At 61.3% G+C, this 57,671-nt stretch carries 47 protein-coding genes, 4 tRNA genes, 1 other RNA gene and 1 riboswitch (1 of these 53 cut by a window edge); of the genes, 10 read left to right on the forward strand and 42 right to left on the reverse strand.

Annotation, left to right across the window (positions count from 1 at the left end):
- Nucleotides 1-92 precede the first annotated feature (92 nt).
- The 26 genes from clpX to glp form a co-directional block, all read right to left on the reverse strand.
- Nucleotides 93-1,499, reverse strand: a complete 1,407-nt coding sequence (clpX, locus tag DW136_RS01940; RefSeq protein WP_117876818.1) for an ATP-dependent Clp protease ATP-binding subunit ClpX — start codon at nucleotides 1,497-1,499, stop codon at nucleotides 93-95.
- Between the two features lies 1 nt (nucleotide 1,500).
- On the reverse strand, nucleotides 1,501-2,121 hold the full coding sequence (locus DW136_RS01945; protein ID WP_022095182.1) for an ATP-dependent Clp protease proteolytic subunit: 621 nt from the start codon (nucleotides 2,119-2,121) through the stop codon (nucleotides 1,501-1,503).
- A gap of 163 nt (nucleotides 2,122-2,284) precedes the next feature.
- A complete protein-coding gene (tig, locus tag DW136_RS01950) occupies nucleotides 2,285-3,586 on the reverse strand; it encodes a trigger factor (protein WP_233546514.1) in 1,302 nt (433 codons plus the stop codon).
- Nucleotides 3,587-3,674: 88 nt separating this feature from the next.
- Nucleotides 3,675-3,758: transfer RNA gene (locus DW136_RS01955), tRNA-Leu, on the reverse strand.
- A 140-nt stretch (nucleotides 3,759-3,898) separates the two neighbouring features.
- On the reverse strand, nucleotides 3,899-6,730 hold the full coding sequence (locus tag DW136_RS01960; RefSeq protein ID WP_118288969.1) for a molybdopterin cofactor-binding domain-containing protein: 2,832 nt from the start codon (nucleotides 6,728-6,730) through the stop codon (nucleotides 3,899-3,901).
- Entirely contained in the window at nucleotides 6,730-7,632 is a 903-nt protein-coding gene (locus tag DW136_RS01965; protein ID WP_199411458.1) for a xanthine dehydrogenase family protein subunit M, read from the reverse strand. Before DW136_RS01965 ends, DW136_RS01960 begins: the two co-directional genes overlap by 1 nt.
- 132 nt (nucleotides 7,633-7,764) lie before the next feature.
- Complete coding sequence (gene gdhA, locus DW136_RS01970) at nucleotides 7,765-9,120, reverse strand: NADP-specific glutamate dehydrogenase (RefSeq protein WP_118288970.1); 1,356 nt, start codon at nucleotides 9,118-9,120, stop codon at nucleotides 7,765-7,767.
- Between the two features lie 264 nt (nucleotides 9,121-9,384).
- Nucleotides 9,385-9,481: transfer RNA gene (locus DW136_RS09940), tRNA-Sec, on the reverse strand.
- 41 nt (nucleotides 9,482-9,522) lie between these two features.
- A complete protein-coding gene (selB, locus tag DW136_RS01975; protein ID WP_118288971.1) occupies nucleotides 9,523-11,493 on the reverse strand; it encodes a selenocysteine-specific translation elongation factor in 1,971 nt (656 codons plus the stop codon).
- Nucleotides 11,490-12,947, reverse strand: coding sequence for an L-seryl-tRNA(Sec) selenium transferase (gene selA, locus DW136_RS01980; RefSeq protein ID WP_158571420.1), 1,458 nt, complete (start codon nucleotides 12,945-12,947; stop codon nucleotides 11,490-11,492). The genes selB and selA overlap by 4 nt, the downstream gene beginning before the upstream one ends.
- Before the next feature lie 184 nt (nucleotides 12,948-13,131).
- Nucleotides 13,132-13,968 (reverse strand): formate/nitrite transporter family protein, encoded by an 837-nt coding sequence (locus DW136_RS01985; protein WP_117715990.1) that lies wholly within the window; start codon nucleotides 13,966-13,968, stop codon nucleotides 13,132-13,134.
- A gap of 316 nt (nucleotides 13,969-14,284) precedes the next feature.
- A tRNA-Gly gene (locus tag DW136_RS01990) sits at nucleotides 14,285-14,358 on the reverse strand.
- A gap of 6 nt (nucleotides 14,359-14,364) precedes the next feature.
- Nucleotides 14,365-14,441 (reverse strand) — tRNA-Pro (locus DW136_RS01995).
- 91 nt (nucleotides 14,442-14,532) lie between these two features.
- Nucleotides 14,533-15,891 (reverse strand): branched-chain amino acid transport system II carrier protein, encoded by a 1,359-nt coding sequence (brnQ, locus tag DW136_RS02000; protein WP_117655109.1) that lies wholly within the window; start codon nucleotides 15,889-15,891, stop codon nucleotides 14,533-14,535.
- Between the two features lie 76 nt (nucleotides 15,892-15,967).
- Entirely contained in the window at nucleotides 15,968-17,107 is a 1,140-nt protein-coding gene (locus tag DW136_RS02005; RefSeq protein ID WP_117715989.1) for an aminotransferase class V-fold PLP-dependent enzyme, read from the reverse strand.
- Nucleotides 17,104-17,355 carry a DUF3343 domain-containing protein gene (locus DW136_RS02010; RefSeq protein ID WP_022095212.1) on the reverse strand — a complete coding sequence of 84 codons (252 nt, stop codon included), beginning with the start codon at nucleotides 17,353-17,355 and terminating at the stop codon, nucleotides 17,104-17,106. Before DW136_RS02010 ends, DW136_RS02005 begins: the two co-directional genes overlap by 4 nt.
- Nucleotides 17,356-17,374: 19 nt before the next feature.
- Nucleotides 17,375-18,001, reverse strand: a complete 627-nt coding sequence (yedF, locus tag DW136_RS02015) for a sulfurtransferase-like selenium metabolism protein YedF (RefSeq protein WP_117715988.1) — start codon at nucleotides 17,999-18,001, stop codon at nucleotides 17,375-17,377.
- A 59-nt stretch (nucleotides 18,002-18,060) separates the two neighbouring features.
- Nucleotides 18,061-19,110, reverse strand: a complete 1,050-nt coding sequence (gene selD, locus DW136_RS02020) for a selenide, water dikinase SelD (protein WP_117790620.1) — start codon at nucleotides 19,108-19,110, stop codon at nucleotides 18,061-18,063.
- Between the two features lie 70 nt (nucleotides 19,111-19,180).
- Nucleotides 19,181-19,945 (reverse strand): acyl-CoA dehydratase activase, encoded by a 765-nt coding sequence (locus tag DW136_RS02025; protein WP_117715986.1) that lies wholly within the window; start codon nucleotides 19,943-19,945, stop codon nucleotides 19,181-19,183.
- A gap of 154 nt (nucleotides 19,946-20,099) precedes the next feature.
- Nucleotides 20,100-21,263, reverse strand: coding sequence for a double-cubane-cluster-containing anaerobic reductase (locus tag DW136_RS02030; protein ID WP_117790619.1), 1,164 nt, complete (start codon nucleotides 21,261-21,263; stop codon nucleotides 20,100-20,102).
- Nucleotides 21,264-21,413: 150 nt separating this feature from the next.
- Entirely contained in the window at nucleotides 21,414-22,697 is a 1,284-nt protein-coding gene (locus tag DW136_RS02035) for a double-cubane-cluster-containing anaerobic reductase (RefSeq protein WP_117584066.1), read from the reverse strand.
- A 429-nt stretch (nucleotides 22,698-23,126) separates the two neighbouring features.
- Nucleotides 23,127-24,197 (reverse strand): sulfate/molybdate ABC transporter ATP-binding protein, encoded by a 1,071-nt coding sequence (locus DW136_RS02040; RefSeq protein WP_117715984.1) that lies wholly within the window; start codon nucleotides 24,195-24,197, stop codon nucleotides 23,127-23,129.
- 3 nt (nucleotides 24,198-24,200) lie between these two features.
- Entirely contained in the window at nucleotides 24,201-25,466 is a 1,266-nt protein-coding gene (modB, locus tag DW136_RS02045) for a molybdate ABC transporter permease subunit (RefSeq protein ID WP_233508956.1), read from the reverse strand.
- A gap of 245 nt (nucleotides 25,467-25,711) precedes the next feature.
- Nucleotides 25,712-26,584 carry a molybdate ABC transporter substrate-binding protein gene (gene modA, locus DW136_RS02050; RefSeq protein WP_118288973.1) on the reverse strand — a complete coding sequence of 291 codons (873 nt, stop codon included), beginning with the start codon at nucleotides 26,582-26,584 and terminating at the stop codon, nucleotides 25,712-25,714.
- Nucleotides 26,585-26,786: 202 nt separating this feature from the next.
- The gene (locus tag DW136_RS02055; RefSeq protein WP_117715981.1) at nucleotides 26,787-27,266 is read right to left on the reverse strand and encodes a molybdenum cofactor biosynthesis protein B; all 480 of its coding nucleotides are present in this window, start codon (nucleotides 27,264-27,266) and stop codon (nucleotides 26,787-26,789) included.
- A 10-nt stretch (nucleotides 27,267-27,276) separates the two neighbouring features.
- Entirely contained in the window at nucleotides 27,277-28,539 is a 1,263-nt protein-coding gene (glp, locus tag DW136_RS02060; protein WP_118288985.1) for a gephyrin-like molybdotransferase Glp, read from the reverse strand.
- A 211-nt stretch (nucleotides 28,540-28,750) separates the two neighbouring features.
- Here glp and DW136_RS02065 point away from each other — a divergent pair, with 211 nt between their 5' ends.
- Together DW136_RS02065 and DW136_RS02070 are read left to right on the forward strand one after the other, a co-directional pair.
- On the forward strand, nucleotides 28,751-30,172 hold the full coding sequence (locus DW136_RS02065; protein ID WP_199580135.1) for a chloride channel protein: 1,422 nt from the start codon (nucleotides 28,751-28,753) through the stop codon (nucleotides 30,170-30,172).
- Between the two features lie 86 nt (nucleotides 30,173-30,258).
- Nucleotides 30,259-31,221, forward strand: coding sequence for a diacylglycerol kinase family protein (locus tag DW136_RS02070; protein WP_117715980.1), 963 nt, complete (start codon nucleotides 30,259-30,261; stop codon nucleotides 31,219-31,221).
- Between the two features lie 87 nt (nucleotides 31,222-31,308).
- On the opposite strand, the gene DW136_RS02075 is transcribed toward DW136_RS02070, so the two are convergent.
- From DW136_RS02075 to DW136_RS02090, 4 genes are all read right to left on the reverse strand, one after another.
- Nucleotides 31,309-31,689, reverse strand: coding sequence for a peptide chain release factor-like protein (locus tag DW136_RS02075; protein WP_369831813.1), 381 nt, complete (start codon nucleotides 31,687-31,689; stop codon nucleotides 31,309-31,311).
- A gap of 83 nt (nucleotides 31,690-31,772) precedes the next feature.
- On the reverse strand, nucleotides 31,773-32,351 hold the full coding sequence (locus DW136_RS02080; protein ID WP_117790618.1) for a xanthine phosphoribosyltransferase: 579 nt from the start codon (nucleotides 32,349-32,351) through the stop codon (nucleotides 31,773-31,775).
- Between the two features lie 157 nt (nucleotides 32,352-32,508).
- Entirely contained in the window at nucleotides 32,509-33,813 is a 1,305-nt protein-coding gene (locus tag DW136_RS02085) for an MFS transporter (RefSeq protein ID WP_117715978.1), read from the reverse strand.
- A 141-nt stretch (nucleotides 33,814-33,954) separates the two neighbouring features.
- Nucleotides 33,955-35,238 (reverse strand): O-acetylhomoserine aminocarboxypropyltransferase/cysteine synthase family protein, encoded by a 1,284-nt coding sequence (locus tag DW136_RS02090; protein ID WP_117776343.1) that lies wholly within the window; start codon nucleotides 35,236-35,238, stop codon nucleotides 33,955-33,957.
- Between the two features lie 233 nt (nucleotides 35,239-35,471).
- Here DW136_RS02090 and DW136_RS02095 point away from each other — a divergent pair, with 233 nt between their 5' ends.
- Nucleotides 35,472-35,918, forward strand: coding sequence for a C-GCAxxG-C-C family protein (locus tag DW136_RS02095; protein WP_117629413.1), 447 nt, complete (start codon nucleotides 35,472-35,474; stop codon nucleotides 35,916-35,918).
- Nucleotides 35,919-35,985: 67 nt separating this feature from the next.
- On the opposite strand, the gene DW136_RS02100 is transcribed toward DW136_RS02095, so the two are convergent.
- The 3 genes from DW136_RS02100 to rpsA form a co-directional block, all read right to left on the reverse strand.
- Nucleotides 35,986-36,624, reverse strand: a complete 639-nt coding sequence (locus DW136_RS02100; RefSeq protein WP_195403962.1) for a YigZ family protein — start codon at nucleotides 36,622-36,624, stop codon at nucleotides 35,986-35,988.
- Nucleotides 36,625-36,954: 330 nt separating this feature from the next.
- Nucleotides 36,955-37,316, reverse strand: an RNA gene (rnpB, locus tag DW136_RS02105) — RNase P RNA component class A.
- A 323-nt stretch (nucleotides 37,317-37,639) separates the two neighbouring features.
- Entirely contained in the window at nucleotides 37,640-38,806 is a 1,167-nt protein-coding gene (gene rpsA, locus DW136_RS02110) for a 30S ribosomal protein S1 (RefSeq protein ID WP_022095232.1), read from the reverse strand.
- Between the two features lie 315 nt (nucleotides 38,807-39,121).
- On the opposite strand from rpsA, the gene DW136_RS02115 reads away from it, so the two are divergent.
- On the forward strand, nucleotides 39,122-39,880 hold the full coding sequence (locus tag DW136_RS02115) for an HAD family hydrolase (protein ID WP_117629411.1): 759 nt from the start codon (nucleotides 39,122-39,124) through the stop codon (nucleotides 39,878-39,880).
- On the opposite strand, the gene DW136_RS02120 is transcribed toward DW136_RS02115, so the two are convergent.
- Nucleotides 39,877-41,196 carry a serine dehydratase subunit alpha family protein gene (locus DW136_RS02120; protein ID WP_117629410.1) on the reverse strand — a complete coding sequence of 440 codons (1,320 nt, stop codon included), beginning with the start codon at nucleotides 41,194-41,196 and terminating at the stop codon, nucleotides 39,877-39,879. The two genes, DW136_RS02115 and DW136_RS02120, sit on opposite strands and share 4 nt — an antisense overlap.
- 270 nt (nucleotides 41,197-41,466) lie before the next feature.
- On the opposite strand from DW136_RS02120, the gene rpiB reads away from it, so the two are divergent.
- Nucleotides 41,467-41,934, forward strand: a complete 468-nt coding sequence (gene rpiB / locus DW136_RS02125; RefSeq protein ID WP_117629409.1) for a ribose 5-phosphate isomerase B — start codon at nucleotides 41,467-41,469, stop codon at nucleotides 41,932-41,934.
- Nucleotides 41,935-42,109: 175 nt separating this feature from the next.
- Here rpiB and ndk read toward each other — a convergent pair whose 3' ends face one another.
- The 4 genes from ndk to DW136_RS02140 all read right to left on the reverse strand — a co-directional run bounded on the left by ndk (nucleotide 42,110) and on the right by DW136_RS02140 (nucleotide 46,078).
- Entirely contained in the window at nucleotides 42,110-42,514 is a 405-nt protein-coding gene (gene ndk / locus DW136_RS02130) for a nucleoside-diphosphate kinase (RefSeq protein ID WP_055251725.1), read from the reverse strand.
- Between the two features lie 384 nt (nucleotides 42,515-42,898).
- Complete coding sequence (argH, locus tag DW136_RS02135; protein WP_117629408.1) at nucleotides 42,899-44,329, reverse strand: argininosuccinate lyase; 1,431 nt, start codon at nucleotides 44,327-44,329, stop codon at nucleotides 42,899-42,901.
- A gap of 118 nt (nucleotides 44,330-44,447) precedes the next feature.
- Complete coding sequence (locus DW136_RS09945; RefSeq protein ID WP_158551645.1) at nucleotides 44,448-44,618, reverse strand: hypothetical protein; 171 nt, start codon at nucleotides 44,616-44,618, stop codon at nucleotides 44,448-44,450.
- A gap of 233 nt (nucleotides 44,619-44,851) precedes the next feature.
- Nucleotides 44,852-46,078: an argininosuccinate synthase gene (locus tag DW136_RS02140; protein WP_118288974.1), complete on the reverse strand. Its 1,227-nt coding sequence runs from the start codon at nucleotides 46,076-46,078 to the stop codon at nucleotides 44,852-44,854.
- Between the two features lie 554 nt (nucleotides 46,079-46,632).
- On the opposite strand from DW136_RS02140, the gene DW136_RS02145 reads away from it, so the two are divergent.
- Nucleotides 46,633-47,460, forward strand: coding sequence for a Cof-type HAD-IIB family hydrolase (locus tag DW136_RS02145; protein ID WP_117629407.1), 828 nt, complete (start codon nucleotides 46,633-46,635; stop codon nucleotides 47,458-47,460).
- 211 nt (nucleotides 47,461-47,671) lie between these two features.
- On the opposite strand, the gene polA is transcribed toward DW136_RS02145, so the two are convergent.
- On the reverse strand, nucleotides 47,672-50,422 hold the full coding sequence (gene polA / locus DW136_RS02150) for a DNA polymerase I (protein ID WP_117584208.1): 2,751 nt from the start codon (nucleotides 50,420-50,422) through the stop codon (nucleotides 47,672-47,674).
- A 166-nt stretch (nucleotides 50,423-50,588) separates the two neighbouring features.
- Here polA and DW136_RS02155 point away from each other — a divergent pair, with 166 nt between their 5' ends.
- On the forward strand, nucleotides 50,589-51,986 hold the full coding sequence (locus DW136_RS02155) for an aminopeptidase (protein ID WP_117584209.1): 1,398 nt from the start codon (nucleotides 50,589-50,591) through the stop codon (nucleotides 51,984-51,986).
- Between the two features lie 103 nt (nucleotides 51,987-52,089).
- Complete coding sequence (locus tag DW136_RS02160; RefSeq protein ID WP_117584210.1) at nucleotides 52,090-52,899, forward strand: YaaA family protein; 810 nt, start codon at nucleotides 52,090-52,092, stop codon at nucleotides 52,897-52,899.
- Between the two features lie 23 nt (nucleotides 52,900-52,922).
- Here the strand turns inward: DW136_RS02160 and DW136_RS02165 are convergent, their stop codons facing one another.
- Nucleotides 52,923-53,444 (reverse strand): hypothetical protein, encoded by a 522-nt coding sequence (locus tag DW136_RS02165; RefSeq protein ID WP_117584211.1) that lies wholly within the window; start codon nucleotides 53,442-53,444, stop codon nucleotides 52,923-52,925.
- Nucleotides 53,445-53,507: 63 nt separating this feature from the next.
- Nucleotides 53,508-53,623, forward strand: a riboswitch (TPP riboswitch).
- Between DW136_RS02165 and thiC the strand changes: the two genes are divergently transcribed.
- Complete coding sequence (thiC, locus tag DW136_RS02170) at nucleotides 53,616-54,950, forward strand: phosphomethylpyrimidine synthase ThiC (protein ID WP_099431544.1); 1,335 nt, start codon at nucleotides 53,616-53,618, stop codon at nucleotides 54,948-54,950. It overlaps the preceding riboswitch by 8 nt.
- Before the next feature lie 178 nt (nucleotides 54,951-55,128).
- Nucleotides 55,129-55,959 (forward strand): bifunctional hydroxymethylpyrimidine kinase/phosphomethylpyrimidine kinase, encoded by an 831-nt coding sequence (gene thiD / locus DW136_RS02175; RefSeq protein ID WP_117584213.1) that lies wholly within the window; start codon nucleotides 55,129-55,131, stop codon nucleotides 55,957-55,959.
- A 252-nt stretch (nucleotides 55,960-56,211) separates the two neighbouring features.
- On the opposite strand, the gene DW136_RS02180 is transcribed toward thiD, so the two are convergent.
- Both DW136_RS02180 and DW136_RS02185 read right to left on the reverse strand, forming a co-directional pair.
- A complete protein-coding gene (locus tag DW136_RS02180; protein ID WP_117584214.1) occupies nucleotides 56,212-56,871 on the reverse strand; it encodes an SGNH/GDSL hydrolase family protein in 660 nt (219 codons plus the stop codon).
- A gap of 78 nt (nucleotides 56,872-56,949) precedes the next feature.
- Nucleotides 56,950-57,671: the 3' portion of a TIGR02452 family protein gene (locus DW136_RS02185; RefSeq protein WP_117584215.1), read on the reverse strand. The gene runs 418 nt beyond the window's last position; 722 of the gene's 1,140 nt are visible here — the last part of the coding sequence; its start codon lies beyond the right edge, outside the window — the gene reads right to left on this strand; its stop codon occupies nucleotides 56,950-56,952.

Below are 57,671 nucleotides of genomic sequence, written 5' to 3' on the forward strand. Positions count from 1 at the left end.
ATAACACAGGTAGTTGGGGTTATTGCGTATATATAAAATAGCCTCCGACCGTGGATGGTCGGAGGCTATTTAGAAACACGTTTTAGGCTGGTTTACCCGTAGATGCGTTGGGGCTGTTCGGTGCCTTTTACGGAGGCTTCGGTTACGATGACCTTGGTGACGCCTTCCTCGCTGGGGAGGTCGAACATCGTCTGCTGCAGCACGTCCTCGCAGATGGCGCGCAGGCCGCGGGCGCCGGTCTTGCGGGCGAGCGCCATGCGGGCGATCTCGTGCAGGGCCGCGTCCTCAAACTCAAGATCGACATCCTCGAGCTGGAACATCTTGCGGTACTGGCGCACCACGGCGTTCTTGGGCTCGGTCAGGATCGACACCAGGTCGTCCTCATCGAGCGCCTGCGTCTGGGTGACGACGGGCGTACGGCCCACGAACTCGGGGATCATGCCAAAGGCGTTGAGGTCCTGCGGGAGCACCTGGCGCAGCAGGTCGTTCTCGTCGACCGAGGTGGGGCCGGCGATCTCGGAGTTAAAGCCCACGCCCTTGTTGCCCACGCGATCGGCAATGATCTTGTCCAGACCCACAAAGGCACCGCCGCAGATGAACAGGATGTTCGTCGTGTCGATCTGCAGCAGCTCCTGCTGGGGATGCTTGCGGCCGCCGGTGGGCGGAACGCTTGCCACCGTGCCCTCAAGAATCTTCAGCAGTGCCTGCTGAACGCCCTCGCCCGAAACATCGCGGGTGATGGAGAGGTTCTCGGCCTTGCGGGCGATCTTGTCAATCTCGTCCACGTAGATAATGCCCACCTGAGCGCGCTCAATATCGCCATCAGCGGCGTTGATGAGCTTGAGCAGGATGTTCTCCACGTCCTCGCCCACGTAACCGGCTTCGGTGAGTGCGGTGGCGTCGGCGATGGCAAACGGCACCTCGAGGATGCGCGCGAGCGTCTGGGCGAGCAGGGTCTTACCGGTACCGGTGGGGCCGAGCAGCAGGATGTTGGACTTGGCGAGCTCTACCTCGTCCATATCGTCGTCGAGCTGCGAGTCCAGGCCGTCATCAAAGGCCGAAAGCGCGGCGCCGCCCTCGATCACGCGACGGTAGTGGTTGTACACGGCCACCGACATGGCGCGCTTGGCGTCCTCCTGGCCCATAACATAGGCCGAAAGCTCGTCATAGATCTCGTGCGGCGTCGGCACGTGCGTGATGACCTGACGGTCGTCCTCGAGCTCAAAGCCCTCGGCCTCGGGGTCCACGGCAGGCTGGGACGCAGCCTGGCCGTGATCGTTGAGGAAACCCGGCAGCTTGCCGTTGCGGGCGGCGTCCATAAAGTCCGAAGCCAGCGACTCCTCAAGGATTTCGGAGCAGGCGGCGACGCACTCGTCACAGATAAAGATGTTGGTCGGGCCCTTAACAAGGCGGCGAACCTGACCCTGCTCTTTTCCGCAGAAGGAACAGCGGATGGGGTTGCCGTTCTCGTCGAAGTTGTCCTGCATGTTACCGGCCATCCTAGGCGTCCTTCGCGGCGAGATCGCGCGAGGTGACGATACGGTCGATCAGGCCGTAGTCGAGGGCCTCGGCAGCGGTCAGGTAGTTGTCGCGCTCGGTATCGGCCTGGACCTTCTCGATCGGCTGGCCCGAGGCATCGGACAGAATCTGGTTGAGCTCGCGGCGAGTCTTCTTGATCTCCTCGGCCACGATCTCGATCTCGGTCTGCTGACCCTGGGCACCACCGCTGGGCTGGTGAATCATGACCTTAGAGTGCGGCAGGCAGAAGCGCTTGCCCTTGGCGCCGGCCGAAAGCAGCACGGCGGCCATAGACGCGGCCATACCCACGCAAATGGTGGAGACCTGCGGCTTAATGAAGTTCATGGTGTCCAGAATCGCCAGGCCGGAGTAGACCTCGCCACCGGGCGAATTGATATAGAGCGAGATATCCTTCTCGGCATCCTGGCTCTCAAGATGCAGCAGCTGGGCAACGACCAGGTTGGCGCTGACGGAGTTGATCTCCTCGCCCAAGAAGATGATGCGGTCGTTGAGCAGGCGCGAATAGATATCGTAGCTGCGCTCGCCGCGCGGCGTCTGCTCGATAACGTATGGCACGAGGGCGGAATCGAACTTAGCGATCATACGCATCTCCATTTCTCTCTTGCGGACCAAATTGGTTCTAGATAAACGTACGGTGCCCGCATGCTATGCATTGGCTGGCACCGTACGAAGCAACCGGATAACCGGTGTATAACTTTACCCCATCACGGGCGCACGCATGCGCTCGCGGGCAAGGTGGCGAGAATTACTCGGCGTCCTTGGCGGTCTCGTCGACCTCGGTCACCTTGGCGTTCTCGACCAGGTGGTCGACGGCCTTGGAGCGACGGATGGACTCGCGGACGGCAGGCATGCGGCCATCGGCGATGAACTCGGCCTTGGAAGCCTCGACGTCCTTGACGCCGGCTTTCTCGAACTCGGCGTTGATGTCGTCCTCGGTGACCTCAATCTTGAGCTCGCGGGCGAGGGCGTCGAGAGCCAGGGACTCACGGGCAACGTCGTTGGCCTGCTTGTGCAGGTCGCCGATGAACTGCTCCATGGTCAGGCCGGAAGCGGGCAGCCAGGTGTCCAGCGTCATGCCGCGGGCAGCGAGGTTGGACAGGAAGTTCTGGCCAAGCTCCTCAAAGACGGACTGCTCGTAGTCGGCGTCCATCTCGTCGAGCTGCAGGCGCTCGGCGAGAGCGGAGACGCAACGGTTCTCCTTCTCGGCCGGGAGGCGGGAAGCCTTGTCCTGCTCGATCTCGAGCTTGATGGCGTCGCGCATAGCGTCGATGCTGTCGAAGCCAAAGTCGGACTTGACGAGCTCGTCGGTGAGCTCGGGGGTGTTGCGGACCTTGATGCCCTTGACGGTGACCTCGACGGTGTGGGTCTCGGCCTCCTCGCCCTCCTCGGCCTCGTCGGTCCAGGTGACGGACTTGACGTCGTCAACGTTGGCGCCGATCAGGGCCTCGTTGAACTCTTTGGGGTTGCTGCCGCTACCGGCGATGAGCATGCGGCCCTCGGCGGCAAAGTTGTCGGCATTCTCGACGGCCTTGAGGTCGACGGTCACATAGTCGTCAGCCTCGACGGCGCGGCCCTCGACGTCCTCGAAGGTGGCACGGTAGTTGAGGAGCATCTCGACCTGGTTGTTGATCTCGGACTCGGTGACCTCCGCAGGGGGCATCTCGATCTCGACGGCGTCGAAGGAGGAGAGCTCAGCGGCGGGACGCAGGGAGAACTCGACGGTGTAGGTGTAGTCCTCGTGATCCTTGGCGATGTCGAGGTCCTTGTAGTCACCGTTCTTGGTGGGGACGATGTCCAGCTCGTTAAGGACGGCGGGCTCGTTGGCGGCGATCAGGTCGTTGGTGGCCTGAGCGAGGGTAGCCTCGGCGCCAAGTGCGGAGTCGATGACCGGACGGGGAGCCTTACCGGCGCGGAAGCCCGGGAAGCGGTACTTCTTGGCGGTGTCCTTGTAGGCCTTCTTGATCGCGGCGTCGACGTCGGCGGCCGGGATGGTGACCGTAGCGGTGAGCTTGGCGTCCTTGACGTCAGAAGCGGTGATGTTCAACACGTTCCTCCTCATACTGCCCAGCTTATCTGAGGTGCTGGTACCTTTATGCAACAAAGAGTCGCGAGGGCATAAGCCGACGCGGGTGCGTTGGTGCGGGCGAAAGGACTCGAACCTTCACGGGAATCCCACCAGAACCTAAATCTGGCGCGTCTACCAATTCCGCCACGCCCGCATGAGCGCACAGACTAGGAATGATAGCAGATACGAGCGACAAGCGCACGCACACGTTTTACAGGCTCACGACCTCACCACGAGTGCAAAAGGCGGGACGAGTTGCCCTGCCCCGCCAATTACGACTTGTTCGCTGACCCGCTACTCCCCCAGCAGCGCCTTCTCGGGTGTGATGGGCAGCGAGCGAACCTGATGGCCGGTGGCGTGTGCGACGGCTGAGGCCACAGCGGCGAGCGGCGTGTTGATGACGACCTCGCCGATCGACTTGGCGCCAAACGGGCCCGTCGGCTCGTAGCTCGGCTCAAAGGCCACGCGAATGCTGCCGATATCCAAGCGCGTGGGCAGCTTATAGCTCATAAAGTTGCCGGTGCGCAGACGGCCGCGGTCGTCGTGCTCGACAATCTCGTAGAGCGCGTGGCCGATGCCCTGGGCAATGCCGCCCTCGGCCTGGACGCGCGCAAGCGCCTCGTTGATCACGGTGCCACAATCGACGGCAGCGGCGTAATCCACCACGGTCACCTTGCCGGTGGCCTTGTCGACCTCGACCTCGGCAATGCCGGCCATAAACGGCGGAGGCGAAACGGGCAGGCAGGCAGAGGCGTGCGAGGTGAGCGCGTCGCCGCCCGCGATGTTCTTGACGCACAGGTTGGCAAAGTCGCGCAGCGTGAGGTAGCGGTTCTGCTCGCGCGCGGCACGCTCATCGGACAGACGCACGTACTGGCCGTCGAAGACCACGTCGGCGGCGTCCACGTCCCACATCTGGGCGGCCTTGGCGCAAATCTTCTCACGCAGCTCGGTCGCGGCGTTCTTGGCGGCCAAGCCCGTCACGTACGTACCCGAGCTCGCGTACGAGCCGGCGTCGAACGGCGATACATCGGTATCCACGCCGCGCACCACAATCAGCGAGCTCTCCACGCCCAGCTCCTCGGCGGCAATCTGCGCCAGGATCGTGTCGACGCCCATGCCGTTATCGGTGGCGCCGGTCGAAAGCGTGATAAAGCCGTCCTCTTCCAGGCGCATGTCAATGCCGGCGATGTCCACGTTGGAGATGCCCGAGCCCTGCATGGTGAGCGCGCAGCCCAGAGCACGCACGCGGTCGCCCAGGTCCACGGCCAGCGGCTTGTCGCGCCAGCCGATCATGTCCATCGCGCGCAGCAGGCAGCGGTCGAGCGCGCAGGCGTTGAGCTTCTCGTTGTAGTACTGCGGCATGACCTCGCCCTCGCGCACGATGTTCTTAAGGCGCAGGTCGGCGGGATCCATGTGCAGCATGTCGGCGAGCTCGTTGACGGCACTCTCCACGGCAAACTGGCCCTGGGTGGCACCGTAGCCGCGATACGCGCCGCCGCGGTTAGTGTTGGTGTAGACGGCGTCCCAGCTAAAGCGGCTCGCCTTCACATGGTTGTAGATGGGCAGACTCTTGTGGCCCGAAAGGCCGATCGTCGTAGTAGCGTGCTCGCCGTACGCGCCGGCGTTGGACAGCGTGTGCAGATCGATGGCCGTGATGGTGCCATCGTTCATGGCGCCCAGCTTGACGGTCATCTGCATCTGGTGGCGCGAGTTGCCCGCGGTGATGGTCTCCTCGCGGGTGTAGCAGCAATAGCTCGGACGGCCGGTCTGCTGTGTCACAAACGCCACGAAGATCTCGCAGCAGCCCGTCTGCTTGGAGCCAAAGCCGCCGCCGATGCGCGGCTTAATAACCTGCACCTGCGACTGCGGAATGTCGAGCGACTGCGCGACCATGCGGCGCACGTGAAAGGGCACCTGTGTAGAGGTGGTCACCGAGATGCGGCCGAAGGCGTCGGTCGTCGCGAAGGCACGGAAGGTCTCCATGGGCGCGGTCTGCGTGGCCTGGCTGGTGTAGGTGCGCTCAAAGACGATGTCGCTCTGGGCGAAGGCCTCGTCCAGATCGCCAAAGTCGCTGGTGCCGCTGCACACCAGGTTGCGAGGCACGTCGCCGCCCTGCGGGAACATAAAGGTCACGTCGCCCTCGGGGTGAACCACGATGTCGTTATCGAGCGCCTGGGTAAAGTCGAGCAGGGGCTCAAGCACCTCGTAGTCGACCTTGATGAGCTTGAGCGCCTTGTCGGCAGCCTCCTCGGTCTCGGCGGCGACGATCGCCACCTCCTCGTTTTGGTAACGGACGAGGTTCTCGAGAATCAGGCGGTCATAGGGCGAAGGCTGCGGATAGCTCTGACCGGCGATGGTAAAGCGGCGCTTGGGCACGTCCTCGTAGGTGTAGACGCCCACCACGCCGGGCACCTTCAGGGCGCGCGACGTATCGATGGAGCGAATCTTGGCGCGGGCATAGGGGCTGCGCTTGAGTTTGACGATGAGCGCGCCGGCGGGCACCATGTCGTCCGTGTAGACGGGACGACCCTCGAGTAGCGCCTTCGAGTCCTTCTTGGGCTGCTTGTGGGTGATCTGCTTGTAGGAGACGCCGTCAGAGCTGGTGTCGTTGACCGGCAGCTCGGGCATCTCGAAGCCCACCTGTACGCCAGACTCGTTGAGGAAGCGGACGATGGCGCGCAGCTGGCTCTCGTAGCCGCTGCAACGGCAGAGGTTGCCGGCGAGCTGGCGCGAGAGTTCCTCACGCGTGGCGACGAGGCTCGGGTCCTCCTTGGCAGCGCGGGCAAGCGCCAGCACGTTCATGATGAGGCCGGGGGCGCAAAAACCGCACTGCTCGGCACCTTCGGCAGCCATGGCGCGGGCAAGCGCCTCGGACTCAGCCTTGAGACCCTCGAGCGTGGTGATGGTATGGCCCTCGACGCGCGCGGCGGGAACCGAGCAGCTCAGCACCGGGTAGCCGTCGAGCCACACCGTGCACAGGCCGCAGTTGGTGGTCTCGCAGGCGCAGCGCACCGACGCGCAACCCTGCTCACGCAAAAGCGAAAAGAGCATGGTATCGGGGGCAATCTGAACCTTGACCTTGCGGCCGTTGAGCGTAAAGGAAAGATCGATGAATTTGGCAGCCATTAGCGCACCTCGCTAGAATCGACGCCGGGCACGCGGCGGCAGGAATACTCGTCCGTGGCAAACTTAGGGACCTGCACGGTCTCGAGCTCGCGGGCAAGCGCGGCCGAAAGCTCGATGCCGGCGGCGCGGCGCACGGCCTGGACGGCGAGCGGGGCAGAGATGCGACGGCGGTAGTCGGCCGAGCCCCACAGGTTGGTTCCGTAGCTCAGGGCACGCACGGATGCAGCAAGGGCGCGAAGCTCGTCCTCGGAAGGCCGCTCGTTGGTAAGGCCGCACGCCACGCCCTGCAGCAGGGTCGCGCGCAGCGGGCGGGCGCCCACGGTGACGTGCCAAGTGTTGTTCCACCAGGCGGCGGTGACGTTCAACGAGGGGAAGTCGGTCGCGGCCTTGCGCACGGCCTCGTAGCTCGCACGGTACTCGTGTTTAACGACCACGATGTGCTCGATCACGTCGCGCACGTAGCCCATCCGCACGAACTCCGCGAGCGGCACGCGGCCGGCGCCCGTCAGCTCAACATACGAATCGAGCGCCAGGAACGCCGAGAGAACGTCCGAGAAGCCAAAGCGGCCGTAGATGCTGCCGCCCACCGTGGCGGTATTGCGCAGCTGCACGCCCACGATGTCGTGGACGGCGAACTCAAAGACATTGTTGACAAGCGCGTTGAGCCCGGCATGACGCTCGAGCTGGCGCAGGGTGCACATGGCACCGATGCGAAACTCGGTCTCGGTCTCCTCGATCTGATCGAGTCCGCAGGCCGAAAGGTCAATCGCCGTCGCCACGCGACGCGAACCCAGACGCATCCAAATGCCACCGCCCACAATCTTGTTGTTGCGGTTCTTCTGTAAGAGCTCATAGGCTTCGGCCGCGTTTCCAACACGGACGTAGGTACCGAACTTGAGCACGTTCTCCCCCATCTCTTCACTTGTCCAGTGTCCTCTAGTGTACCAAACGAGGGCGCACGGCCCTCACCACCATAGAAAAAGGCTCCCGGCACAAATGCTGGGAGCCTCATCAGTTGCTATGTCGAGCTGGATTTAGCAGACGCCCTGAGCGAGCATGGCGTCGGCGACCTTCAGGAAGCCGGCGATGTTGGCGCCCATGACAAAGTTGCCCTCCTGGCCATACTCCTTGGCGGTGTCGTCCACGTTGTGGAACATGCCGCGCATGAGCTGCTCGAGCTTGCCGTCGACCTCCTCAAAGGTCCAGGACAGGTGCTCGGCGTTCTGGCTCATCTCCAGGCCGGACACGAGCACGCCGCCGGCGTTGGCAGCCTTGCCGGGCATAAAGGCGACGCCGTTCTCCTGGAAGTAGGTCGTGGCCTCGATGGTCGTGGGCATGTTCGCGCCCTCGCCGACCACCTTGCAGCCGTTGGCGACGAGCGCCTGGGCGTCCTCGAGCAGCAGCGTGTTCTCGCGAGCGCAGGGCAACGCGATGTCGCAGGGCAGCTGCCAAACGCCACGGCCGTCGCCCTCGTGCCACACGGCGTTGGGCTTCTCGTCAACGTACATAGCGAGCGTAACGCCCTTGTCGTGGCCGGAGCGCTTCTTGTTGTAGATGTGCTCGAGCACGGTGTAATCGATGCCGTCGGGATCCTCGACCCAGCCGTGAGTATCGGAGCAGGCCAGCACCTTGCCGCCGAGCTGGGAGACCTTCTGGACGGCGTAGATGGCGACGTTGCCGGAGCCATGAACGACGACGTTCTTGCCCTCGAAGGAGTCGCCGCGGCTCTTGAGGTACTCATCCACAAAGTAGACCAAACCGTAGCCGGTGGCCTCAGTACGGGCGAGCGAGCCGCCAAAGGAGAGGCCCTTGCCGGTGAGGACGCCGGTCCACTCGTTGGTCAGGCGCTTGTACTGACCGAACATGTAGGCAACCTCACGGCCGCCAACGCCCAGGTCGCCAGCGGGAACGTCGGTGTTGGGGCCGATGTGGCGATAGAGTTCGGTCATGAAAGACTGGCAGAAGTGCATGATCTCGTTGTTGGACTTGCCCTTGGGGTCAAAGTCGGAGCCGCCCTTGCCGCCGCCCATGGGGAGGGTAGTCAGGCTGTTCTTGAGGATCTGCTCCAGACCCAGGAACTTAAGCATGCCCAGAGTGACCGTCGGGTTAAAGCGCAGGCCGCCCTTGTAGGGTCCAATAGCAGAGTTGAACTCGACGCGATAGCCGCGGTTGACCTGAACCTTGCCCTGGTCGTCGACCCAGGGAACACGGAACATGACGATGCGCTCGGGCTCGACGAGGCGCTCCAGCAGGGCGGCCTCCTCGTACTCGGGGTGGGCGTCGAGCGCCGGCTGGATGGTGCCGAGGATCTCGGTCGCGGCCTGGATGAACTCAGGCTGCTCGGGATAGCGGGCCTTGAGCTCTTCGAGGACTTTCTGCGTGTAGCTCATGCTTCCTCCAATGATGGGAAACGAAAAATGTCGGTCGCGGCACCCTATGCGCCGCGAACTTTATCGAGTATGGATAATATCGCACTGTTGCGGGAAAGTTTCGCATAAGCCGACGAGCGGATGTTTCGTTTTGATTACGATGCAGGTAGAAGCGTTTTTGAGTGCCTGACGTGCAAAACCCGTGTTTCAAACCTGTTTCGTCCATATGGTCCATACCACCACAAAGGGGACAGGCACCTTTGTGGTGGTTTTGGCAAGATGCGTTGGCGGGAACGTATGTGAATCGAACACATCCAAGACGTTTTGCACGCCTCGCAACGGTTTTGAGGACCGCGGGGCCCACCGGAGCCCATCCGCTCCCAAACATGGCGGTATTTTACCAAACTAGCAATACGACGACCCCTAGCGCAGCGATCTTAGGCCGCCGGCATCCTTGTCGTGCGTCGTAAAGCGCACCGCATCCAGGTGCTCCAAGATGCTAATGGCTCGTTTGCGCGACACGCCCAGGGCCTCGCGCAGTACGCTCGTAGTGGCAGCACCGCCGGCAGCCTCGATAGCGGCGGCAACAAGCTCGTGCGCATGAGCATCCGCGGCGGCGGACAGGGCAACGTCGCGTTCGATCTTAACGATCGCGCGGTTGAGCGAAAGCTCGCGCAGGGCACGCGTCATGGTGTCGCGATCGAGCTGCAGACGCTCACCCACCTCGGGCAGCGTCGCCGCACCGAGACCCGCCTCGTCGAGGGCGGCCACGATGCGCTGGCTCGCCTCGCGCACCACACGTATCGCCGCAGCGGCAGAGTGCGGGTCGAACACCTCGGCACCGTCGACGGTGCACACGCCGCGCGCACAGCCCTCGAGAACGAGCGCGGACGCGACGTCTTCGCCCGCTGTCGGCCAGGCGGCATGCGCGACCTCGCCCGGCGTGAAACCCGTCTGCTTGGGCGCGGCCCCGTGCATGGCGGCCAGCGTGACGGAGAGCGTGGCGAGGGCGGCATCGAGCACAGCGGGGGCGGCATAGAGCTCCTCGGTCGAGCGCTCGGCACGAAGCGCCACGGCGTCACCCGAGGAAACCGCCCCGTGCAGGAGCGCAGCCGCCTCGGCACCCGAAAGATCGAGAGCACGGGCTGCGGCCGCGGCAGGCACGGGCAGGCGCTGCAGCCCCAACCATGCGGCAACGGCGGCGGCGCGGTCGTCGGCATCCAGGGCCCCGAGCAGCGCGCACTCGCCCGCGGAGAGGACGCGCGAGCGGCGACACCGCGAAAGAAGAACACGACCGCCGCCGATAAGCACCACCGGCGAGAACGCGAGCACAATGAGGCCGTCGCCCGATCGCACGGGAAGGCGCTCCTCCAGACGGACCTGCACGATGCGGGTCTCGCCAGCCTCAATAGGACCCTCACCCTCCATGAGCATGATTCGGCCGAGGACCTCCGCCGTGCCCGCCATCACATGCACGCGCGTACCGGACTCGAAGGGCGCGGGCTTGGTGCCCTCGCGCCCCAGATACGTGAAGCGGGCGATGAGCCTGAGCGTCGAGCCCTCGGCACCAGACCCGCAGAGGACCTCGCCACGCGGAAGGTCGCCCGCACCGTCGCCCACGATGTTGAGCGCCGCGCGCTGTCCGGGCAACGCCCGAGGAGTATCACCATGCACCTGAATCGCGCGCACGCGGCAGCGCACGCCCGCGGGACATGAGACGAGCTCGTCGCCCACCGCTACGGGGGCATCGTGAAGCGTGCCCGTGACGACCGTCCCGGATCCCTTGATGGTGAAGCAGCGGTCGATGGGCAGGCGCGGGGCCAGACCGGGGCGCACCGGGCGGGATGCGGCATCGGCCAGGAAAGAGTCGATGGCGGCATCGAGGGCAAGGCGAACGTCCTCGATGCCCACGCCCGTGCGCGAGGAAACAGGCACCACGGGCGCATCGGCAAAGACGGTATCGCTGAGGAAGTCCATCACGTCGAGCTCGGCGAGCTCCGCCGTCTCGTCATCGGCCAGATCGCGCATCGTGAGCGCCACCACGAGGTGCCTCACGCCCAACAGCTCCAACACGTACACGTGCTCGCGGGTCTGCGGCATCACGCCCTCAACGGCCGAAACCACCAGCAACGCGACGTCAACGCCGGTGGCGCCCTGCACCATGGCGCGCAGATAGTGCGCATGCCCGGGCACGTCAACCAAGCCGACAAGCTTGCCGCTGGGAAGCTCGAGCTCGCCAAAGCCGAGCTCAGTGGTCATGCCTCGGCGCCGTTCGACCTCCAGACGGTCGGGATTTTTGCCGGTCAGCGCCTCGATAAGAGCCGACTTTCCGTGGTCGACGTGTCCTGCTGTTCCAACGACAACGGGACATTCGACAAGCTCACGCGTAGTCATCGACGCAAACCTGCCCGCACGGCATCCGCCAGCGCCGACGCACACAGGTCAAGGTCGGTGTCGCGCAAAAGCGTGCGAACGTCAAACAGCACCTGGTCGTGGCGCACACGCGTCACAACCGGCGTATCGGGCTCCTGAACCAAGGCTCGCTTTAGGCCATCGGCGGATAGGCGCCCATCGACGGGACAGACGGCAACGCAAAATGTTGGGAGCTCGACGGTCGGCAGCGACCCGCCGCCGGGGGCAGAGGCTCCCTCGACAACCTGCAGCTCCACGACCTCTTCGCACTGAGCCTCACGAAGCTTGCGCAGCATGCGGTCGCGCAGGCGCTTGGCCTGACGCTCGAGCGGAGCCGGCGCGGCGGAAAGCATGTTGAGCACCGGGATCTCCCGCTGTGCCGTATCGGGACCGGTCACATACAAGCGCAAAGTGGCCTCGAGCGCCGCGAGCGTGAGCTTGCCGGGGCGAAGCGCGCGCATAAGCGGATGAGAGGCGCAGGCGGCGATCGCCTGGGCGCTGCCGAGGATAATGCCCGCCTGCGAAGCACCGAGCAGTTTGTCCCCCGAGCACGAGACAACGTCGACGCCGGCGCAAAGCGAGGCGGACGTGGGTCTCTCCCCCGCATCGGCGAGCACCCCATCTGCAAGCAAAGCGCCCGAGCCTTGGTCCTCGTAAAGCAAAAGGCCGTGTTCATGCGCCAGCGCAGAAAGCTCCGCCGCCGAAACCTCCTCGTGGAAGCCCTCGATACGGTAGTTTGAAGGATGAACTTTCAGGATCATCGCCGTGTTGGGCGTAATGGCGCTTCGGTAATCGTCCAGATGCGTGCGGTTGGTGGAGCCCACCTCGACAAGCTTGGCACCCGAGGCTGCCATGATGTCGGGGATGCGGAAGCTCCCGCCCACCTCGACAAGCTCGCCGCGGCTCACGATGACCTCTTTACCAGCCGCATGGGCCGCAAGCACCAGCAGCACCGCCGCGGCATTATTGTTGACAACCAAGGCGTCCTGCGCCCCCGTGAGTGTGCGCAGCAGGCGCGCGGCATGTTCCTTACGGCCCCCGCGAGCGCAAGTCGCGACGTCATACTCGAGCGTGCTGTAGCTGCGGGCAACGTCGGTCACCGCCTGCACCGCTGCGGGAGCGAGCGGAGCACGGCCCAGATTGGTGTGAATCACAACGCCCGTCGCGTTGACGGCGGGACGCAGGGCCGGCAGCGACAGGCGGTGGCACCGCCGCTCGATGGCCAGGGCGAGCTCGCGCTTGTTCCTTGCGGGGGCGCCGGAGCGAATCGCCGCGCGCTCGGCATCGAGCTCAACATCAATCGCCTCGCGCACGATCGTGTCGCCCGCATCGCCGGCGGCCTTCATGACCGGCCACTCGGACAGCAGCTCATGAACGGCGGGAATGGAGCGCAGGCGGTCGCGCACCTCGGCGGGCATGGATTCGCAGTCGCTCATGGAAAGCCTTTCGACATATTCAATAAATAGCAGGTCCCCCATGGTCGTCATTTGCCAAACAATGACGACGCGCACGCAAAAGGGACAGGTCCATTATGGCAGCTCGTGGCAAGGCGGCGCAGCGCCTCGTCCAAAACCTGCCAAAATAAACCTGTCCCTTTTGGTCGGTTATGGCTTGGGACCTTTAGGCCTCCTTGTTGGCGTAGATAAACCAGTAGCCCAGCGCCACGATCAGGGCGCCGCCCACAATATTGCCGAGTGTGGCGACCGAAAGGTTGAGCGCCACGCCCGCCGCGTTAAGAGCGTCGGCGCCGGAGACATCGGCTCCATAGCCGCAGGAGCGCATCAAAATACCCATGGGCAAAAAGTACATGTTGGCGACACAGTGCTCAAACCCGCAGGCAACAAAGGCGGCAATGGGCAGCAGAATACCCACGACCTTGTCGACCACAGTCTTGCCGGCGGTACCGGTCCATACGGCCAGGCACACAAAGATGTTGCACAGGATACCGCGAAAGAAGATGGTGACGGCATCGATCGCAACCTTACCGGCGGCGACGCTCACCATGGTGTTGGCGACCGCCTCGCCGTTGAGCTTGTAAATGGCTGCCATGTAAATCAAAAAGACAACGAACAGGGCACCGACAAAGTTGCCGATCCACACAATGGCCCAGGCCTTGAGCATCTTGACGAGCGTGATCTTTTTGCTCTTAAGCGCGCAGACCATCAGCGAGTTACCGGTAAACAGCTCCGCGCCGCAAATGAGCACGAGCACCAGCCCCAGGCAAAAACAAAGACCACCCAATAAGCGCTGAACGCCCCAACCGAGGGTCGCATCGCTCAGAAAGACCGTGAAGAACAGGCCACCGAAGGCGATGAACGCGCCGGCGAACATGGCGAGCAAAAAGGTCTTCGAGACCGGCAGGTTGGCCTTGGTAACGCCGGCGGCCTCGGTCTTGGCCTCGATCGCGGCAGGTGCCAGGCAATCGGGGGTGGGATATTCTACCTTGCTCTGTGCCATAGCAACCACTTCTTTCTTACGACTTGGGACCGGCATTGCCAATGGATGTGTCCCGCGACGGATGGTCAAAAACAAAAAAGGTCAGAAGTAAACGTACCTCTGACCTGCAAATTACATGGAGCGGGCGACGGGAAGTCCAAGGATTTGCTTCACAAATCCTTGTTTCGCTGCGGGCCTTCGGCCCTTGCGTGCTGCGCTGGAAAATGCTCACGCATTTTCTCAGCTTCGCACCCTGGCGGGTTCGATCCCCGTCACCCGACACGTTTACGAAAACGGCTTTGGTCCCAAAAGGGGTCAAAGCCGTTAGCCAATCTTATGGAGCGGGCGACGGGAATCGAACCCGCGTCATCAGCTTGGAAGGCTGGGGTTCTACCATTGAACTACGCCCGCAAGATATGGTCGGGACGACAGGATTTGAACCTGCGACATCCTGCTCCCAAAGCAGGCGCGCTACCAAACTGCGCCACGTCCCGAAGGTGTTGAGCAGCTAAGGTCTAAACCTTGCGTGTCCCAAAGCGAAGGAAATTATAGGGGAGACTCCCCGCCTGTGCAAGCATTGATGCCTTAGCTCCTCGAATGTGCGACAAAACGACTATGGAGCAGACCGATCACAAAGGCAACCACGGCAACCGGCGCCCACGCGGCACCGATATCCGCCAGCGGCAACGCATCGAACGGCAGCCACGCGCCCGCAAAGAACGCGTCGCGGACCGAGGTAATCACGCTCTGCACTGCGACAACGCCGCCGACCCAGACCCACACCTGCGGATGCGCGTCGCAAAAACCGTGCACCAGACCCATAAGCACCAGCACGATGGCGACGGGGTACAGGGCGTTGAGCATGGGCACCGAGAACATAAGAATCACGTCGAGGCCCACGTTGGAAAGCACGCACGAAAACGCCGCGAACACAAAGGCGAGAGCCGCAAAGGGGCGGCGCATGGCCTCCTCGGAAGCCTCCGCTCCCCCTTTGACCACATACGTCTCGCAGAAATAGCGCGAACAGCAGCTGATAAGGCCGATGCACACGTTCATGCAAGCAAGGAAGAAGATCGCAAAGACCACGACCGTGCCGGCGAGGCCAAAGTGCATAGAGGCGGAACGGGCGAGGATGGCGGCACCGTTGGTGGCATCGGGCATCACGGTGCTGAGCTGCGCGCCGGCAAGGCCCAAGCCGCAGTAGATGATGGCCATGAGCACACCGGCGATCACGCCGGAGCGCGAAATCTCGAAGGCAACGCGCTTGTCATCGGTAACACCCAGCTCGTGGATGGTCTCGGCGATGATGATGCCAAAGGCGAGCGACGCGAGCAGGTCCATGGTCTGATAGCCGGTCAAAAAGCCCTGTACGGCAGCGCCAGCATTATAGGGAGCCTGCGGCGCGGCAGCGGAGCCCAGCGGCGAGACCACAGCGGCACCCACGACCAATACGATAAGGGCAATGAGCGCGGGGCCCGTAATGCGGCCGAGCACGCGCGTGATGACGCCGGGGCGCAGCGTGAGCGCAAACGCGATGATAAAGAATCCAACGGCAAACACCAGGCGTGCCGTGCTGAGCGAGACGCCCTCGGGCAGCAGCGGCACCAGCATCTCGAAGGCCGTGGAGCTCGTGCGCGGAATGGCCAGGCACGGGCCAATGGCCAGATACACCGCCGCAACAAAGAACTCGCCAAACTTGGGGTGCACGCGGCCGGCAAGCTCGCGCGCCGTTCCGGCAAGCGCAACGGCGATAAAGCCCATGACGGGCAGGCCGATGGCGGCAATGAGAAAGCCAAGCATGGCAACCGGCGTGGCAGAGCCTGCCTGCAGCGCCAGCAGCGGCGGGATAATAAGGTTGCCGGCGCCAAAGAGCATCGAGAACAGGGCGATGCCGACGGTGACGACATGGTCGGAGCGCAGACCGCGCGGTGCAGATGAGGGCATAGGCACACCTTTCGGGTCGAAACAAAAACGGGACGGGCAAAATACCCGTCCCGCAAGTATAAACGGTCCAGCAGCTTTAGCAGACTAAATTGCGCAGAGCATCGATAGCCGTGTCGACTTCTTCGGTCGTGTTGAAATACCCAAACGAGAAGCGGACGACACCCTGGCGCTCGGTACCTAACGCGCGGTGCATGAGCGGAGCGCAATGGGCACCGGAGCGCGTCGCAATCCCCCACCCTTGCATGAGCGCGTCCGAGATCTCGGCAGAGTCGATATCGCCCACGTTGAGCGACACGATCGCCGAGCGCGCAGGTTGGTCAAACGCACCGTAAAGTACAATGCTGGGGATTTCGCGAGCGCCGGAGAGGAAACGTTCGGCGAGTGCGCGTTCGTGAGCTGCAATCGTCTCCACCCCGCCTTGTGCCTCGATAAAATCAAGGCCTGCGGAAAGGCCCGCTATGCCGTGACCGTTGAGCGTGCCCGCCTCGAGCCGCGTGGGCCACTCCATGGGCTGTAACGCATCGAAGCTGTGCACGCCCGTGCCGCCCATGGCCCAGGGCGCCACGTCGACGCCCTCCGCCACGGCCAGGCCGCCGGTGCCCTGCGGGCCCATGAGCCCCTTGTGGCCGGTAAAGCACACCACGTCGAGCCCCATGGCCTGCATATCGATATGCGCCGTACCGGCAGACTGCGAGGCATCGACGATCACAAGCGCACCCGCGGCATGTGCCAAGGCCGCCACGCGCGCAATGTCGACCGCGTTGCCGGTCACATTAGAGGCATGCGTCACCACCACGGCACGCGTACCGGGCGTGACCAGCCGCTCGAGCTCGTCATAGTCGAGCACGCCGCTTACGTCACAGCCCGCATGCTCAACGGTCACACCCCGCTCCGCTGCCAGGCGGTTGAGCGGACGCAGCACGGAGTTGTGCTCGAGCACCGTCGTGACCACGCGGTCGCCGGGGCGCACCACGCCACAGATGGCGGTGTTGAGCGCCGCCGTAGAGTTGGACGTAAAGCACACATGGTCCGCCCTCGGGCAACCTAAAAGGCGCGCGAGCTTGGCACGGCAAGCGTGAATCGTACGAGCGGCATCGAGGGCACCCGACGTGGCGCCGCGCCCGGCATTGCCGAGCGAGCACATCGCCTGCGTCACGGCATCGATGACCGTCTGCGGCTTGTGCATGGTCGTCGCCGCGTTATCCAGGTAGATCATCGCACGACCTCCCACATATCAATCACGGTATAGCCCTCGGTGGGAACGCCCGCCGCGGCGAGTTCGCCGCGCAGCAGCTCCTCATCGGCAGGCAACGCTTTCCACGCCAGACCACAGCCGGCAGCGACCTCCCCGGGCACGGGAATCGTTCGCCCGGGAAGGCCGCGCTCGATGCACAGGGACTCGCAGCCCATGGCGGCAGCCGTGGTGGGAAACGTGATGACAAGCGCTGGGCGCTTCTCCCTCATGGCAACTCCAACCAATACGCTACGGGCGCACGACGCGCACGGCCTGTTCCATCTTCTCCACGATCACATACATGTTCGTGACCTCGCCCACGGCAAGCTGGTCCTTAATGCCATAGTGGTCGAGGCAGGTGCCACAGGTGAGGATTTCGACGCCCTGCTCAGCCAGCCCCTTCAGGTCGTCGAGTACCGGCGAGCCCTCGACGGTGAGCTTGGCGCCGCCGTTGTAGAACAGCATGGTCGCGGGCAGCTCCTCCTGCTGCGTCACGGCAAAGATGAAGGCCTTCATGAGCTTGTGGCCCAGCTCGTCGTCGCCGCGGCCCATGCAGTCGGTGTAGACGGAAATGACGAGCTTGCCCTTGCCGGCGCTGGCATCACAGAAGGCAGCGCCATCTTGCTCGGGATCGGCAACGGCAACGGCGCCAGAGGTCGCCACGGTCACGTGCCACTCGGCGTCAGAAACCTTCTCGACCGAGGCCGTGCAGCCTTTCTCCTGCGCCATCTTGGAGATGTTCTTGACGGCGGTCTCGTTGTCGACCGAGGTCACCACAGCGCCCTCGCCATCAAGCTGCTTCAGAGCTTTGAGCGTCTTGACGACGGGCAGCGGGCAGGCATCGCCCATGGTATTAACTTCAATTTTGGTAGACATAGTTTTTCCTTTCAAAAGGGACCGCCCAGAACAACGGACGGTCGCATAAACGGTTTTCCTTAATGAACAACACGAACGGCAGGACCGCCCGGCACCGCCTCGCATACGCGACCGATAACGGCAGCGATGCGATCCTCAGCATGCAGACGGTGCGCGAGCTCATCCACATCGGCAGCAGGCGCCGCGATGAGCAAACCACCCGAGGTCTGCGGATCGTACAGCGCATCTAACATACCCGGCTCCAGGTCCTCGTCGGCAGCCACACGCGGGCCAAAGAAGTCCTGGTTGCGGTAGGAACCCGCGGGGATAATGCCCAGACGTGCCATGTCGAGCACCTGATCAAAGAGCGGCACCGCCCCCGACGTAAGCTCGATCTGCACACCCGAGCCCTCGGCCATCTCGCACGCGTGCCCGATCAAGCCAAAACCCGTGACATCGGTGCAGCCGTGAAGCTCAAGTCCCTCGGCCAGACGAATCGGCGCCTCGTTGAGGGTGCGCATCGAGTCAAACATGGCTGCGGCCTCGTCCTGCTCGATGAGCTCGCCCTTAATGGCCGTGGTGATGATGCCCGAGCCGACCGCCTTGGTCAGCAGCAGAACATCGCCCACGTGCGCGCCGCTGTTGGCGAGCATGCGGTCGAGCGCGACAAAGCCGCTCACGGACAGGCCATACTTGGGCTCGTCGTCGTTGATGGTATGACCGCCCGCGATGGAGCAGCCGGCCTCGACGCACTTGTCGGCGCCACCCGCCAGAATCTGCCCGGCAACCTCAACGCCCAGGCAATTGGGAATGCACAGCAAGTTCATGGCATGGCTCGGCCGCCCGCCCATGGCGTAGATGTCCGACAGCGAGTTGGCCGCGGCGATCTGGCCGAACAGATAGGGATCGTCGACCATCGGCGGGAAGAAGTCGATGGACTGCACGAGACCCAAGTTCTCGCCAACGCGGAAAACGCTCGCATCGTCGGAGGTATCGAACCCCACGAGCAGGTTGTCGTTATGCACATTGGGTAAGTCGCCCAGGACCTGGGCGAGGGCTCCGGGAGCCAACTTAGCGGCTCAACCGCTCGCGGCAGTCATAGACGTGAGCTTAATCTGATCGTCAGCCATCGATACCTCCTCTCATCGGTCAATCATTTTCTCCCAGTATACGCATGAATGCGAGCCTGCAGCGGATGCATTAATTGAGCGCCTGTGCGCGAATCGCCGCACCGATGGCACCGGCAAAGCGGGCCTGGGGCGAGGTGGTGACCGGCGACCCCAGCAGCGCTGCCAGCCGCTCCACCACGAAGGCGTTCTCGCACAGGCCACCGGTCAGGTAGTACGGGGCGCCCGCGGCCTGCCCGGCCATGGTCGCCACGCGCGAGACCACGCTATCGATCACGCCACGCGCAATGTTCTCGCGCGGCTCACCGCGACCGATCAGGCTGATAACCTCGCTTTCGGCAAACACCGTGCACATGCTGCTGATCTTGGTAGGCTCGCCGGTGCGGGCGAGGTCTGCCATCTGCTGCTGGGAAATGCCTAGGCGGTCGGCCATGATCTCCAAAAAGCGCCCCGTGCCGGCGGCGCACTTGTCGTTCATGGCAAACTTGGCCACGCGGCCACTTTTAAGCTGAATGACCTTGGTGTCCTGGCCGCCCACGTCAATCACCGTGCCGTGATCGCCAAACAGGTGCACGGCACCGGTACCGTGGCAGGTAATCTCGGTCACGACCTTATGCGCATAGGGCACGGCGACACGGCCGTAGCCAGTCGCGACCACGCGAGCATCGTCGCCCGCCACGTCATAGCCGGCTGCGGCGAGCTCACCGCGCAGACGCTCGGCCGCATCGACCGAGGAGAACCCGGTTGGCTGCACGCACGTCCACGTCACCGAACCCGCGCCATCGACCACAGCAGCCTTAGCCGCCGTAGACCCGATATCGATCCCGATCCCTATCATGGCTCTCTCCTAATCCAAACATCAAAGACAGCGGCGCATTCAGGCGCCTTAGCTCTAGGTTTCTCAGGTGCCGGAGGTTGCCCCGAAAGAGGAGCGCAGCGTACTTTGGTACGCAAGCGACGGTTTGAGGGGCAAGATCCGGTGCCTGAGGAAGCTAGAGGGTCTCGATGAAGGCAGCGATGCGGGTCTCAATCTGGCCCATGTCGCCGTTGCTGTAGTCGGTCTCGATCTTCATATACGGAATACCCGCACCCTCGACGGCCTCCTGCATGCGTGCACTCTCCACGTTAAAGGTGTGGCACGCCTGGAGCACGCTCTCCACTACGCCATCGACGTGATACTTCTCGCACATGGCCAGCGTGTTCTCCATACGACCGTCGTTGGGCGTCATAACCGAGCAGTTGATATCCAGGTAGCGGTCGGCGATCGCACGCAGGATGTCGGGCGCATCCGGGTCGACCATCATGGCCGCCGTGCGCTCACCCGAGCAGTCATCCATACACACGACCACGCCGCCGTTGGACTCGATGGTGCGACCGATCTTGTTGATCACGCCGCCCACGGGGCAGCCGGTGATCAGGATGCGCTTGGCATCCGCCGCAACCGGGCGCTCGCCCGCGTCGTAGGCCTCGCGCAGCTTGGCAACCTTTTGCTCCAGTTGCTGCGTATAGGCCTCGATATCAAAGCTGAACGTACCAGCGAACATGGTGCTCATCAGGTCGACGCCGCTCATGGCCGCCGGCTGGTTGGCCTGCAGCGCAAACATCTCGAGCTGAGCCGCACGCAAACGGTTGCGACGACGGACGGCAGCGCGCAGGTCATCGTCGGTAATCGTGATGCCGTAGAAGCCCTCGAGTTCCTCCTTGAGCAGGCGGCACTCCTCGTACCAGCCCTCGCGCTCGTAGGCGCGGTCGCGACCCTGCGGAAGATGCAGAATGTGCGTGCGCTTAAGCTCGTTTAAGAGCTCGTACATCTTCTTCTTGCCGTCGCAGGTGGTCTCACCGATGATCATGTCGCTAAAGTACGTAAACGGGCACTTTTGCGAGTAGGCAAAGCCGTACGTCGATTTGATGAGCGGACACAGATTTGCCGGCAGCACTTTCTCGGCCTCGGGGATCACCTCATCGGACGTACCGCACAGAGCGACACTTGCGGCCCCCGCGGCATCGATAATCTCGAGCGGCGTATAGCTGCACAAAAAGCCGACCAGGCGATTGCCCGCCTGCTTATAATCCTTAACGCGAATAAACGCGGCCTTGCGCTGCTCGTTGAACTCCTCAAACGTGCTGGGCAACGGCTGCTCAATATTTTCCGACATATAACTCCTAAACCTTTTAACCAACCAAGGAAGCGGCTTTCCCAGGTGCCCGAGGTTGCCGTGAAAGAGGCGCGCCGCGTACTTTCGCACGCAAGCGACGGTTTGAACGGCAAGATCGGGTGCCTGGGAAAGCCGCCGGGACGGATAGCCCTAAATGGTTTCCAAGAAGGCCTCGATCCTGGTTTGCAGTTGGCCTGCATCCTCACCGGCGTAGTCGGTCGTGATGTGCATAAACGGAATGCCGGCTTCCTCGGCGGCCTTCTCCACGGCAAACGACTCCATCTCATAGAGCGTGCAGAACTGCAGGGCCACGTCGACGATGCCGTCGGCATGCAGGTCCTTGGCCATCTGGACAATGTCCTTCATACGCTGGTCGTTGGGCGTAAAGACGGCGCAGTTGATCTTAAAGTAGCGCTCGGCGATGGCATCGAGCATCTCGTCCACCGTCTCACCGGACTCGTCGACCAGGTCCTTGTAGTAGCGCGAGCCCGTGCAGGACTCCTCGCCTACCACAACGCCGCCGGCTTTCTCGATAAGGTTGAACAGCTTCCAGTTGGGCACGGCCATGGGCGTGCCGGTGTACAGAATGCGCTTGGTCCCCTTGGGCGCCACGCCCTCGCCGGCCTCGACACGCTGCTCGCACTCAGCCGCCATATCGTTAATGGCTCCGGTCAGACGTGGCGTGTCGTCCATAAAGGCGGCCTGAACGGTCAGCAGGCTGTCAAGACCGCTGATGGGCGCAGGGTCGGCAGCGCGCGTGGCAGCGAGGCGCTGCAGGGCGCGACGCTTCTCATTGACGGCGTGGATGGCGGCCTTCAGACGCTCAGGCGTAATCGTGACGCCGCACTCTTCCTCGATCTTGGCGGCGAGCTTCTTGACCTCGGCCTTCCAGGTCACGAGCGTTGACTCGTCGTGTACGTTGGGAATATCCATGACGTACATGTTCTTTTGCGTGGCAAAAAACTCGTAGGCTTTCTTCTTGCCATCGCAGGTGTTCTCGCCTACCACCAAGTCACTCGACTCAATGTAGGGGCAGACCTCGCCCAGCTTAAAGCCGGCAAAGCTCTTGATAAGCGGGCAGGTGTTGCGCGGCAGATGCTCCTCGACCTTATCCGTTGCCCAATCGGCGCCCGAGCACAGACCAACGGGAATGCCGTCACAGGCAAGCACGATCTCCTCGGGCACGTACACGCAGAACGAGCCCACGATCTTGGTGGCCTCGCCGGCCTCCTTCTTGTCGAGCATCTCCTTAATACGGCCGCTGTGGATGTTGGTGGCCACAAAGTCCAGGTAGGACGTGGACTTGGGGCGATTGTTCTGCGTCAAGAACATATCGCCGTACATCTGGCCCACGGCGCCCAGCAGCATGTCGTGGTCGGCAAGATTCATGCCGAGGCTCTCCCACATCGGATGGAAATCGAATTCTTCAGCCATGACGGTTCCCCTCTCGAACCAAAAACGGATAACAGCGGTATCGGTGCACGACGGGCGGCGATTGCCCTGCCGTGCTCAAACCCGGAATTTTGGGGAACCTGCTTTGCGGTTGACTATTTAGTTGTGCGTCGTCTCTCCCGGAGCCGTGAACATACCTGCTCATATGCGGCTCCGAGCGATATATAGGGCACGCGCGGCAACGCGGCGAATGTATGTCGTCTGTGGCATGCGCGCACCCTCCTTTACAAGTTAAGGTCAACTATATCAACGGTCATCGACCATGCGAACACCGTTGACATTCGTACGACAGCATCGTGTGCCGTCGTTTAATAAATAATTATCTTGATTGATAGGAGTTTGTCATCCCTCATTCGGCGAACGGCAAGACGAAGCCGCCGAGGCCTATATCCCCGACGGCATTACCCGGCGCTATCGACAAACCAAATGAATCCTGCTCGCATCAAAATGCATGCGCAAGGTCTCGTCGGCCTGCGGCAGCTCGTCGAAAGCCACGCTCACCTTGTTGACCTTCCACTGCAGACGCGTGGGTGCATCGACACGTGGCACGTCCAACAGCACCAGCCGCTCAAAGCGCGAATCGCTCACCCGGGCCACGTGTAAGTCGTAGCTGTTACGACCCCGCTCGGCACGGTTGTCAACATGGAAGTAACTTGCGCGAATCCCCAGGTACGCCACATCATCAGGAACCTCGCGACCCACATTAAAGGTCATGCCCCAGTCGAGAGCCTCAACTTCTTCGTCGCCGATCTTGCACGCCCGGCTTGTGTTCTTGCAGCCCGTCAAGCGCAGCGCGGCCAAGGTTTGCGGCCGGCGGACCACATCTTCGACGGAGCCGATCTCCTCCACATGCCCGTTATGCATCACGCAAATGCGCTGGCACAGGCGACACGCTTCGTCGATATCGTGGCTCACGTAGAGCACGGTGCGGTTGCACACGTCGAACAGGTCGAGCATGTTCTGCTCGAGCGCGCTCTTAAGGTAGGCATCGAGCGCGCTCATGGGCTCGTCGAACATAAAAATGCCCGGGTGTGCCGCCACCATGCGCGCAAGCGCCACGCGCTGCTGCTGACCACCCGAGAGGCGTGCGGGATAGCGGTCGGCAAAATCGGACAGACCAAAAATGCCCAGATAGCGCTCGGCGAGCTTTTTGCGTGCAGCGACGTCACCCGCATCCTGTACGCCGGCGCACACGTTATCGGCCACCGTCATATTGGGAAACAGCTGATAGTTTTGGAACAGCAGGGCGCATTTACGCTCCTGGGGCGATAGGTTGATGCCCGCCGCCGAATCAAAAAAGGTCACGCCGTTGACGACGATCTTGCCCTCGTCGGGCGTCTCCACACCGGCAATGCAGCGTAGCGTACAGCTCTTGCCGCACCCCGAGGCGCCCAGCAGCGCCACGCGCTCCTCTCCAGCCTCAAGCTGCATATCGAGCGTAAACCCGGGATAGCGCTTTTTGATATCCAGAACGATCGACATGGCCTATCGACCTCCCTGCAGAGTGGCATCATCGCGCATGAGCTCGGCCAGCGCCTCGCGATCGATACGCAGGGCATCGCCGCCCACCGGGTCGAGCGAATCGTCCGTATCGGCGAGTTCTTTGGCCCGCTTGCGCTCCGCACGGGAAAGGCCCCGCTCGCGATACTTTTGCGAATGCGCGGTGTACATGTTGATAAACAGGATGACCAGGAAACTAAACGCAATCACGACGACAACCCAAAAGAGGGCAACTGGGATGTTGCCACCCATCCACTCAAAGTAGATAGCGATGGGGATGGTCTGCGTAATACCGGCATAGTTACCCGCAAAGAAGAGGGTGCAACCGAACTCACCCATCGCACGGGCAAAGGCGAGCACCGTACCGGCGGCGATCGAGGGCCAGCCGAGTGGCATCATAAGCTTGGCAAAGATACGGCGCTCGGACCACCCCAGGGTTCTCGCGGCGTCGAGCATCTGCGTGTCCAGGCTCTCAAAGGCGCCGAGCGCCGTGCGGTAGACCAGGGGAAACGACACCACCACGGCAGATATCACCGCCGCTGGCCAGGTAAAGACGATCGAGATGCCGTGCGCGATAAGCCACTGGCCAACCCCGGTCGAGCGGCCAAACAGCATGAGGAGCAGAAAGCCGCACACCGTGGGAGGCAGCACCATGGGGATGGTAAAGGCCGAGTCGAGCAGGCCCTTCACGCGGCTCGTCGTGCCCATAGTCTTCCATGCGGCAAACAGGCCCAGCGCAAAGGCAATCACCAGGGCAAGGCCACTCGTTTTGATAGACACCCAAAGCGGGCGATAGTCGATGCCGGTCAAAAAGGCGACAAGGGACGCCAAGGGCTCCTGTTCATCTTGCATCATAACAGATGATGCTACCACGATTTGAGCGCTATCAAGCCAACGCGCGCCGCCCTTGGCATCACCCGAGGCTGATGCGATGACCACATAGCGGTCCCCATTCGCACCGCGCTCATCAAAGGCATAGGTATACCCACCGACATTAAACGCCGCTTCCGTCGTGGCATACCAAGGAAGATCCATGTCTTCCAGCCGTGCGCCTCCCATGCAGTTTGCGCTGTCGAGTTCACAGACGAGAGCCTTGAGACCCGATGCGCACTCGTTGTCCTGCGGATCCAATCCGTACTTCTCGACCGCCTTGGGCGATACCCACACCACAACGCGATCGGCAGCAGGCGCCACTACAAGGTCCACGTCCTCGTCAACGGGAAACCGGTAGCCCTCAGGCTGGCCCTCCATGGCACGAGCGGTCCCCCTGGCCAACCGCTCAAAACCCTCGATCCCATAGGAAAGCCCATGAGCGGTCGCAGCAACCTGAGCCCCGTCCTCAGCTTCCCCAGCAAACGCAAATCCTGGCACCCAGCAAAGCGCGAAGGTCAAAGCACAGGCGACAAGCATGCGGAATCTATTAAGCACGAAAAGCTCCAAGAGAATACAAGGACGGAGTTAAACACAAAACGATGGAATTATCGCGCCAGGCCGCACTACGCGGAAAGCTCAAATCCGTACTTAGCCCAAATCTTCTGCGCCTTCTTGTTGGTCAGACAGAAGTCGATGAACGCCTTGGCCTCGTCGGCGTGCTCGGAGCTCTCGGCAACGGCACCCGGATACACGATGGGCTTGTGCGAATCCTCGGGGCACACGAAGGCCTCCTCGATGCCGTCGTAGCGGAAGATGTCGGAGCTGTAGACAAAGCCGGCCACGCAGTCTCCCGTAGAGACGTAAGCTGCGGCGGTGCCGACCTTGTCGGCCAAAGCCACCTTGTCGGCGAGCTCGGGTGCATACTCACCGTCGTCGCCCTCGGTACCGGTGTAGAGCCCAACAGAAGCCAGCGCCTGGTTGGCATACTTGCCGGCGGGAACGGTCTTGGCGTCGCCGATGGCGATTTTGCCGTCCAGGCTCGCGACGTCGGCGATAGCCTCGACCTTGGTGTCGAAGCCCTCGGCACGAATAATCACGAGGTCGTTGACGAACATGTCCTCGCGCGTGTCGGCATCGACGAGCTCGGCGGCCTCGGCATTATCCATAGTGCCCTTAGAGGCCGTGATGAGCACGTCCACCGCAGCGCCGGCGCGCATCTGCTCGACAAGGTCGCCGGACGCCTTAAACTGCGTGTCGGCAAAGGTGGTACCGGTCTGATCGGTGTAGAGCTTCTGAACCTCGGGCAGAGCTTTCTCGAGCGAGTTGGCGGCAAATACCTGCAGCTCGACAGCCTTCTTGAAAGAAGTCTTGGCAGAACCCGCATCGGAGCCGGCCGGCTCAGACGTCTTGTTGCCCGAGCAGCCAGCAAGGCCAAGGCCGGCAGCGGCGACAGCAGAAAGCGAGACGAATCCGCGGCGAGAAACCATATCGAACATGTTCAACCCTTTCGAGCGCTACGCCCGGGCACCCCGCCGCGGGCTTTATCCTGTAATTGAATTATACTTTAGCGCGAATAATGCTTGTGATAAGAAATTATCGTTTGATAATTTCTTATACCGATAGCCGCAAGACGCTCGCGTTGTCGCCGCTTAAAAAAGCGGAGCGACCCATAAGGTCACTCCGCTACAGGCAAGCAGTTTAGCGAGCGTGTCCACCGCCCGCCGCCATGTGGGCCGCGTGCTCCAGCTGGTCGCTCACGGCCTCCCAGCTTTCGCGAGCCGCCTTCGTGGATCCCGGAAAGTTGATGACAAGCGCAGCCCCACGCTGCATGCACACGGCGCGCGAAAGCATGGCACGGCGCGTCTTGGTCATAGAGTATGCACGGATCGCCTCGGCAATACCCGGCACATCGCGGTCGCAGACGGCACGCGTCGCCTCGGGCGTCACGTCTCGCATCGAAAGCCCCGTGCCGCCGCAGGTGATGACCACGTTGGCCTGGCAATCGTCGGCCGCAGCCACAATGGCAGCACCGATCTCGTCAACATCGTCATGCACCACCGTATGCGAGGCAACCGTCCAGCCCTGCGCCGCGATGAGCTCCTCGAGTGCAGCGCCTGCCTCGTCCTGGGCAAGATCGCGCGTATCCGAGCACGTCACGATTGAAATCTTCAACTCCATAGCACTCCTCCTACAGCACGGTGCCCTCGGGCAGATCGACTCGGACGACATCCACGACGTCGCCCGGCTCAAGATCGCACGGACCCTCGTTGATGCGCAACAGGCAGTTCGCACGCTGCATGGTTCCGAGCAGCGCCGAGTTCTGGCTGTGCGCCTCGGTGACCGTAAGCTCACCCGTCTGCGCATCGCGCGCAACCGTGGCGCGATCATAGAAGCGTCGGTCCTGTCGCTTCTTCACGCCGTGGGTAAGAACCGCCTGCTGCACGGGACGCGCACCCTCGGCAAAGCCGCGCATCTTGCGAATCGCCGGGCGGGCGAGCATCTCAAAGCCCACATAGGCCGCCGCGGGGTTGCCCGAAAGCCCCAGATAGGGCTTGCCGCCGAGCAGGCCAAACGTAATGGCCTTGCCGGGACGCAACGAAATGCGATCGAACAGCACCTCGCCCTCGCGCCGAACCAGCGCCGTCACGTAGTCGTAGTCGCCAGCCGAGGCGCCACCGCTCGTAATGACAAAATCGCACTCTTGCGCGGCGCGGTGCACCAGCTCGGCAATCGCCCGCTCGTCGTCGGGCGCAATGCCGTAGAACACCGGGTCGGCCCCAGCATCGAGTGCCTCGGCCATTAACGCCGAGGAATTGGAATCGCGAATCTGCCCACGCGCCGGCAGTTGGCCGGGCGCGACCAGCTCCGTGCCCAGCGAGATAATGCCCACACGCGGCGCGGCATGCACCTTCACGCTCGCATACCCGGCGCTCGCCAACAAGCCGGCGCCCGCCGGAGCCACGACCTCGCCGGCGTGCATCACAACATCGCCGGCATGGGCCTCCTCGGCGGCAGAGCGAACGTTCTCCCCTACCTTGGCAGGCACCGAGAACCTCACACGCGAGCCCTCGTTGCCGTCGCCATCGAGCACGTCGACGATCTCATACTTCACCACGGCATCGGCACCTTCGGGTACCGGCGCGCCCGTCATGATGCGGACCGTCTCGCCCGCGCCGATTGTGCCCTCAAACACATGGCCCGCAGCCTCGTGTCCGATAACGTCGAGCGTCACCGGCGCCTCGCCAGATGCCTGCGCCAAGTCCGACGAGCGCACGGCATATCCGTCCATAGCGCTGTTGGCATACGGCGAGATGTCGATATCGGCCACCGTATCCTCTGCCAAGGGAAGACCGGCGGCCTGCCACACGGGAACCTCGACGACTTCGGTGCGATTCACGTGCGACAAGACGATCGCCTGCGCGTCCTCCAACGGAATGAGTTTCTCAGCCATATACACCTCTAGCATGCTGCGGCGCGCAACAAAAGCGCCGATTCTTTATGTTTCTCTCAGTATAATCCCTCGACGCGCGACCGCGACTTGGCCTGTACCCGCAAATACATCTGTCGGCCGCAAGCCGCGAAACAAAACCAAAACCAACCCACCGGCTCGTCGCGTTTACCGCGTTTTATAATGCTCGTGTTGCAACCCAAAAGAGGAACGTATGACTTTTACCGACAAACCCGAAAGCGCAAACGAAGCGCAGGATCATTCTCAGTCGCTCGACGACGGCGGCTTTTTCTCCCTGAACGACGTCATCATGGCCGGCAGGCATCAGCTCACCCGCTCCGAGCATCTCTTGGCCGCCGACACGCGCCGCAACGCCCGCAACCTACTCGCGAGCGCCAAGTTGCTCACACTCGTCGTCATCGTCTCGCTCGCCATGGGCGTTGCCGCCTGGGCGTTTTTGACCTCGCTGAATATCGCGACCGACTATCGCGAGCACCATGCATGGGTCTACGCCTTGCTTCCCGTTGTGGGCGTTGCCACCGCATGGGTGTACAAAAACCACGGCCTTGCCGCCAAACGCGGTAACAACCTGGTCATCGACTCCGCTCTGGGCACACGCCTCATCCATATGCGCATGGCCGTTCTCACCTTCGTCTGCTCCACGCTCACGCACCTAACGGGCGGATCTGCCGGTCGCGAGGGGGCCGCGGTGCAGATTGGCGGCACCATCGCCAGCAACATCTCGAACCTCGCCCACCTCAAAAAACATGACCACCACGACCTCATGCTCGCCGGCATCTCGTCGGCCTTTGGCGCCGTATTCGGCTCGCCCCTTGCTGGAGCTTTCTTTGGCATGGAGATGTGCTTTATCGGCAAGATCGACTACACCGCGGGCATCTACTGCCTGGTCGCCTCGTTTACCGGCTACTTTACGTCACTTGCCTTGGGAACCGAGTACGAGGCGAATGTCATCGCCAGCGTTCCCAACATGACACCACGGACGGTTGTCATCGTTGTTATCAGCGCCATTATCTTCGGTCTGACGGCACGCCTCTTTGCCTGGTCGGTTCGAACCGTCAAAAGCCTTTACGGTCGCTTTATCACCAATTACCTTACTCGCGCACTCGTGGGCGCACTCGTGGTTTTGGCCGCCTATGCCCTCCTTGACGCCTGGGACTACGCCGGCCTTTCCACGTGGCTTTCCAGCGCCGGATTTGCAGGCAACGCCACCCTGGCGGACGCAGCCATCAAGTTGGTCGTCACAGCGCTTACCCTGGGCGCGGGCTTCCAAGGCGGCGAGGTCACGCCCCTGTTTGGCATCGGTGCGGCACTCGGTGGCTGGATCGGTTGCCTTACCGGGCTTGACCCCAGTTTTCTGGCGGCTCTCGGCATGCTCGGCGTGTTCTGCGCCGGCCTCAACGTGCCCATCACCACCTGCATGATGGCCATCGACCTGTTCCACGGCACGGCCGCCGGGTTCTTTGTCATCGTGGCCTTTATCAGCTATCTCGCCGGCGGACACCGCGGCGTGTACCCCGCCCAGCGCATCATCTCACCCAAGCGCCGCTCGCTTATTGTGGATGAGGGAGGTACGGTAGCGGATGCTATCGAGCGCCACAACGACCTGATAGAGTAGATGTAATAATCGCCGTGCAGCCACAATCGGGGCTAATTCGACCTGAGCGCGACCGCACTGTCATGTCACACGCCGGGAGTCGCCCCATGCACGCAACTGATTTTGGTCGCACGCTCATCATCGCCAACCCAGCCGCCCAGTCGGGTGCGGCACGCGAAGTTGCCGAGCGCCTGCAACGCTTTTTGGACATGACTGCACGCGCATCCCAGTTTGACCTGGTGTTGACCGAGCGTATGGGACACGCCAAGGAGCTGGCCGCACAGGCTCAGGGCTATCGCACCGTTATCGCACTCGGCGGCGACGGCGTGATTCACGAGGTCGTCAACGGGCTTATGACGCAAAAGGAGGACGCCCGCCCCGCTCTTGCCGTCCTGCCCGTGGGCTCCGGCAACGATTTTGCCCAGACGCTCGGCATCGACGATTTCTCCGGCAAGGATTTTGGCGCGCTGCTCACCTGCGAGCTGCAGCGTCAGGATATCGGGCGCATTCGCTCGTGGAGCCCTGCGAGCGGCAGCGGCGAGGCTACCGTTGAGTACTACGACCAGACGCTCTCGGTCGGCATCGATGCTGCCATCGGCCTTAGCACCACCGAGCTGCGCAAAAAGACCGGCTTGACGGGCGCGCCGCTCTACACCCTCTCGGGACTTGAGCAGTTTGGCCTACGCTATCGCAACTATCCTATGACAGTCAGCTTTGACGGCGCGCCCGCCGAGCGCGTGAGGGCGATCATCATGGCGATTCAGCTTGGTCCTACCTATGGCTCGGGCTATCGCATCTGCCCCGATGCCGACCCCTGCGACGGCATGCTCGACGTCTGCTACGCCTGCGGCCCCGTCCCTCGCGCGGTAGCCCTGCCTATGTTCCTTTCGGCCAAGGACGGCCACCATACCAAGTTGCCACCGGTTCGCATGCGCCGCTGCCGCCATGCCGAGCTAACTTTTGAGGAGCCCGACTACCCCATCCAGGCCGACGGCGAGCCCATCGTCGCCTCGCGCATCGAAGTCGACATCCTACCCGGCGCCCTCCAAGTCTGGCACCCAACCCGCTAACCCCACCTAAGTTGCGGTGAAATAGGGACTGTTTATGCAGTTAAAGCCGCGAAACAGTCCCTATTTCACCGCAACTTATTGAGAAGATCATTCCTCCCCGCCCGGCTTGCGACGGTTAGCCTTTTTAATCGCATTGAAGTGCTTGTCGTTGAGCCTGCGCTGGCGCGATCGCTGGGGCACTTTGGTCTTGACGCGACGGCGCGGCGGACGGCCACGACGCTCAAGCTCTGCACGCAGCTTACGCAGGCAGCTCGCGCGATTCTGAAACTGACTACGGCTCTCGCGCGCCGTCACGGTAATTCCCGAAGGGATATGTTTCATACGCACCGCCGAGTCCGTCGTGTTCACACCCTGGCCGCCCGGGCCCGTCGCACGAAACACCTGAACCTCGCAGTCGCGTGCCAACCCCTCAACCGACATCTCGGCATAGCGCGCATACTCGCGCCATCCCATCTTGTTCTCATCCATATCAACACCTCCCCTCATACAAAAAATGTGACAAAGGGAAAGTCCCTTTGTCACATCGCATACCAATCGCTTGTGTTGCGCGCTTAAGCGAAGGTGATCTCGCCGGTATCGCAGTCCATATCGGCGATACGGGCCAGGCTCTCAACGCGGAAGCCGCGCTCGCGGAGCTTATCGCCACCGCCTTGGAAGCCCTTCTCCACCGCGATGCCAATGCCGGCAACCTCGGCACCCGCAGCCTCGCAGATCTTGATAAGACCCTCGAGTGCGCAGCCGTTGGCCAAGAAGTCGTCGATAATCAGGACCTTGTCGCCCTCGGACAGGAAGCGCTTGCCAACGATGACCGGGTACTCCTTCTGCTTGGTAAAGGAGTAGATGGTCGTGGCATACTGCTCGCCATCGAGGTTGATGGACTGTGCCTTCTTAGCAAAGACCACCGGTACGCCGCCAAAATGCTGAGCTGCGATGCAAGCCATGCCAATGCCCGAAGCCTCAATCGTCAGGATCTTGTTGATCTCGACATCCTTGAACAGACGGGCCCACTCGGCGCCCATGTGGTCGAACAGCTCAACGTCGCACTGGTGGTTGAGGAAGGCATCAACCTTAAGGACGTTACCGGCCTTTACGATGCCGTCATGGCGAATACGATCCTCAAGCTCCTGCATGGCGCAACCCCTTCTCGCGGCAACGATACCGCGCGATTAATAAACGTTGTTCGATAGTCTACCACGGACCGACCCCCGCCCGCCCCACAAGCCGCATCGCACCACAAACCAGTCTTTTTGGGACGGCGCGAATCGTGGCAGACAGCCTCCCAACACGCTAATGGCGGGCGCGCATCTTCACCAAACGCACCATGGCAAGCGCAAAGCCCACAGCGGCCACAGCCATAAGCACGTAGAACACCGAGCGAAAGCCGAATAGGAACACATCCGGACGGCCTGCAACAAAACTGGTCACGGCCTCGCCCATCGCCACGCTCATCTGCCCATAAAGGATATGCGAACCTGCCGTAATACCCAGCGCCATGCCCGCATAGCGCGCCAAGCTGCCCAAGCTACCTGCAAAGCCAAGTGCCTCGCGCGGAGCCGAGCCCATGTACAGCGAGTTGTTGGGGCTCTGGAAAATCGACGTGCCGCACGACATAAACGCGACACAGCACACGATCACAGGGATGGAGGAATGCTCGTTGAGCGTGCTTACCGCAAAGAGACCGCATACGTACACACCCAGGCCGACCGCCGTGGGACCCTCGCAGCCAACACGGTCCGAAACCGTACCCGAAAGCGGGCCGATAAAGGCATTCACCATCGGCAGCGCCAAAAAGAGCAGTCCGGAAATATCGGAGCTAAAGCCATGGGCATCCTGGAAATAGAACGGCAGCACAAACTCAGATGCACCGATGCCGATGAACACGATAAGCATGCATGCCAAGTTAATCGTAAAAGCCGAACTCGCAAAGCAGCGACGCGCGGCCTCCGCCAGCGACATGGGGCGCTCGCCGGCCTCCGGCTTAACATGCGGCAGTGTGTAAAGCCCCACGATAAACGAGATGACGCCAATGGGCAGGTTGATGAGGAAGATGCTCTCCCAGGGAAAGCTTGCCACCAGCATGCCGCCCAGCACGGGGCCGCACGTCATGCCGAGGGCCACAAAGGTCGCGAGGATACCCATAGCACGACCGCGCTCGCGCGCCGGAAACGACTCGGTGATGATACCCATGTTGTTAGCCATGGCCGCCGCGCAACCGACGCCCTGAACGATGCGTGCCAGGATAAGAACTTCGAGCGAGGCCGAAAGGCCGCACAGCAGCGAGCCGACCGTAAAGACGATGACGCCCAGCTGGAATACGCCCACCTTGCCGCGCACGTCGCCCAGACGGCCAAACGGCAGCATAGCCACGCATGTCGCAAGCAGATACACCGAGCTCACGAGCTGGATGCGGTCGAGGCCCACGCCCAGCTCCTTTTGCATCACGGGCAGTGCCACGGTCACGACGGTCGAATCCAGACACGCCATAAACGTCATGATGAGCACGGTAAACAGAATCGCCCATTTGTTCTTGCCATGGGTATCGCCCTCTAGGGCAATGTGCTCGCGGCGCAGCTGCTCTGCGGTTTTCTCCATATCCATCCTTTCGAGTGGCGCAACACAAAAACGGGGCCCCAATCGCCTGCAAACAGCCGCGATTGGGGCCCCGCCTACGGAATCGGAACTATATGTCACCGGAACCCCAAGAGGCTCCGTCGCTTCATACGAGAAGCTAGCCTAGCACTGCTCGAGCGCCTGCTCAAGGTCGGCAATCAGATCGGCCGTGTCCTCGAGGCCGCACGACAGGCGCACCATGTCGGCGGAGATGCCGCAGGCGATGAGCTCCTCATCGTTCATCTGACGGTGCGTGGCGTTAGCGGGATGCAGGCAGCAGGTGCGAGCATCGGCCACATGCGTGGCGATCTGGGCGAGTTTAAGGCTCTTCATAAAGGTCTCGGCCGCCGCGCGACCACCGTTAAAGCCAAAGCTCACGACGCCGCAGGTACCGTTGGGCATGTACTTCTGAGCCAGGTCATAGTACTTATCGCCCTCCAGGCCCGGATAGCTCACAAAGCGCACCTTGGGATGGCTCTGCAGGAACTTAGCAACGGCCAGGCCGTTCTCACAATGACGCGGCATACGCACATGCAGGCTCTCGAGCGAGCTATTCAGGAAAAACGCCGCCTGCGGGTTCTGCATGGGGCCGAGGTCGCGCATGAGCTGAGCGGTTGCCTTGGTAATGAAGGCACCCTCGCGACCGAACTTCTCGGCATAGGTCACGCCGTGATAGCTCTCGTCGGGCGTGGTGAGACCCGGGAACTTGTCTGCATGGGCCATCCAGTCAAACTGGCCGTGGTCAACGATCACGCCGCCCAGGTAGGCCGCATGCCCATCCATGTACTTGGTGGTAGAGTGCGTGACGATGTCGGCGCCCCACTCAAAGGGACGGCACATCACGGGCGTCGGGAAGGTGTTGTCGACCATCAGCGGCACGCCGTGGTCATGCGCGGCCTTGGCAAAGCGCTCAATATCGAGCACGGCAAGGGCGGGGTTGGCAATCGTCTCGCCAAAGACGAGCTTGGTATTGGGCTCAAAGGCTGCCTCCAGCTCCTCATCGGTGCAGTCGGGGGCGACAAACGTGCAAGTCACGCCCATGCGGCCCATGGTGTGGGCGAGCAGGTTATACGTACCGCCGTAGATAGCAGAGCTCGCGACCACGTGATCACCGGCACCGGCCACGTTAAAGATCGCGAGGAAGTTCGCGGCCATGCCCGAACTCGTGAGCATCGCAGCGGTGCCGCCCTCCATCTCGCAGATCTTGGCGGCGACCAGATCGCACGTGGGATTCTGCAGACGGCTGTAGAAGTAGCCCGACTCCTCCAGGTCAAACAGCTTGCCCATGTGCTCGGACGTGTCGTATTTCCACGTGGTGGACTGGTAGATGGGCACCTGGCGCGGCTCCGCATCGCCCGGATGATAGCCGCCCTGAACACACGTCGTACCGATGGTCTGCTCGCTCATATCTAGCTCCCTTGCCTGGGTTACGTTTTATTCGGTTCACGATACCGCTACCCCGCACCCCTCTCAACCCATCCCGCCGATAGGTTATGGGACAAATTAATCAGGTTTATTTGTCCCAAATCTTAAGAAAGTGTTCGATGGCGAAAAACAATGAGATATGCACTGCGGTCTCGATAAGCGAATGCGCCAGCAAGGGTACCATAGGCGGGTACACCGCAATCAAGGAGACACCGATGAAGCAGATTGATACCACTCAGCTCAACACTGCCACCTGCCAGGCTCAGGCTGCCGAATACCACGCCCGCAGCTTTAACTGCGCGCAGGCCGTCGCCTGCACGCTCGCGCCCGCCGTCGGGCTCGACCCCCAGGTCGCCTTTACCCTCACCGAGGGCTTTGGCGCCGGCATGGGCGGCATGACCGAAACTTGCGGCGCCATCTCGGGCGCCGTGGCCATCATGGGCTTTGTAATGAGCGATGGCATGGAAAACCCCAAGACCAAGGGCCAGACCTACAAACTGTCGCGCGAGATCGCCAAACGTTTTGGCGAGAAGAACACGACGACCGTCTGCGGCACGCTCAAGGGCGTCGGATCGGATAAGGGTCCGCTCCGCAGCTGCCCCGGTTGCATCGACGATGCCGTCGAAATCGCCTGCGATGTACTAAAGCAGCTCGCCGAGTAAACGGCAGCGACATAAAACGACAGCCGGCGCGCTTGGGATTCATCCAAATGCACGCCGGCCGTCGTCGTTAGAACTCAGCAAACTCGGGAGCGCTGACCTCAATCTCCTCGCGCCCCGCCATAAGCTCGCGCATCTTAGCGCAAAACGGCTCTTGCTCCCCCGCTTTAAACACCAAGTGAAGTGTCACAGCATCCGCGTAATCGGTATCCGAAACCTTGGCACCCGAATCCTGCGCCAAGCGAAGCACCTGCTCATACTGTGGATAGGCCACATGCACATCAACCGGCACGACGCTCGTCATCTCGACGATCTGCCCGGCCTCCTGAGCCGCGGCCACCGCCGCCTGCGTCGCCGCGGTATAGGCGCGCACCAAACCACCAGGCCCCAACAGCGTGCCACCAAAATAGCGTGTCACTACGCAGCAAACATTTTTGAGCCCCGCACCGCGCAGCACCTCGAGCGTCGGCATACCACTCGTGCGGCTCGGTTCACCATCATCGCTCTGGCGCTCGCGTCCATCGACCAAAATCCACGCGGGAACATTGTGTCGAGCGTCATAATGACGCTTGCGAACCATCTCGATAAAGGCATTCGCCTCGTCCTCGGACTCAATATGGACCAGCTGGGCAATAAACCGGCTCTTGCGGTCCACAAACTCGCCCGAAACCTCAATATTCGATTGCAGAGTAAAATAGCTGTCCAACAAAGCCCCTCAACAACAAGCAAAGCAACAAACAGCCTCAATAATACGGCAAAGGCCGTACCGTTTACCCCGGTAAATAGAACGGCGATGCCGATGACCAGGCAAAAACAGCGAGACGGCGTCAGCTGAGTCGATTTGGCCCGAAAGAGGAGGGAGCACGCCTTATGGCGGCGACCGACGAATGAGCGCCAAATCGGCCAGCTGACGCCGTCGAAGGCGAGAACCCGTCAGCGCGAGCAAGGTGCCTTGAAAGCCGAGGGCATTGACCTTATGGTCATGCCCGAAGGTTTGAAAGGCAGATTGCCGCGCTGACGGGTTCGCAGCGTCAACAAAGTGCCGAGTGGGCCGATAAGCCGGGTTCTGTCGTGAACGGTCATTTATCTTGTCTGCACGTTACCGTGCAGCTCCACGCACGCTACCCGAACGCGGACCGGGCCGGCCCATAGCGTTCCTATTCGCGCTTGCTCCGGATGGGGCTTGCCAAGCCGCCGTGTTGCCACGACGCTGGTGGTCTCTTACACCACCGTTTCAGCTTTTCCCTTTACGCCTTGCGACGCAGGTGGGAGTCTTCTTTTCTGCGGCGCTTTCCGTCGGATCACTCCGCCCGGCCGTTAGCCGGCATCCCGCCCTCTGGAGCCCGGACTTTCCTCACGCGTACCGCAAGCAGTACATCGCGCGACCGTCTGGCCCACTCAGCAGTGCAAGAGTGTAGCACACCGCCGCCACAGGCAACGGCACAACACAAGCGCTCGACACGATAAACCAAGAAGCGCCCATGCGCTACAATAATCCCGTCGATGGGCAACGTTGTCAGTCGAGACGCGACCGCGCTCCGCACCCCTCCGTCTACTCGGTGCGTTCCCGCCTCCTCCCCGAGGCGGGATGTCGGCTTTTTCATGCACCGACAATTCAATAGCCTGTGGACAGCCCGGCAGCATTGCGCATCTCGGTGCCAAATGCAAAAAGGGACCCGTCCATTACGGACGGATCCCTTAAAACAAGTGATCGTCAAACCGATTTACTCGGCGTCAGTCTCCTCGTCCTTCTTCTCGGAAGGCAGCGGGGTAACCTCGATCTCGACGCCCAGAGTCTCAGCAGCGGACTTCATGGACAGGGAGATACGACGACGGTCGAGGTCGATCTCCATGACCTTGACCTGAACCTTGTCGCCCACGTGGGTGACCTGAGAAGGCTGATCGACGTGCTTGTTGGCCATCTCGGAGATGTGCACCAGGCCCTCGATGCCCTCGCCCAGATCGACGAAAGCGCCGAACGGGACAAGCTTGGTCACAGTGCCCTCGACGATAGCGCCGACGGGATACTTCTTGACCAGTGCGCGCCACGGATCCTCGGTGGTCTGCTTGAGACCCAGGGAGATGCGCTCGCGGTTGAGATCGACGTCGAGAACCTCGACCTCGACCTCCTGGCCGACCTTGACAACCTCGGAAGGATGGTTGACGTGGTTCCAGGAGAGCTCGGAGATGTGGATGAGGCCGTCGATACCGCCGAGGTCGACGAAGGCGCCGAAGTCGACGATGGAGGAAACGGTGCCCTGGAGACGCATGCCAGACTTGAGCTTGGACAGGATCTCGGAGCGCTCGGCCTTACGGGACTCCTCGAGCACGACGCGACGGGAGAGGACAACGTTGTTGCGGTTGCGGTCCATCTCGATGACGCGGGCCTCGATGCGGGTGCCCATGTAGGAGGTGAGGTCCTTGACGCGACGGAGGTCGACGAGGGAAGCGGGCAGGAAGCCACGCAGGCCGATGTCGAGGATCAGGCCGCCCTTGACAACCTCGATAACCTCGCCCTCGACGTTCTCGCCGGAGTTGAACTTCTCCTCGATGCGGTTCCAAGCACGCTCGTACTCGGCACGCTTCTTGGACAGGACCAGACGACCGTCCTTGTCCTCCTTCTGGAGAACCAGAGCCTCGATGGGATCACCGAGTGCAACGATGTCTGCAGGGTTAGCGTCCTTGCGGATGGACAGCTCGCGGACCGGGATAACGCCCTCGGACTTGAATCCGATGTCAACGAGCACCTCGTCATGCTCGATCTTAACGACAGTGCCGTTAACGAGATCGCCCTCATCAAAGTCGGTAATCGTACCGTCGATGAGGTTGTTCATCTCCTCCTCGTTGACATCGTCAAGAGAGAAAATGGACGAGTTCTGAATCTCACTCAAAGGTGGACCCCTTTCGAACTACGGGGCCCCGATTGCTAGGACCTACAGAAGGGTGCGACAAGCACACAACGTTTAGGAACACTCGGGAGCCGACAGATACTAATGTGACGCTTATGCAATCACGTTCGTATAGGTTACGGGGAAATGAGTTCGATTTCAAGCGTGAACTGCCATTTTTTACTCGTATGGAGACTTTTTCGCAATCTTGTGAACGACTGTCTCCACAAGCTGACGATAAGCAGTTGGGCATACGGCTTTGGAGTAAAGTATCCCAAGCCAACGATTCTGGAACGATTTTTCGAGAAAGGTGCCCGCGTGCTCAAAGCAGTCGTTTTCGATATGGACGAAACGCTTCTTAGCATCAACCTCAACGCGTTCATCCTTCGATATTTTAAGGATGTCTCTTCGATGCTCGCGGATATCGGGCGCCGCAGCCGCGGTGGCACGATGGCACGCCTCGGCACCATCCTGGTCGACCTCAACGCCAATCGCCGCAGCAGCACGGACAATCGCACCAATCTTGAGTTTTACCAAGAAGAGGTCGAGCGCCGATGCGGCATTTGCCTCTCGGACCCACTTATCTACGAGGCGTTTACCTACTACGACCGCGAAGTTCTTCCGTACAAGAATGACGAACTCATCAACGCCCATGCCATGCCGGGCGCACACGCCGCGCTTCAGACCGTACAGGACGCAGGGCTGCGCTGCGCGCTCTTTACCAACCCCAGCTTTCCGCAGGGGGCCATCGAGTGCCGCATGGGTTGGGGCGACCTGGCCGACGCCCCCTTTGAGCTCGTCACGCACATGGGAAACGCCACCCGCTGCAAGCCTGATGCCACCTACTATCTAGAGCAGCTTCAGGTGATGGGACTCGAACCGCACGAGGTCCTTATGGTGGGCAACGATCCCAAACGCGACTTCCCTAGTCCCGCCTGCGGCATTCAGACTGCCTATGTAGGCCAGGGCAAGCCCAACCGAGTCACCTGGCGCGGAACCATGGAAGGCTTCGCCCGCGACTTTAACGCCGTAGTAGAAGCCTTCTACGAACACCAAGTAGCCGACGAACTGTCCTAGCACACTTGGGTTTTGCCGATCATGATGTTGAGGATCTCGACATCGGTATCTTTCATGCCCACACGGCCTACGTAGCCCATACTGGCGATTGTCTGCTCAACGGTATCTTGGATCAGGCCCTCGCCGGCGCGGAAGCCGCGACCCTGCATGGCCATATCATGGCCCAGAATCGCTGCATCGACGGCAGCCGAGATCTTGGCGGCACAGCTCGCCTTGGCGCCGTCGCACACGATGCCGCCCACGTTACCGAGCGTATTCGAGACCGTCGCGCCAATCTGCTCGCGCGTGCCACCGCACAGCCAGGTAATCGCAGCGCCGGCGCCGCACGCGGCGCAAATAGCACCGCAAAACGCCGAAAGCGCACCAATATAGCTCTTGATATGCACGGCGATAAGATCGGACAGCATCACGGCGCGCACCAGACGCTCGTGGTCGCAACGCAGGTACTCGGCATACTCCATGACGGGCAATGCGCAGGTAATGCCTTGATTGCCCGAGCCGCACACAATGGCGACCGGCAGCGCGCAACCGTTCATGCGGGCGTCGGACCCGGCGGCCGCACGGGCACGGGCACGGCAGGCGACGTCATCGGCACGAGCACCTAGCAGCGTACGACCCACCTCGGCGCCCCAAGCGTGCGCAAGGCCCTCGGCACTGATTGCGCCATTCAGCTCAATCTGACGCTCAACGGCAGCGCGGGCGCCCTCAATGTCACCGTCCTCGATAAAGTCGATGATGGAATCAATGGACATGGGCGTATCGGCGTTATCTGCCGCCCGCTCGGCCACCACGCGCTCGGCGCAGGCGGCGCACTCCCCCGCCGACTTGCCGCATACCGGAATACCATCGAGCGTATGGCACGTGACATTAGTGTGGTGATCGGTAATCTCGACGACCGCGGTATGGCCCCCGGCCGTCGCAGTCACCTTGATGTAGAGGTTGGGCACACCCTCGACAAGCGACACATCGCAGTAGCCAGCGTCGGCGAGGAGCTCGGCCACACGAGCGCGGTCTTCATCGTTAACGCTCTCGAGCACCTCGAGCGCGCTCTTGGCGTCACCGCCCACGGCGCCCAGCACGGCCGCGGCCTCAATACCGTGCATACCGCCCGAGTTGGGCACGGTCACGCTCTTAACGTTCTTGATTATGTTACCCGAGCAGGCAACATCCATATGATCGGGTTCGCAACCGAGCGTCTGGCTCGCCAGCGCCGCTGCATAGGCAACGGCAATGGGCTCGGTGCAGCCGAGTGCACAGACAAGCTCGCGGTTCAAAACATCGCAAAACGCGGCATCACGGATGGAATCGGTAGGCATAGGTATCTCCTGCTTGCATAACGGGCTGGACTCTCAAAAAAGTTAGCTCCTTTATTTGATAACAATGCATCAAAAACCGCAACCACGGTTCCGGCGGACGGCGCTCAAGCACAAACTGGCGGCATTCATTCATGAAAAGCAGGTCTTGTTGCATGCTAAAGCGTTTGACCAAAAAACGCCCGAGCGTTTACACAAAAGTCGCGCTATCATGCAGTCGAACGCGGTAAAACCTTTAGCAATTCCGCCGCACGGACCAGAGAGGAACCACTCATGAAGATCGGTATCGGTAACGACCACGCCGCCGTCGAGCTCAAGAACATCATTTCCGAGCACCTGAAGGAGCGCGGCTGCGAGGTCGTGAACTATGGCACCGACACCTCCGAGAGCTTCGACTACCCCATCGCCGGTTACAAGGTGGGCAAGGCCGTGGCCAACGGTGACGTCGACCTGGGTATCTTGATCTGCGGTACCGGCGTCGGGATTAGCCTGGCTGCCAACAAGGTCGAGGGCGTACGCGCCGTCGTGTGCTCCGAGCCCTTCAGCGCCAAGCTCTCCCGTATGCACAACAACACCAACGTGCTGGCCTTTGGCGCCCGCGTCGTGGGCTCCGAGCTCGCCAAGATGATTGTCGACGAATGGCTCGACGCCGAGTTTGAGGGCGGCCGCCACGAGCGTCGCGTCAATCTCCTCAACGAGATCGACCAGACCCGCGGACTAAAGATTGTCGACGAGGCCTAAAGACTTACAAAGCCATACGCTAGCGCCAGCCCCCGCCCGGAAGAAACATCCGGACGGGGCTCTTTAGTAGTTTTCTATGCGTTTACCAAAAATCTACCGGAATAAAAGGGCGCCGCGGTTGGAATTCCGCGGCGCCCAAGCCACACGCTAACAGCTTTAAGGAGTCAAAGCTGGTTTAGCCAAAGAAGCGCTTGATCTCGATCTCGGCGTTCTCCAGGCAGTCGGAGCCGTGGATCACGTTGGCGTTGACATCGACAGCGAAGTCGCCGCGAATGGTGCCGGGCGCAGCATCAAGCGGGTTGGTAGCGCCCATAAGGGTGCGCATCTTGGAAACAGCGGAGAGACCGGAAACGACCATCTTGACGACCGGACCGCTCGTCATAAAGTCGCAGAGACCGCCAAAGAAGGGCTTGTCGGCCAGATGGGCGTAGTGCTCCTCGACGGTAGCGCGCTCGAGCGTGGTCATCTCCATGCGCTCGATGACAAGGCCGCTACGCTCAATACGAGCAACGATCTCGCCGATCTTGCGATCGCGCACCGCGTCGGGCTTAATCATGATGAAGGTCTTCTCGATAGCCATAAGGTAGCCTTTCAAGTAGGTTCGCGCGTGCCCAAGTCCCATTCCGGCACCCGCCTGGACTGCATCGTAACAGAGTTTTAGCTGCAGTTAAACAAAAAGCTGTTTATTGAAACGCTGCAATTTATTAAAGCGCTCCATATATGTCACTTCTGTTTCGAAGCCCGATTAGAGTACCATCCGACCGCTCATCAACCACATGGAACAGAGCGGGCGGTCGGTTGCCACCCGCGAACGTACCCCCTTCACAACCTGCCCAAAGGTCCTACAGAAGTTCTCGACAAGCCCCTCCCCCATAGCAGCAAAATAGGGGCGCCCGCATCAGCAGACGCCCGTAAAGCTAAAACGATTTATCAATAAATGGACAATACGTCTTCAGCCAAACCTCTACTTTGCCCCGTGGCCCATCTCGACGACCTTGGATAACGAGCCAAACACACCCTCATCGGCCGCGAGCTGCGCCTCGGCGCTTCCCAACTGCACGGCAACGGCAGCAGGGGCGGTACCACCCTCGGTCGTGCGCGCGGCGACAATCGACGGGATGTCGAGTGCCTCGGTAATGTCGCGCTCAAAGAGCGGACTTGCCTCCTGAAACACCTCAAACGGCAGGTCCTCAAGATTGCAGCCGCGCTTCTCACACATCAGGACAAGATGACCCACCACGGCATGTGCCTCGCGGAACGGCAGGCCGCGCTTTGCCAGGTAATCGGCAACATCAGTGGCTGCCAAGTGGCCCACACCACACTCGCGCGCCATGGCGTCCTCGTTGACAGTCCAGGTCGAGATCATGCCGGCCATAACCGACAGGCACTGCATGAGCGTGTGAGCGGTATCGAGCGCGCCCTCCTTGTCCTCCTGCAAGTCCTTGTTATAAGCGAGCGGCAGGCCCTTCATGGTCACAAGCAGCTGCACCAGGTTGCCATAGACTCGGCCACTCTTGCCGCGGATAAGCTCGGCAAAGTCGGGGTTCTTCTTCTGCGGCATGATGGACGAGCCGGTGGAATACGAGTCGGAAAGCGTGATAAAGCCGAATTCGGAGCTCGACCACACCACGATCTCCTCGGAAAGACGCGACAGGTGCATGGCCATGACGGAGCCGGCGTAATGCAAATCGAGCAGGAAATCACGGTCGGAAACCGCATCGAGCGAGTTGGGAATCACACCCGCAAAGCCAAGCTCGGCAGCTGTCATCTGGCGATCGAGCGGATAGCTCGTACCGGCAAGAGCGGCAGCACCCAGCGGGCAGTTGTCAGCGGCATCAAAGGCAGCCTTCAGGCGTGTAAAGTCGCGCGCGAACATCCAGGAATACGCCAGCAGATGATGCGACAGCAGCACGGGCTGAGCATGCTGCATGTGCGTGTAGCCCGGCAGAATCACCTTGTCGTACTTCTTGGCCGCATCCACCAGCACATGGCGCAGCTCAAGATTGGCCTCCATGAGTTCCTTGGCCAGCGCCTTGACGCCCAGACGCGTATCGGTCGCCACCTGGTCGTTGCGCGAACGCCCGGTATGCAAGCGCTTACCGGCCTCGCCGATGCGGCGCGTCAGCTCGCTCTCGATGGACATATGAATGTCCTCATCGTTGATATCGAAGGTGAAGTTGCCGGCATCGATATCCTGTTCGATTCCGGTCAGGCCCTCGGCAATCGCCTGCTCGTCCTCGGCACTAATGATGCCCTGGGCCGCCAGCATCTTGGCATGCGCCTTAGAACCGGCGATATCCTGCTTATAGAGATGTTTGTCAACCGGCAGCGACGCGCCAAACTCCTGCGTGACCTCGGCCACTCCCGCCTCAAAACGACCGCCCCAAAGAGCCATGGAACCGTCCCCTTTCTCCAAATACCAAAACAAGCGCCCAAAGCAATGAGCCATGTCGCTAAAGCGATTTTTCAACCGCAAGTTTTACACATTCCCCACCGTGCACGGGGCCATGTAGCTAATATGCAAAGAAGTGACGCACGAGGCACTTGGTGCCCAACGTCTCCCTCCGGATGTTGCCTTGCGAACCATCGATCCAGGCCTTCAGGCTCATAGGAACATCCTCGACCTTTGCAGCATCGAACTCGGGCGCGAGGGCAAGCAAGGCATGCGCGATAGCGTTGAACATAATGGATACTCCTCATATATATAGGCACAGAGCCGCCAAATTGATAGAAGGAGCCCCGCTGGACAACCCCGGCGGGGCTCGGACTCAGCCGTAGACGCGGCATCATTTATGCGGGCGGAACGTAGGGGCCACCGATGTTAAGAAGTGTCAGCAAGCATAACGAAAGGTAGGGACCCCGTGCGCCCGTTATGTATCACGCGGATGGGCCGCGCGGATACCAAGGGAAGGAGGCGCTAGGCCTGGGCGGCAGCGGAGCTGGGACCCTGGACCTTTGCCCACGTCTTGAGCGACAGCGTATCGATCTCGATAAAGCCGGCGCTGGCCTTCTCGTCAAACGTGGTGTCGCGGTCGTAGGTAGCCAGACCGTAGTCATACAGGCTAAACGGGCTCTTGCGACCGACGACATGGCAGTTGCCCTTAAAGAACTTCAGACGGACGGTACCGGTCACGAACTTCTGGGTATCGGCCATAAAGGCATCGAGCGCGTTCTTGAGCGGGCTGTACCACTGGCCGTTGTACACGGCGGTGGCCCAATCCTGCTCGAGCTTGATCTTGGTCTTGAGCAGGTCGCCCTCGACGCAAATGTCCTCAAGTGCCTTGTGGGCGGTGATGAGCGTCAGGGCGCCGGGAACCTCATAGCACTCACGGCTCTTGAGGCCCACCAGACGATCCTCGACCAGGTCGAGACGGCCAAAGCCGTTGTCACCAGAGATCTTGTTGAGGGCGATGACGATCTCGGAGAGCTTCATCTTCTTGCCGTCGACGGCGACGGGCTTGCCGGCCTCAAACTCAATCTCGGTATACGTCGGGGTGTCGGGCGCGTCCTCGGGGTTCTTGGTCATAACCCAGGCGTCATCGAGCGGCTCGTTCCAGGGATCCTCCAGGTGACCGCACTCAATGGCGCGACCCCACAGGTTGTCGTCGATGGAGTAGGGGTTGTCGTTGGCGCCCTCGGGACCCGGCACGTTGTGGGCGTGAGCATAGGCAACCTCATCGGGACGGCACTTCAGATCCCACTCGCGAACCGGGGCGATAACCTTAAGCTCGGGGTCGAGGGCCTTGACGGCAGCCTCAAAACGAACCTGGTCGTTACCCTTGCCGGTGCAGCCGTGGGCGACGTAGGTCGCGCCAAACTCGTGAGCGACCTCGACAAGCTTCTTGGCGAGCAGCGGGCGAGACAGCGCGGAGAGCAGCGGGTACTTGTTCTCGTACATGGAGTTTGCGGCGATGGCCTTAGTCAGGAACTCATCGGAGAACTCGTCGCGCAGGTCGAGCACCTGGCAATCGAGAACGCCCAGGTCAAGCGCCTTCTGCTTCTTGGCATCCAAGCCGGTCTCCTCCTGGCCCACGTTGCCGCAGACGCAAACGACATCGAGATTCTTCTCGTCCTGGAGCCACTTGACACATACGGATGTATCAAGACCACCGGAATATGCGAGAACGACTTTTTCCTTGCTCATGGCTGTTTCCTTTCGCCCTTGGTAGCTAGTTAGAACATCGGTCAGTTGCAAGTCATTTCGAGGTCAAAAAACCGTGCAATATCAGGTTAAATAGCAAAAAGCGGCACAGCATGCCCTTGAAACATGCAGCAATGTCGTGCTAAAACCCAACGACCTCAAAATGACTCTGTTGGGGCATTTAGCCCCATGCGGACAGAGACGATTGTTATCGTCGTCGGGAAATTGCGCGCTGGCGTCGGATGGCATTGTCTGCAGTAGTGATAATCTTTACGAACTGCATCTGCCTCTCCTTTCACCTATCGCCGGGCGCAATTCTAATATCGTAAACGGTACCTTTTCCTCGGTAAGCGGTTGTTTTTCCGTCTCCGTTTTCGATGGTCGCTATATTACGCTAAAGTGCCTGCTGTACAAGCGACAAATTCAAATTTCTGAAAAGTTTTTTCATTACTTTGTGAATGATGATGCAAATATGCGCCAATCCTGCGAAAATACGCCCGACTATCAAGTAGAGGGTCAATCACCCGAAACATTCTGGAAACCGAAAGGCGCGTTTTATGCAGACTTACGAATCAGACGCCAACATCGGCAACATTAAGATTCTCGCTGTCGATATGGACAAGACGTTACTGACCGACGAGCGCGTGCTGCCTCAGGGCCTCGACGAGCGCCTGGACAAGCTCGCCGAGGCTGGCATCGTGTTCTGCCCCGCCAGCGGACGCCCCGCCCCCAAACTCGAGGAGATGTTTGAGGACATCAAGAGCCGCATCGCTTTTTGCCCCGATAACGGCGCGTGCGTTATCTACCGCGGCAACTATATCTATAAGAGCACTATCGACGTGGCGCTGTATCAGCAGGTCTTGAGCCGCGCCTCGGAGGATTCGCGCGCTGTCCCCGTCCTGTGCTGCTTCGACGAGTTCTATGTACTTGCCCGCGATCATCAATACCACGACGAGATCAGCGTCTACTACAACACGATCAACTACGTCGATAGCTTTGAGGGCATTGACATCGAGTCTAACAAGATTTCGATCTTCTTCCCCGCCTACGATGCCGAGCCAGCGTTTCGCGAGGACTACAGCCCGGCATTCTCGGACCGACTCTATGTCACCAATGCTGGCCGCGAGTGGATCGACTTTATGAACCTGGGCGTCGACAAGGGGTCGGGCGTAGCACATCTCTGCGAGCGCCTGGGCATCGATATCGCCGACGCCGCTGCCGTGGGCGATACGTACAACGACATCCCCATGCTGGAGCGCGTCGGGCATAGCTTTATCGTGGACAATGCCGAGGAGCACATGAACGCGCATGCCAAATGGCGCATTCCGAGCAACAACGACGGGGGCGTACTGACGCTCATCGACGCCATCTTGGCGGCTCGTTAACGGGGCTCGTCGGACCCAGCCGGGCGCCAAGATGGCGTCTTGAGTGTCTAGATACTTAGCTGAAATGATTTGAGCAGAGGGGAGCTCCTTGTTGGGAGGGGCTCCCCTCTGTTTTGGTTACTGTGGGACAAATTAATCAGTAGTGTTTGTCCCAAATCTTAAGTATGTGGGGGCTTGCGTCTTGGGCGAGCTTGCCTTACGGAGTGCTTCCCTATTTCGCGTCGGCCCAGGTTATGCCGGTGCTGGCTTCGGCGATCAACGGTACGCGGAGGTCTACGACGTGTTCCATGACGTCGCGGACCATGGTGGTTAGGCGCTCGACTTCGTCGACGGGGCACTCAAAGTCCAGTTCGTCGTGTACCTGCAGGATCATGTGAGCGGCAAAGCCTTCTTCTTCCAGACGGCGGCTCACGCGGGCCATCGCAATCTTGATGATGTCGGCGGCGGTACCCTGCATGGGGTGGTTCATGGCCGTGCGCTCACCAAAGCCGCGGAGCTGCGGGTTTTTGGCCTTGAGCTCAGGAATATGGCGACGGCGGCCGTACATGGTCTCGGCGTAGCCCGTCTGCTTGGCACGTGCCACCACATTGTCGAGGAACGTGCGCACGCCCGGGTAGGCCTCGTAGTAACGGTCGATCATGTCGCGTGCCTCGGCCATCGAGATATGCAGCGACTGCGACAGGCCGTAGGCCTGCTGACCATACACGATGCCAAAGTTCACGGCCTTGGCGCGGCTGCGCAAGTCGGGCGTCACCTCGGACACCGGCACGCCAAACACGCGCGCGGCCGTCTCGGCATGGAAGTCCTCGCCCTCGTTAAAGGCGCGCACCAAGTGCTCGTCACCCGAAAGATGTGCCAGCAGACGCAGCTCGATCTGCGAGTAGTCCACCGCCAAAAAGACGCTTCCCTCGCCTGCCGAAAACGCCGTCTTGACAGTACGCCCCAGCTCCGAGCGAGTCGGAATATTTTGCAGATTGGGGTCGCTCGAAGACAGACGCCCCGTCGCCGTGATGGTCTGGTTGTACGTGGTGTGCACACGGCCGTCACCACGGCGCAGCGGGCCCAGGGTGTCCAGATAGGTGGATTTGATCTTAGACTTCTCACGCCAGTCCAAGATCAGACGCACGATTTCGTGGTCACGCGCAAGGTCGCTCAGCACCTTGGCGTTGGTCGAATAGTAGCCGCGCTTAGTCTTCTTGAGGCCCTTGGTCGGAAGCCCCATCACATCAAAGAGCACATGCGACAGCTGCATGGGACTGCCAATATTAAAGGTCTCATCACCCGCTAGGTCGCGAATGCTGCGCTCGACCTCGGTGATCTGGGTCGCCAGGCCCTCGGACAGATTACGCAGGCGGTCGGGATCCACGAGCATGCCCGCGCGCTCCATCTTGGCAAGCACCGGCACGAGCGGCATCTCGATGCCATCGAACACGTTGGCAGCGTTCTCACGGGCCATGCGGTCGCGCAGCGGCGCCACGAGCGTCAGCGTCAGGGCCGCAGTGCGGGCAGCGGGAACAGGAGCGTGCTCGCCGGCACCCTCCGCGCCGCGCGCCGCAGGCAGCGCCATCTGCAGATAGGTATCAGCCAGATACGCCTCATCAAACTCGGAGCGGTCGGAATCCAGCAGGTAGGCGGCGACCACGGTATCGAAGATGCGCGTGGAATCGACGGCCAGCGGATCCATAAGCTCGGGCTCAGAAGAATCAATGGGCGAAAGCTCATGCAGCAGCGCCTTCATATCCGGGCTCGCCACACGGCCCTCCATAAACAGGCGCGCGAGCACGCCAGCGATCACGCCGCGGACGAAGTTGAAGCCCTCAACCTCAGCCGCCGCACCGCTGTCGCCCTCCTCGAGCGCGAACAGGCCCTTGGACGTCGCCAGCCACAGCGTGCGCGTCAGTCCAAAGAGCGCGCCCTCTTCCTTGTCGTCGTCCACCACGGCGGCGACCCACTCGCCGGCATCAATCGCGCGGGAGACCTCAGCCGCAACGGCGCCAAGCGCGTCGGCATCGCCGGCGGCGGCACGCGAAACGGCAGGCATCTCAAACGCGCTGCCAGCGGCCGCAGCCCCACCCTCGCCGCCAATCAGCGAGAGGAAACGGTTCTGCATGGCCGTAATGCCGAGCGTGCCCAGCGCCGCGGACACCTCGTCGGCAGAAAACGCCGGGAAGGACGTTGCGTCAAAGTCGAGCTCGACGGGCGCATCGGTGCGGATGGTCGCCACCTTACGGCTCAGCAGCGCGTCGTCGATGTGTGCACGCAGGTTCTCGCCCATCTTGCCCTTGACCTCGTCAGCGTGCGCAATGACCTCGTCCAGGCTGCCGTACTGTGCAATGAGCGCACTCGCCTTTTTGGGGCCGATGCCCGGTACGCCGGGAATGTTGTCCGACGTATCGCCCTTCAGACCGTAAAAATCGGGCACGAGCGCCGGCGTAATGCCGTGATACAGGTCGTCTACGCTCTCGGGCGTCATGATCGCCACGTCGGACAGGCCCTTGCGAGTCGAGACCACGTTAACGTGCTCGGTCACAAGCTGATACATGTCACGGTCGCCGGTCACCAGCAGCATGTCACAGCCGGCCTGCTCGCCCAGGCGCGCCATAGTGCCCAGGATGTCATCGCCTTCCCAGCCCTCGGACTGCAGAATCGGCACATTGAGCGCACCGAGCAGCTCCTTGATCATCGGAAACTGCGCATGCAGATCGGGGTCCATGGGCGGGCGTTGCGCCTTATACTGCGGCAGCATCTCCATGCGCACGCGCGGTTTGCCCTTGTCAAACGCCACGACCACACCGTCGGGGTTAAAGGCATCGATCATCTTAAGAAACATGTTCAGAAAGCCAAAGATCGCGTTGGTGGGGCGACCGTCCGGCGCGTTCATGGTGGGCGGCACGGCGTGGAAGGCGCGGTGCATGAGCGAGTTGCCGTCGATAACGGCAAAAGTGCGGCGCTTGTCAGACATATTAAATACCTCGCTTTGGACTGGGCACGGTTTGCTCACTCCAGTTTACACGCTCCCCGCCCCGCGGCCACCGCACATCAAGCTCCCCCGCCACCGTGAGCCCGCGCGTGATACGATGGCTCACGGTACATCAACCAGCACGATCGATCCGAAAGGAGCCTGCGTCATGGAGCGTCCCTGCGCATGGAAAAAGTACACGCCACAGCAAGTCGAGGAGCTCGAGGAGCTTTGCCGCGGCTATAAGCAGTTTTTGAGCGAGAACAAGACCGAGCGCCTGTGCGTCAAGACCGGTATCAAGATGGCCGAGGAGGCGGGATACGTCGACCTGGAGACTGTGATCGCCGAGGGACGCGCGCTCAAGGCCGGCGACAAGGTGTACGCCGCCAATCACGGCAAGGACCTCATGCTCGTCAACCTGGGCACCGCCCCGCTCGAGCAGGGCTTTAACATCCTGGGCGCCCACGTTGACTCGCCGCGCCTGGACCTTAAGCAGAACCCCGCCTTCGAGGCCGGCGACATGGCTTATCTCGACACGCACTACTATGGCGGCGTCAAGAGCTACCACTGGGTCGCTTCCCCGCTCGCGCTCGTAGGCGTCATCTGCAAAAAGGACGGCACCACCGTCGACATCAACATCGGCGACAAGGCCGACGATCCGGTCTTTACCATCTCCGACCTGCTGATCCACCTCTCGAGCGAGCAGATGGCCAAGCCCGCCAAGGACGCCGTCGACGCCGAGATCCTCGACGTGATCGTGGGCGGCCGCCCCGTCAAGTTTGACGAGGACGACAAGGACGCCCCCAAGGAGCCCGTCAAACAGATGTTCCTGGACATCCTCAAGGAACAGTACGACGTCGAAGAGGAGGACTTCCTCTCTGCCGAGATCGAGGTCGTGCCCGCCGGCCCCGCCCGCGACATGGGTCTCGACCGCTCCATGATCTTGGGCTATGGCCACGACGACCGCGTCTGCGCCTACCCCTCCATGCTCGCTCAGATCAACGTGGCAGACGTCGAGCGCACGAGCATCACGCTCATCGTCGACAAGGAGGAGATCGGCTCCGTGGGTGCCACCGGCATGACGAGCCGTTTCTTCGAGAACACCGTCGCCGAAATCATGACGCTCGCCGGCGAGAGCAGCCCGCTGGCCCTGCGCCGCGCACTCGCCCGCAGCCGCATGCTCTCCTCTGACGTGTCCGCCGGCTTTGACCCGGGCTACGCCGGCAAGTTCGAGACCAAGAACGCAGCCTTTATGGGTCGCGGCCTGTGCTTTAACAAATACACGGGCAGCCGCGGCAAGGGCGGCTCCAACGACGCCGACGCCGAGTACGTGGCCCTCATCCGCGACATCATGGACGAGGCGGGCGTTGACTTCCAGACCTGCGAGCTCGGCCGCGTCAACGCGGGCGGCGGCGGCACCATCGCCTACATCATGGCCGAGTACGGCATGAACGTCATCGACTCCGGCGTTGCCGTCCTGTCCATGCACGCCCTGTGGGAGGTCGCTAACAAGGCCGATATCTACGAGGCCTATCGCGGCTACAAGGCCTTCCTCGAGCGCGCCTAACCGACCCTTCATCAGTTGCGGTGAAATACGGACTAAACTGGCCCATAAACGGCCAAGACAGACCGTATTCCACCGCAACTTCCTTCTTGGCAGAGGAGAGTCCATGCTGCAGGTCATCATTTCGCCCGCCAAGCAAATGCGCGCGGCCCAAGATGCTTTTGAAGTCCAGGGCATTCCACCCTCTGCGCACGAGACGGCTCGCCTCCACCGCGCATTGCTAGATATCGAGCGGAATGAAGGCAGCGGCGGCCTGCAGGCGCTGTGGAACGTGAGTGACAAACTGCTGGGACCTTGCCTCAACACCCTGCGTGAGTTCCGGCCCATCCTGAATAACGGCGATCTTGACAATCCCGCACTCGCCCGTCACCTCTCCCCTGCCGTCATGTCCTATCACGGCATTCAATACCAGAGCATGGCGCCCGAGGTCATGGATGCCGCACAGCTCGCATGGCTGCAAGACCATCTGTGGATCCTCTCGGGCCTTTACGGATGCGCACGCCCCTTTCATGCCGTTGAACCGTATCGACTGGAGATGGGCGCGAAGCTCGCCGTCGACGATGCCCGAAACCTCTACGCGTTTTGGAGCGACAAGCTCGCGCGGGCTATCGCCCCGGCAGGCTCAAACACCACGATCGTCAACCTCGCCAGCGTAGAGTATGCCAAAGCCGTTCTGCCCCACCTCGCGGGCGACGCCACGGTCGTCACATGCCTCTTTGGCGAAGGCATCCGCAACGGCAAGCCCATCCAGCGCTCGACCGCCAGCAAAAAGGCGCGCGGCGCCATGGTGCGGTGGATGGCAGAAAACAAGCTCGAGGATACAAGCGAACTTACCGCATTCAACATCGGCTATCGTCACATCCCCGAGCTTTCAGACAAAGACTCCCTGGTTTTCATGAACGCGCGGGCACAATAGGCCCACCGTTTCCAAACACCCCGTTACTCCGCCAAGCCATCGGCCTTTGCAATCTCGCTCGTCGAGCCATCTTGATAAGTAATCTTTACGTGCTCGACCTCGGACACCGTAACACCCGCAGGAGGCTCCAGACGCCATTCCGTCAGGGCGATATCCATGGTCGTGGGGACGTCTCCCCGGTCTTTGAGCTGCACCGTCAGCGTTTTAAGCGCCACGTCGTAAGTCACGCGTTCGATTTCTTCACCAGGAATCGACCCACCACTCAACTGCAGCTGCACAAACTCGTCGCGCGGATACCAATAGTCGCCTGGAACGGCGAGCGTATTGGCATTACCGCCAGTACTCCTCACCGTCATAATCGGTAGGCTATCATCAGCCTCGAACTCCCATGCAGCGCCGCCGTGACCGCCAAACGTCCAGATACAAAAGGCAATCACCAGCACGGCAAGCACCGCAAAACCAATCGCGACAAGGCCATGGTGCGCACGGCTTTCCTCGGCCGATACATCCCATTGCGTCTCTCGATATAGATGCTTGTCTTCCATGTTCGCCTCCCCACAGGCACGCTCGTTAGGCCAATCGTACCCATTCGAGCTATACTTGAGCCCATTACATAAACGGGGAGCTTGCAGGACAAGACGGCAGGCTGAGACTGGGCGCGCCCGCCCTGACCCGCAAACCTGATATGGGTAATGCCAACGAAGGGAGCCGTGCCAATGAGCACACAGACCGAGCCCAAGCTCGTCACGCAAATCGACTTCGCCCGCGCCGGGCAGATCACGCCGCAGATGAAGGAAGTCGCCGAGCGCGAGCATCGCGACCCCGAGTACATCCGCGAGCGCGTGGCCGACGGCCGCATCGCCATTCCCGCCAACATCGTGCACATCAAAAAAGGCATGCGCGCCTTTGGTGTCGGCGAGGGCCTGTCTACTAAGGTCAACGTCAACCTGGGCATCTCGGGCGATAAAGCCGATGCCGCCGAGGAATGGAAGAAGGTCAAGATCGCCGAGGACTTTGGCGCCGACGCCATCATGGACCTTTCCAACTCGGGCAAGACGCGCCAGTTCCGCCAGCAGCTCATCGACGAGACGCCGCTCATGGTGGGCACCGTCCCCATGTACGACGCCATCGGCTACATGGAAAAGCCGCTGGTCAAGCTTACCAAGGATGACCTGTTCGAGGTCGTGCGCGCGCACGCCGAGGACGGCGTGGACTTTATGACCATCCACTGCGGCATCAACAAGTCGGTCACCAAGACCTTTAAGGAGACCGGCCGCTTGATGAACATCGTGAGCCGCGGCGGCTCGCTGCTGTTTGGCTGGATGGAGGTCACCGGCAACGAAAACCCCTTCTACGAGTACTTTGACGAGCTGCTCGAGATTTGCCACGAGTACGACGTGACGATTTCGCTCGGCGACTCCTGCCGCCCGGGCTGCCTCTACGACTCCAACGACGCCACCGAGACCGCCGAGATGATCGAGCTGGGCAAGCTGTGCAAGCGCGCTTGGGCCGCCGGCGTCCAAGTCATGGTCGAGGGCCCGGGTCACATGGCGCTCGACGAGATCGCCGCCAACATGAAACTGCAGAAGCGCCTGTGCCACAACGCCCCGTTCTATGTGCTCGGGCCGCTGGTGACCGATATCGGCGTGGGTTACGACCACATCACCGCTGCCATCGGCGGTGCCATCTCCGCCAGCTCCGGTGCCGACTTCCTGTGCTACGTGACGCCGGCCGAGCACCTGTGCCTGCCCAACGCCCAGGACGTGCTCGATGGCCTCATGGCCACTAAGATTGCCGCGCACGCCGCCGATATCGCCAAGAAGGTACCGCACGCCCGCGACATGGACGACAAGATGGGCCAGGCACGCCGCAAGCTCGACTGGGATGCCATGTGGAAGTGTGCTCTCGACCCGGTCACCGGCAAGAAACGCTACGAAGAATCCCCCGCCGCCACCGAGGGCACCTGCACCATGTGCGGCAAGATGTGCGCCGTCCGCACCGTTAACAAGGTGTTCGAAGGCACGACGATCGACCTCGGCATGGAGGACTAACTCGTCACCGGAGCCACAATCGGTAACATGGTGTTCGTCAATTGTTGACGTGTGAACATTTGCTTACATTTGCGTAAAGATTGCATCGCCCGCCCGGGTTCGACATAGAGTCGGCCCGGGCATCTTTATAATGCTGGCTTAAAGACCCATTTGATTCCGACCGAACAAGGGAGCAAACATGGATCGCAGTAAGGTACCTGCCGTCCTGTCCATCGCAGGATCCGATTCCAGCGGTGGCGCCGGCATTCAGGCCGACATCAAGACCATCACGGCGCACCGCCTGTATGCCGAGACGGCCATCACCGCCATCACCGCACAAAACACGCTCGGTGTCACCGCCGTGCAGAATATCTCCCCTGATATCGTCGCTGCGCAGATCGACGCCGTATTTGACGATATCCGCCCCAGCGCCGTCAAGATCGGCATGGTTTCCTCTGCCGAGATTATCGAGGTTATCGCCGACCGCCTGAGCGCCTGGAACGCGACAAACGTGGTCGTCGACCCCGTCATGGTAGCCACCTCGGGCGCACGGCTGATTACCGAAGATGCCGCCGAGGCGCTCACCCGCCGCCTGTTCCCACTAGCAACCGTCATCACGCCCAATATTCCCGAGGCCATGGCCCTGCTTGACTACGAGGTCGACTCCGAGCGCACACAGCAAAATGCTGCCATGCTCCTCACCCGCCGCTTTGGTTGCGCATCCCTCGTTAAGGGTGGGCATCTTGTCAACGAGGCTAACGATGTATTGGCCGAACCCGCGCCACTCGATGACGAGGGCAACCATCTGGGCGATCCGCTCACCACGTGGTTCCGCCACAAGCGCATCGAGACCGACAACACACACGGCACCGGCTGCACGCTTTCGTCCGCCATCGCCTGCGCGCTGGCCCAGGGCATGGATCTTGCCGACGCCGTCAACGGCGGCAAGGCCTACCTAACCGGCGCTCTGGCCGCCGGCCTGAACATGGGCAAAGGCTCCGGCCCCGTCAATCACATGTGGCAATATTAAGATTCGCAGCCCAAAACCGCCGCAAAGGGGACAGGCACCTTTGCGGTGGCTCCCACAAACATCTCGATCTGTAACAGTAACTCGGCAAAATCGACCCTAGATGTTACAGATCAAGACAAACAATCGATATCGACCTAAATAATCTTAATCTGTAACATCTAGCCCGTTTTCGGCCTTGGAACTGTTACAGATCAAGACAAACAAACGAAACAAGCCCCCGCAAGGGGAACTCTGTGGTGGTTTGGGGCCGTGCTACTCACCGAGCATCTCTTGGAGCTTGGCTGCCACGGCATGTCCCAAGCTCTCGTGGCTTTCGGGCATCATATGCAGATAGTCGATATCGCCCGGCTCGGCAAACTCGGCGGCATTCAAAAAGTCGCAGCCAAACTGCTCGGCCACGTGCGCATAGTACTCGCCAAAATGTTCAGATGCCTCGACGGAACGCTCGTCAAAATCGGTCATATATACATCGGCGATCTGCGGCTTGATCTTGATAGGAGCCATCAGCAGGATGCGCGGGCAAGGCGCAGCGTCGGTCCACGGAAACGCGCGGACGGCGCGAATCAGCGCCATGGCGCCACGGGCGATATCGGAAGCTGTCACGTTAAAGACCGTCTTACAGTCGTTGGTGCCCAGCATGATCACAATGGCGTCCAGCGGCTTATGGGCCTCGAGCAGCATCGGAAGCGCGCGAATGCCGTTGAGGTTAGTGTCCAGATGGCACATGTCGTCGCGTACCGTCGTGCGGCCGTTGAGGCCTTCTTCAATTACATGCCAGCCCTCGCCTAAGTCACGTTGGACCACGCCACACCAGCGCACATCCTGCGCATAGCGCACCGCGGTACCGTCGCGCATGCCCGCCGGATCATAGCCATAGGTGTTGCTGTCACCAAAGCACAGAACGTTTTTCATCTTGAGCTCCTCATTCAGTAAAAAGCCGACGGGGGCAACCCCTCCCGTCGGCTTGGCATATCACATCGCGCGCACCGCTTACAGGTACTTGCGCCAGTCATCCTCGTCCTCATCATCCTCGACTGCTGTCTGGGCCTGCTCGGCGGCGCGAGCGGCTGCGGCGCGGGCGGCAACCTGGGCATAGGACTCCTCGTTGCGCTCGGGGAAGTTTGCCAGCACGTGCTCGAACTTGGCAAAGTCCTCATCCCAGCGCGTAGAGGGCACGGCAAAGAAGACCTGCTTGACCTTGAAGTCGCCCGACGCGAGCTCCTTGCGGAAGAGCTCGGCCACGGCCTCGGCATCAAAGCCGTTGTTCTCGCAGCCCCAAGCACCCAGCACGAGCTTCTCGCGACCAAGCTCATCGCAGATGGCAAGGACAAAGCGGATGCGGTCGCGCAGGGCATCCAGCAGAGCATCGTCGCTCACGCGATACTCCTGGCGGGCGCGCCTAACGTTGGGCGCGGCGGCCACGATCACGTCGGCGTATGCATGCACGTGGTTGCGGTCGAAGCGCACCGCAGGCACCACCAGCGCACGGTTGCGGTAGAGCTCGCAGTTGATGTTGCGGCGACGGTTCTCGCCGTACCACTTACGCTGCTTATCGAGAACGTTGTACAGATACGAATCGGCGCACAGCGTGGCCTCCTGGCCCAGATAACCCTGAATATATCCACCGCCCGGATTGGTAAACGAGGCAAAGGCGAGCACGGCCATGTCGCAGAACTGCGCATAGCCGCGACCGTTATCGAGGATTGCCTGCG

The organism is Collinsella sp. AM12-1 (assembly GCF_003472325.1).
Lineage (GTDB): Bacteria > Actinomycetota > Coriobacteriia > Coriobacteriales > Coriobacteriaceae > Collinsella.

Bases quoted from the DNA above. Each gene is read 5' to 3' on its own strand.
- clpX (WP_117876818.1), bottom strand. From the start codon at position 1,499: ATGGCCGGTAACATGCAGGACAACTTCGACGAGAACGGCAACCCCATC.
- DW136_RS01945 (WP_022095182.1), bottom strand. From the start codon at position 2,121: ATGATCGCTAAGTTCGATTCCGCCCTCGTGCCATACGTTATCGAGCAG.
- DW136_RS01960 (WP_118288969.1), bottom strand. From the start codon at position 6,730: ATGGCTGCCAAATTCATCGATCTTTCCTTTACGCTCAACGGCCGCAAG.
- gdhA (WP_118288970.1), bottom strand. From the start codon at position 9,120: ATGAGCTACACGCAGAAAGTCCTCGAAGAGCTCAAGGCCCGCTATCCC.
- selB (WP_118288971.1), bottom strand. From the start codon at position 11,493: ATGACTACGCGTGAGCTTGTCGAATGTCCCGTTGTCGTTGGAACAGCA.
- selA (WP_158571420.1), bottom strand. From the start codon at position 12,947: ATGAGCGACTGCGAATCCATGCCCGCCGAGGTGCGCGACCGCCTGCGC.
- DW136_RS01985 (WP_117715990.1), bottom strand. From the start codon at position 13,968: ATGGCACAGAGCAAGGTAGAATATCCCACCCCCGATTGCCTGGCACCT.
- brnQ (WP_117655109.1), bottom strand. From the start codon at position 15,891: ATGCCCTCATCTGCACCGCGCGGTCTGCGCTCCGACCATGTCGTCACC.
- DW136_RS02005 (WP_117715989.1), bottom strand. From the start codon at position 17,107: ATGATCTACCTGGATAACGCGGCGACGACCATGCACAAGCCGCAGACG.
- DW136_RS02010 (WP_022095212.1), bottom strand. From the start codon at position 17,355: ATGAGGGAGAAGCGCCCAGCGCTTGTCATCACGTTTCCCACCACGGCT.
- yedF (WP_117715988.1), bottom strand. From the start codon at position 18,001: ATGTCTACCAAAATTGAAGTTAATACCATGGGCGATGCCTGCCCGCTG.
- DW136_RS02025 (WP_117715986.1), bottom strand. From the start codon at position 19,945: ATGATAGGGATCGGGATCGATATCGGGTCTACGGCGGCTAAGGCTGCT.
- DW136_RS02030 (WP_117790619.1), bottom strand. From the start codon at position 21,263: ATGTCGGAAAATATTGAGCAGCCGTTGCCCAGCACGTTTGAGGAGTTC.
- DW136_RS02035 (WP_117584066.1), bottom strand. From the start codon at position 22,697: ATGGCTGAAGAATTCGATTTCCATCCGATGTGGGAGAGCCTCGGCATG.
- DW136_RS02040 (WP_117715984.1), bottom strand. From the start codon at position 24,197: ATGTCGATCGTTCTGGATATCAAAAAGCGCTATCCCGGGTTTACGCTC.
- modB (WP_233508956.1), bottom strand. From the start codon at position 25,466: ATGGAGGGCCAGCCTGAGGGCTACCGGTTTCCCGTTGACGAGGACGTG.
- modA (WP_118288973.1), bottom strand. From the start codon at position 26,584: ATGTTCGATATGGTTTCTCGCCGCGGATTCGTCTCGCTTTCTGCTGTC.
- DW136_RS02055 (WP_117715981.1), bottom strand. From the start codon at position 27,266: ATGGAGTTGAAGATTTCAATCGTGACGTGCTCGGATACGCGCGATCTT.
- glp (WP_118288985.1), bottom strand. From the start codon at position 28,539: ATGGCTGAGAAACTCATTCCGTTGGAGGACGCGCAGGCGATCGTCTTG.
- DW136_RS02065 (WP_199580135.1), top strand. From the start codon at position 28,751: ATGACTTTTACCGACAAACCCGAAAGCGCAAACGAAGCGCAGGATCAT.
- DW136_RS02070 (WP_117715980.1), top strand. From the start codon at position 30,259: ATGCACGCAACTGATTTTGGTCGCACGCTCATCATCGCCAACCCAGCC.
- DW136_RS02075 (WP_369831813.1), bottom strand. From the start codon at position 31,689: ATGGATGAGAACAAGATGGGATGGCGCGAGTATGCGCGCTATGCCGAG.
- DW136_RS02080 (WP_117790618.1), bottom strand. From the start codon at position 32,351: ATGCAGGAGCTTGAGGATCGTATTCGCCATGACGGCATCGTAAAGGCC.
- DW136_RS02085 (WP_117715978.1), bottom strand. From the start codon at position 33,813: ATGGAGAAAACCGCAGAGCAGCTGCGCCGCGAGCACATTGCCCTAGAG.
- DW136_RS02090 (WP_117776343.1), bottom strand. From the start codon at position 35,238: ATGAGCGAGCAGACCATCGGTACGACGTGTGTTCAGGGCGGCTATCAT.
- DW136_RS02095 (WP_117629413.1), top strand. From the start codon at position 35,472: ATGAAGCAGATTGATACCACTCAGCTCAACACTGCCACCTGCCAGGCT.
- DW136_RS02120 (WP_117629410.1), bottom strand. From the start codon at position 41,196: ATGCCTACCGATTCCATCCGTGATGCCGCGTTTTGCGATGTTTTGAAC.
- rpiB (WP_117629409.1), top strand. From the start codon at position 41,467: ATGAAGATCGGTATCGGTAACGACCACGCCGCCGTCGAGCTCAAGAAC.
- ndk (WP_055251725.1), bottom strand. From the start codon at position 42,514: ATGGCTATCGAGAAGACCTTCATCATGATTAAGCCCGACGCGGTGCGC.
- argH (WP_117629408.1), bottom strand. From the start codon at position 44,329: ATGGCTCTTTGGGGCGGTCGTTTTGAGGCGGGAGTGGCCGAGGTCACG.
- DW136_RS09945 (WP_158551645.1), bottom strand. From the start codon at position 44,618: ATGTTCAACGCTATCGCGCATGCCTTGCTTGCCCTCGCGCCCGAGTTC.
- DW136_RS02140 (WP_118288974.1), bottom strand. From the start codon at position 46,078: ATGAGCAAGGAAAAAGTCGTTCTCGCATATTCCGGTGGTCTTGATACA.
- DW136_RS02145 (WP_117629407.1), top strand. From the start codon at position 46,633: ATGCAGACTTACGAATCAGACGCCAACATCGGCAACATTAAGATTCTC.
- polA (WP_117584208.1), bottom strand. From the start codon at position 50,422: ATGTCTGACAAGCGCCGCACTTTTGCCGTTATCGACGGCAACTCGCTC.
- DW136_RS02155 (WP_117584209.1), top strand. From the start codon at position 50,589: ATGGAGCGTCCCTGCGCATGGAAAAAGTACACGCCACAGCAAGTCGAG.
- DW136_RS02160 (WP_117584210.1), top strand. From the start codon at position 52,090: ATGCTGCAGGTCATCATTTCGCCCGCCAAGCAAATGCGCGCGGCCCAA.
- DW136_RS02165 (WP_117584211.1), bottom strand. From the start codon at position 53,444: ATGGAAGACAAGCATCTATATCGAGAGACGCAATGGGATGTATCGGCC.
- thiC (WP_099431544.1), top strand. From the start codon at position 53,616: ATGAGCACACAGACCGAGCCCAAGCTCGTCACGCAAATCGACTTCGCC.
- thiD (WP_117584213.1), top strand. From the start codon at position 55,129: ATGGATCGCAGTAAGGTACCTGCCGTCCTGTCCATCGCAGGATCCGAT.
- DW136_RS02180 (WP_117584214.1), bottom strand. From the start codon at position 56,871: ATGAAAAACGTTCTGTGCTTTGGTGACAGCAACACCTATGGCTATGAT.